Genomic DNA, 57,671 nt, shown 5'->3' on the forward strand with positions numbered 1-57,671 from the left:
CCACCCGCTACGACAAACTGGCCCTCACCTACCGCTCAGCGACCGTTCTGCACGCCGTCGTCATCTGGAGCACCCTATTAGGAGACACGCCCTAGGGCCAGCAGCCCGGTCAGCAGCCCGGTCAGCAGCAGGGCAATGGAGCGGTTGCGCAATTTTGGTCCCCTCCGCAGTTAAGTGCGGTAGATGTTAATCGAGTTCGCCTCGATGCTGTCCGTCTCGCCGGACGCCACGCGGCTGCCCTGTCGAAGCTCGTGAAGCGGCGACGTTGTCAGCCGGAGTTCGAACATCCTGCGGGGCGTTCCGTCGTCGTTCTTGAGTTCCGGAAGGGTGATTTTCACGTCGGAGCCGCTGCCGTTGACCACCACGAGGCCCGCCAGCGTGCCGTCATCGGAGCCAAGCAGGAGCTGCATGACCCGGTGCCGGGGATCATTCCACTGATCCATGGACATGGGCTGTCCCGAGTGATCAAACCAGTAGATATAGGACTGCTCATCCCGAGCTGGAAAATCATGGGGTTGGCTTGCCAGGAACTCCTTGCGCAGCCGGACGTAGCGCTTGGTGCTGCGGAGCATCTCTGCGGATTCCGGCGTACGCGTCCAGTCGAGCCAGGCCAGTGGGTTGTCCTGGCAGTAGGCGTTGTTGTTTCCCTGCTGCGTGCGTGCCAGCTCGTCGCCGGCCGTGATCATCGGCACACCGAGCGAAATCATCAGGGACGCCATGAGGTTCCGCCGGGACTGCGACCGCTGCGCCAGGATGCTCTCGTCCTCGCTCCTGCCTTCGAAACCGTGGTTGTAGCTGCGGTTGTCCCCGTGCCCGTCCCGGTTCTGCTCGCCGTTGGCCTCGTTGTGTTTACGGTCGTAGGACACAAGGTCGTTAAGGGTGAAGCCGTCGTGTGCCGTGATGAGGTTAACCGACGCCAGCCTGGAACGGCCCGATGCTTCAAAGAGACCGGCAGACCCGGACAAGGCATCAGCCAGCCGCGCCACGGACCCGCCCTGCCCGCCGGCTTCGATGGCCGCCCGGTCCGCAAGCCAGAAGGAGCGGACGCCGTCCCGGAAGTGGTCGTTCCAGTCAACCCAGCCGCCCGGGAACCGTCCCGTCTGCCAGCCGCCGTAGCCCACGTCCCAGGGCTCGGCGATCAGTTTTACGTCAGACAGCACCGGATCGGCGGCCACAGCCACCAGGAACGGGTGGCGGGGATCAAACTCGTTGTCCGCGTTCCGGCAGAGCGTCACGGCCAGGTCGAAGCGGAAGCCGTCGATGTGGAATTCGTCCACCCAATACCGGAGGGAATCCAGCACCAACTGGACCACCCGGGGCTGGCCGAAATTCAGGCTGTTGCCGCAGCCCGTTGTGTCGATGTACTTCCCGTGGCCATCCGTTCGGTAGTACGTGTCCTCACCGAGTCCGCGGAAGCTGATGGCCTGGCCGGCCGGGCCGCCTTCGGCAGTGTGGTTATAGACGACGTCGAGAATCACTTCAAGCCCTGCCGCGTGGAGCAGCTTGACCATTCCCTTGAACTCGTCCTGGACGGCGTGCGGTCCGGAGTTCTGCGACGCCTGCGTCGCATAGGCCGCGTGCGGTGCGAAAAACGCGGCCGTGTTGTAGCCCCAGTAGTTGGTCAGGCCGAGGTTCTGCAGGTGCAACTCATCGAGGTGGAAGTGCACCGGGAGCAGCTGGACAGCGGTTATGCCCAGGCTCTTGAAATGCTCGATGATGGCCGGATGGGCCATTCCGGCGTAGGTGCCGCGCAGTTCCTCGGGGACATCGGGATGCAGCATGCTCTGGCCGCGGACATGGGCCTCGTAGATGATGGTGTTCCGCCACTGCGTCCGGGGCCGCTCGTCGGTGCCCCAGTCAAAATCGCCGGCCATCCGGACGCTCGTCAGGAATCCTTCCCGCTGGTCCACCGCCCGGCCGTAAGGATCGAGCAGAAGCGGCTGCCCGCCGTCGTCGTCCAGGTCCACGATGGGGACCGCCAGCGGCAACGGGTCCGCCTTGGACGTGGCGCGGAAACCGTACAGCGATCCGTACGGGAAATCCTCAACAATTCCGTGGTGCACGCCGTGGGTGACGTTGGGCAGGGTCTGCAGATGCCACTCGCTGCCGGGGGCCTTGTAGGCAATCTCAAGGTTCTCCACGGCCGGGGCGTACACGGCGACGTTGGCGCTGGACTGCACGCCGTAATCCGCTCCCGATCCCGGGCGCGGGACGCTGACACCGAGCGGATATGCCGAAGAGGCATCCTTGGTGGAAGCGGTATCGAAAAGCGGCATGACCATCACGTCAATGGTAGCGGCCAGCGGCTGTTGAACTGCACTGGCGCTTTTATGACGTCACCCGGACCCACCACGCTCCAACGCTCTCGCAGTTTTCGCGCCTTAAACCGAAACGCTGTCTCACCGGGTGAGAGAGCGTTTCTGTTTAGGTTGCAGGAACTGCGAGAGCGTTGCTGTTATACCCGCCAAAGGTGGGAGAGCGTTCGCGGAACGGCGGGCATCCGGAAGCGTGCGTCAGAGCGACGAAGGAGCAGCACGCAGAGGATGTCCGCCGTGCCGCCCCGCGCCGCGGCTCAGCTACTACTTGACGGCGCGCTGCCTCGAGATTTCGTACAGCGAGATACCAACGGCCATGGACGCGTTGAGCGATTCCATGGCGGAGTTGATCGGGATGGAGACGATCTGGTCGCAGTTTTCGCGGACCAGGCGGCTCAGGCCCTTGCCCTCGGAACCGACCACAATGCAGACGGGCTCGGTGGCCAGGGTGAGGTCAGGCAGCGAAACGTCGCCGTCGCCGTCGAGCCCCAGGACAAAGATGCCCATGTTCTTGAACTGCTTCAGGGCACTGTTCAGGTTGGCGGCACGTGCCACGGGAACACGCACGGCAGCGCCGGCGCTGGTCTTCCAGGCCGAGGCTGTGACGCCCACGGAGCGGCGTTCCGGGACGATGACGCCGTGGCCGCTGAAGGCCGAGACGGAGCGGATGATGGCACCAAGGTTGCGCGGGTCCGTGATGCCGTCAAGGGCAACGAACAACGGGGCGTTGGATACGTGGCCCTTCTTCCAGCGGTCCACGGTTTCCTCGGCCAGGTCATAGGCGTCCTGGTACTCGTACGGCGGGATCTGCAGGACCAGGCCCTGGTGGATGGCGTCGTCCGTCATGCGGTCAAGTTCGGGCTTGCCGGTCTCGAGCAGCGGGATACCGCGTTCGGCGGCGATCTTCAGCGACTCCTTGACACGGTCATCCATTTCAATCCGGATGGCGATGTGCAGGGCCTTCGCGGGGATCCCGGCGCGGAGGGCTTCCACCACGGAGTTACGGCCGGTGACGACTTCCTCGGTGGCGCGGCCCTTGGGGCCCGTGCGGGAGGCGCCGGCGCTGCGGGCGCCCGTACCGCGCTTGGCGGCCGAACGCTCGGACAGCTGCTTGCTCTTGTGCGCCTTGTGGTACGGGCGGTCCTCCGCCTTGGGCGTGGGACCCTTGCCTTCCAGGGCCTTACGGCCATGACCACCGGTTCCGATGGTTGGCCCCTTCTTTGCTTTGACCGACCGGCGACCGTTGTTGGCCATGATTTTCCACCCTTGATTGTTTGACTGAGTCTGCTTACCAGTCTACTGAATCAAGTAAAATCGCCGGTTCAGTCCCGTTGCAGGCTCCAGGTAGCGCCATTTGGGCCATCTTCGACGACGACGCCGGCCGCCTTCAGCGTGTCGCGGATGGCGTCGGAGGCAGCCCAGTCCTTGGTGGCCCGGGCCCGGGTGCGGGCAGCGAGCTGGGCTTCCACCAGGACGTCGAGGGCGGCCGACTCCCGGGCGTCCGACGCCGGGCCGGAAGCCACCGCATTCAGGCCCAGGACCCGCAGCATGTCATGCACGCTGTGCAGGGACTGCTGTGCGTCCTCCAGCTTCCCCTCCGTCAAGGCAGTATTTCCGGCACGGACTGTTTCGTGGACCACGGCGAGGGCCTGCGGCACGTTGAGATCGTCATCCATGGCGTTCTCGAACGCCTCGGGAACCTTGCCATAGGTGGCGAAGGTGTAGTTCCCACCAGCGGCGAGCACCCGAACGGCGCGGCTGATGAAGCCGTCGATGCGTTCGACGGCGGCGGCGGCCTCTTCGAGCGACGTGGGGCGGTAGTCCAGCACTGAGCGGTAGTGGGCCTGCCCGAGGTAGTAGCGGACCACCCGCGGTGACGCGAGGTCCAGCATCTCCGAAGGGCTGATGGTGTTGCCGATGGACTTGGACATTTTTTCGCCCTGGTAGGTGACCATGCCGTTGTGCATCCAGAAGTTGGCGAAACCGTGCCCTGCGGCCTGGGACTGGGCCATTTCGTTTTCGTGGTGCGGGAAGCGCAGGTCCAGTCCGCCGCCGTGGATATCAAATTCGGTGCCGAGGTACTTGGTGACCATGGCCGAGCACTCGAGGTGCCAGCCCGGGCGGCCGGCGCCCCAGGGCGAGGCCCAGCTCGCCGTCGTCGGCTCTCCTTCTTTGGAGCCCTTCCACAGCGCAAAGTCTCGGGGGTCCTTCTTGCCCCGGGGATCCGCATCCGGGGCGCCCTGCATGTCGTCAATGTTCTGGCGCGTCAGTGTCCCGTACTTGTCCCAGGACCGTACGTCGAAGTAGACGTCGCCGGAATCGTCCAGCGCCGGGTAGGCGTGGCCCCGGTCGATCAGCTGTTGGATCAGCGCATGCATTTCGGGGATATGGCCGGTTGCCCGTGGCTCATAGGTGGGGCGGGAAACGCCGAGCGTGTCGTAGGCTTGCAGGAACGCCTGCTCGTAGCGGTAGGCCAGGGCCCACCATTCCTCCTCGCGGACAGCGTCCGGTCCGGCTTCGAAGTCCGGTCTGAACGATTCGGCAGACTTGGCGAGGATCTTGTCGTCGATGTCCGTGACGTTGCGGACCGCGGTGACCCGCAGCCCCCGGTACTCAAGCCAGCGGGTGAGCTGGTCAAAGGCGATCGCCGAGCGGATGTGGCCAACGTGCGGCATGCCCTGCACGGTGGCTCCGCAGTAGTACAGGCTCGCTTTTCCCGGGACGAGGGGAACGAAGTCACGGACTTCGGCGGACGCGGTGTCATAGAAGCGGAGAGTCACCGCTCCAGATTAGCGGAAAAGGCCTGCGCAGCGCCGGGTTGAATCACCGGGGATAGACCAAAGCGGTGGCGACGGCGGAAATTCCCTCGCCCCTGCCGGTGAAACCGAGTCCGTCGCTGGTGGTGGCCGTGACGCTGACCGGCGCCCCGGCCGCGTCGCTCAGCACGCGTTGGGACTCTTCCCGCCGCGGGCCGAATTTGGGCCGGGTAGCCACGAACTGCACTGCCACGTTGCCGATCTCAAAGCCGGCCGCACGGACAATCCTCGCCGCCTCGGTCAGGAGCGTGACGCCGGAGGCTCCGGCGAACTCCGGACGGTCGGTGCCGAAATGCGTGCCGAGGTCCCCGATGCCGGCGGCCGAGAACAGGGCGTCGGCGGCGGCGTGGGCCACCGGGTCCCCGTCCGAATGCCCGGCCAGTCCACGCTCGCCTTCCCAGAACAGCCCGCCCAGCCAGAGCGGACGGGGAAGGTCAGGGGACGCGTAGGCATGGACATCCAGGCCGATACCCGTACGCGGCAGGATCATCTTGGCTTCACTCATGCCTAACCCTCCACCCAGCGGATGCCCAGCGGGCCTTCCAGCAGCCCCTCGGCAATGATCAGGTCCAGCGGTGTGGTGATTTTTAATGACTGTGTGGAGCCATGGACGGCGTGCACGGGAACTCCCAGGAGTTCCACCAGCATGGCGTCGTCGGTGACCGCCGCAGCCTGTTTCTCGTCAAAGTCCGCCGCCGCCTGATGCGCCTGGATCAGTGTGGACAGGCGGAAGCCTTGGGGCGTCTGGACCGAACGGAGTTCCTCCCGCGGCGCGGTCCCGGTCACGAGTTCCGGGGCGATCCTGCTGTCCTCACCGCTCGTGGGAGCAACCATCTTCACCGTATCCACCACCGGTACCGCAGGAATCACTGCAACGGCGCCGGCCGCCAGCGAATCAACGACACGGTGGAAGACATACTCGGGCGTCAGTGCCCTGGCGGCGTCATGGACCAGCACCGCTTCGGTGCCGTCGAGCAAGGCGGCCAGCGCCGACCGGACGGAAGCGGCACGGGTGGCGCCGCCGTCGACCGTTGTCAGCAGGGGAAGCGGGTTCTCCTGGTTGCCATCGTGCCCCGCCCGGAGTTCCTCGGCGAAGGCCGCGCACAATTCCTGCAGGACCACATCTCCGGGCGGCAGGGCCACACAGATCTGGCGTGCGACGCCGGCGGCAGCGACGCCCCGGAGGGCATGGGTGAGGATGGCGTCGCTCCCCAGCGGCACGCGCGCCTTGGGCATGCCGTAACCCAGCCGCTCGCCGGAACCTGCGGCCACAATGACGACGGCTGTGACGGGGCGGGGAAGTCCGTTGTTCATGCGGTCCAGCCTACGTGCCCGCTTGCCCGGCGTGCCGAATCCCACCCGCGCGACGCGCCTGCCGCTGCGGACTGGACCGAAAAAAGGCAAAAAGAAACCCCGGAGGCACTTGCGTACCCCCGGGGCTCAATTCTTAGGAAGCCAGGACCTCGTCGAGAACGCTTGCAGCCTTCTCTTCATCAGTCTTTTCAGCCAGTGCAAGTTCTGAAATCAGAATCTGACGGGCCTTGGCCAGCATGCGCTTCTCACCTGCGGAAAGGCCCCGATCGTGATCACGGCGCCAGAGGTCGCGAACAACCTCTGCTACCTTGATGACGTCACCGGAAGCAAGCTTCTCCAGATTTGCCTTGTATCTGCGCGACCAGTTGGTGGGTTCTTCAGTGAACTCGGCCCGGAGAACATCAAATACGTGCTCCAGACCTTCCTTGCCCACTACGTCACGGACCCCAACAAGGTCAACGTTCTCTGCTGGAACTTCAATGGTCAGATCACCCTGAGCCACCTTGAGCTTGAGATACATTTTCTCTTCGCCCTTGACAGTGCGCATCTTGATTTCTTCAATTTTTGCAGCACCGTGGTGAGGGTAAACTACTGTCTCGCCGACCTCAAATACCATGTGGACATTCCCCTTTCCCGCAGACCAGTTTATCACGATTCAGGCATATGACTGGCCTCGAACCGGCCCCGGAACCCCGGAAATACGCGGAAAATGGGCAGAATAGACCCCCTTCCACCCCTTGACGAATGCGGATAATAGTGCATGCGCGGCCTGCTGCCAAGGGCAATATGACCGTGCGGAATCCTCGTTTGGGCCGGTTTGCCGCTAGGCTATGGCTGAATAATGTTTCAAGACTCTCGAGGAGTACGTGACGTGCGTTTCACTGCGATGAACCGGGCCCAGGGCGGCAAACTGGCACTGGCGGCAGGATCCCTGGCCCTCGCCCTGGCGACGATGACCGGCTGTGGCTACATCAACCCCCAGCAGACTTCTCACCAGTACGCGGCGTCGGACGGTATCCGCGCCGACCTGGGTCCGCTGCAGCTGCGCAACATGCTGATTGTCTCCGCCGGCGCAGACAAGCCCGGCCGCCTGCTCGGCGCCGTTTACAACTCCTCTTCACAGGACGTCAAGCTCACCGTCAACGGGGCCGAGGGTTCACAGACGCAGGTGCCGGTGAAAGCCAACTCCTACACCCTGCTCAACGACTCCACAGATGAAGCCATCCTCAGCACGAGCGGCGGCATCGCCGGCTCCCTCGTCGATGTGAAGATCACCGAAGACGGCACCAACGTGAGCAAGACTGTCCGCGTGCCTGTCCTGGATGCTTCCCTCGCGGAGTACAAGGAGTACCTGCCTGCCGGCAGCGAACCGACCGGATCCGCCACACCCAGCCCGTCGCCGTCGGCCACCGGCACTGGTGCGACCCACTAAGCAGCAACAAAGCACAAAAAGGAGGGGCTCCCCGCGGGGAGCCCCTCCTTTTTGTGCACTTGAAGTCTGCTGCGCCTGATGCCCGGCGTGCCTTACGGCGGAGAGGCCTACGGCTCGAACTTGTAGCCCAGGCCGCGGACGGTTACCAGGAAACGCGGTATGGACGGGTCGGGCTCGATCTTGCCGCGCAGCCGCTTAACATGCACGTCCAGGGTTTTGGTGTCCCCCACGTAGTCCGAACCCCAGACCCGGTCGATCAGCTGGCCGCGGGTGAGTACACGGCCGGAGTTGCGCAGCAGCATTTCCAGCAACTCGAACTCCTTCAGCGGCAAGAGGACCTGCTGGCCATCCACGCTGACCACATGCCGTTCGATGTCCATCCGGACAGGGCCGGCCTGGACTGTGGCCGAGATCAGTTCCTCAGGTTCACCCTGCCGGCGGAGTACGGCCCGGACGCGGGCCACCAGCTCGCGGGAGGAGTAGGGCTTGGTGACGTAGTCGTCAGCGCCAAGCTCCAGGCCAACCACCTTGTCAATCTCGGAGTCCTTGGCCGTCAGCATGATGACCGGAACGCTGGAGCGCTGCCGCAGCTGGCGGCAGACCTCGGTGCCCGACAGGCCGGGGAGCTGCAGGTCCAGCAGCACCAGATCCGCCCCGTTCCGGTCGAATTCGGTGATGGCGTCGAGGCCGTTGTCCACCACTTCTACCTCGAACCCCTCCTTGCCCAGTAGATAGGACAACGGATCACTGAACGATTCTTCGTCTTCGACAATCAAAATCCTGCTCAAGCGCTAGCTCCTTGCTCATGTACGCCGCGTTCTTTGCCACGCTCGGGTACGGCTGGTTCTTTGACACCTGCGGTATCCGGTGCGTCCTGGCTTTCCATCTCAGGCAGCCGCAGGGTGAAAGTGGAACCCTGGCCGGGCCGTGACCACAATGTCACTTCACCGCCGTGGTTGGAGGCAACGTGTTTGACGATGCTCAGGCCCAGGCCCGTTCCGCCCGTGTGGCGCGAACGCGCCGCATCCACCCGGTAGAAGCGCTCAAACACGCGCTCCTGGTCCTCCGGGGTCAGCCCCTCGCCCTGATCCGTGACCGACACTGCGATCAGCCCGTCCTTTGACCGGACGCCCACGCCCACCCTGGTGTTCTCCGGGGAGTAGCGGATGGCGTTGTCGATCAGGTTACGCAGAGCGGTAACCAGCAGGTCCCGGTCACCAAAGACGGTGGCCTCAACCCGCTCCCCCACCACGATCCGGATGTTCTTGCTTTCAGCGGGGAGCTGGGAACGGTCCACCGCTTCGGTGATGACCGCATTGATGTCCACGGCCTTGCCCTCCTGGGACACGCTGGCACCTTGGAGGCGAGACAGCTCGATGATGTCCTGGACCAGGGCGGCCAGCCGGCTTGACTCCTTGTGCATGCGCTTGGCGAACCGGCGAACTGCTTGTTCGTCGTCGGCCGAGGACTCCAGTGCCTCGGCCAGCAGGGAAATTGCGCCCACCGGGGTCTTCAGCTCGTGGGACACGTTGGCCACGAAGTCGTTGCGGATCTCTTCCGTGCGGGTAATTTCGGTGCGGTCGTCGGCCAGAAGCACGATATATTCCTCGCCGAGCATGGCCGCCCGGACCTGCACGATGATGGTGCCGTGGCCCAGCGGACCGCGCTGCAGCTCCAGCCGTTTTTCCAGGATCACGCCATCGCGGCGCACCCCGGCCGTCATGTCCAGAAGTTCCTTGTGAACCACCGTATGGCCGCGCACCAGGCCATACGCATAAGCTGCCGGGCTGGCGCGCACTACACCGTCCACCGCGTCAACCACCACAAAAGCCCGTCCGACGACGGCCAACACTTCCGCGGCGCCGGCCGGCAAAGCGAGTTCGTCCACGTCGACGTCAACAAGCTTGCGCTGCTTTTCACTGATCCTGAAGGCGAGCACGCCAAAGGTGCCGAGCGACAGGCCGACCAGGCCGGCGATGACACCGATGAGCATAGGATCCACAACTCCAGCTTAGGCCGTGGTTCCTGTCGAGACGGTGCGTCATGGCCCATTACGGGGACGGTTCAGCTAACGTTCATCTACAACCGACTAATCGTTTACCGCACGCTGACAGAGTTATACGCTGGAGTGCCGAATGGCGACATGAGTTCCGTCTGCCACCCGAGGGGCGGAGTTCCAAAGAAAGGACGCCCACGTGCGTAAGGTTTTTCAGGAAGAGCTGACCCAGGTGGGTGAGCAGCTGGTGGAGATTTCGAAGTTGGTCAGCGAGGCATTGGGGAAGGCTGCGACGTCCTTCCAGGTTGCCGACGTAGACCTGGCAGAGGACGTCATCGCCGCGGACGCCCGTATCGACTTTTTGCAGACCAGCCTGGATGAGCGCGCCATCGACATCCTCGCCCTGCAGGGGCCGGTGGCCAGCGATCTGCGGATGATCGTGGGCGCCCTCCGCATGAGCGCTTCCCTGGAGCGGATGGGGGACCTGGCCCGCCACATCGCCCAGCTGGCCCGGCTGCGCTTCCCGTCCACCGTGATCCCTGCTTCCATGACGGAAACGTTCAACAAAATGGCCGAGCAGGACCAACTGATCGCGGACAAGCTCATCGTGCTGCTGGAATCCCGGGACCTCGAAGTGGCCCGCGACATCCTCAAGGCCAACAACACCATCGACGATCTTCACCTGAGCGTCTTCAAGGCGATCGCCGCCCCGGACTGGGCCGAGTCCCCCGCCACCACCGTGGATGTGGCCCTGGCCAGCCGCTACTTCGAACGGTTCGCCGACCACGGCGTGTCCGTGGCCCGCAAGGTCACGTACCTCGTCACCGGCGAATGGCAGCCGCAGCGCTCCTAGCCGCTCCCTAAACCACATACGACGGCGGGCCGGTCACCTGAGGTGACCGGCCCGCCGTCGTTCGTTAAGTTCTATTTCTTGCCCTGGTTCGCCACTGCCAGGATGGCTTCCGCAGCGGCGTCCGGGTCCAGGTAGGTGCCGCCCGGCTTGACCGGCTGGACGTCCTCGTCCAGGTCGTAGACCAGCGGGATGCCCGTGGGGATGTTCAGGCTGGCGATGGCGTCGTCGCTGATGCCGTCCAGGTGCTTGACCAGGGCGCGCAGCGAGTTGCCGTGGGCGGTAACCAGGACGGTCTTGCCGGTTTTGAGGTCTTCCTTGATGTCCGATTCCCAGTACGGCAGGAGGCGGACCAGGACATCCTTGAGGCACTCGGTGCGGGGAAGCGCGTCACCGAGGTCCGCGTAACGGGGGTCGTGGGCCTGGGAGAACTCGGAGTCGTCGTCCAGGGGAGGCGGAGGGGTGTCGTAGGAGCGGCGCCATTCCATGAACTGCTCCTCGCCGTATTCGGCCAGAGTCTGTGCCTTGTCCTTGCCCTGCAGGGCGCCGTAGTGGCGTTCGTTCAGGCGCCAGTCCCGCTTGACGGGGATCCAGCCGCGGTCGGCCTTGTCCAGGGAAATGTTGGCCGTGTTGATGGCCCGCTTCAGGAGCGAGGTGTAGAGGACATCCGGGAGAAGATCGTTCTCAACCAGGAGCTCACCGCCGCGTGCTGCTTCCTCGCGGCCCTGGTCGTTGAGGTCAACGTCCACCCAGCCGGTGAACAGGTTCTTGGCGTTCCATTCGCTGTGGCCGTGGCGCAGCAGAATCAGCTTGTAAGTCATGATTTTTATCCTAGCCGAGGCACAGCGCCGCCCGCCTTGCGTTACAAGGGGCGACACTTCGCACGGAAACGTAGGGAACCGTAGGGATATGGTGGGGCGGTGGTGCAAAAAGCTGAACGGGTGGCGAACGCCCCGATCTCGGGCAGGACCCCCGGCGGGCCGGGCAGGCCCGCCAAGCCAGGCAGGCCGGTCGGAAACGTCACACGGGGCACCACCAATCCCAACCGGATGCGGCGGGTGGACCGATGGCTCACTGGCCCCCAGGCCTGGCGCCTGCGCGCTGCCGAAGACCCCCTCGTGGTTGACCTGGGCTACGGCGCAACGCCGGCCACCGCCGTCGAACTCTTTGAACGTCTCCGCGCCGTCCGGCCGGACGTCCGCGTGTGTGGAATCGAAATCGAGCCTGAGCGCGTCCGGATCGCCAAGGCGCTCGAGAGGCCGGGGCTGAGCTTTCAGGTGGGCGGTTTCGAGTTGCCGCTGCCCGGACGCCCGGTACTGGTCCGCGCCTTCAACGTCCTGCGGCAGTACGAAGAGGCTGATGTGGCGGGGATCTGGCGGCTGGTCCAGGGCCGGCTCGCCCCCGGCGGGCTCTTTATCGACGGGACGTGCGATGAGATCGGGCGGCGGGTGACGTGGGTGGCCCTCGACGCCGAGCGGCCATTGTCACTGAGTATGTCCGTGCGGTTCGGCAGCTTTGACCTGCCGTCGGAAATTGCCGAGCGGCTGCCGAAGGCGCTGATCCACCGTAACGTTCCGGGCGAGTCTGTCCACCGGCTGATGCAGGCCATGGACCGGGCCTGGCTGGAGTCGGCGCCGCTGGCGTCATTCGGGAACAGGCAGCGCTGGCAGGCCATGTGCAGGGCACTGCTCGACGGCGGGTGGCCGGTTCAGGACGGCCCGGCGCGGTGGCGCCTGGGCGAACTAACGGTGGCCTGGGAAGCCGTGGCGCCGGGGGCCCCCGCCGGCAGGGTTCCCTGAGTGAGCTTGCGAACTGAGGGTGCCGGTGGGGAGTACGAACAACTGTAAGGCTGGGTTACCAGCCGCCGTAGGGCCCCTTATTACGGCTACCGCCGCGGCCTGCGTCCTTGACCGCTGGCCGGACGTCTGCGAGGTAAATGGACGCTGCCACCACGGCGGCGAGCCCAAAGAGGCCAAGCGTGCCGAAGATTCCGCCGCTGCTGAAGAGTGAGATGACGCCGATCAGGGTGGCGCCGCCGGTCAGTGCCAGCCAGAACATCTTGGTCCGCTTGCCGGTGGCTTCAAATGCAGCCGACTTGTGCCGGACGCAGTCCAGCAGCGCCCACACCTCAAGTCCCAGTGCCACCAGGGCAAGGGTAAAAAACACTGCCTGTTCAACAGGCCGAATAATCAGTTCACCGTCCACCGTCCAAGCCTAGCGGCCCAGCGAGTCGAGCGCCTGCTTCAAATCGGCCCAGAGGTCCTCAATATTCTCAATGCCGACGCTCAGGCGCACCAGATTGTCCGGGACGCTCCACGGCTCAGCGGCGTGCCGGCGGCGCCGTTCGATCAGCGATTCCACCCCGCCCAGGGAGGTGGCCGGCAGCCACAGCTGCAGCGCGCGGACCAGTTTGTCCGCGGCGTCTGCTCCGCTCAGCCCGGCAACCGGCGCGATCTGCACGCACACAATCGAACCGAAGCCCGACATCTGGGTCTTGGCCCGCACGTGGCCGGGGTCCGTGGGGAGCCCCGGGAACCGGATGCTAGCGATCAGGGGGTGCGTACTCAGGCGTTCCGCAAGGAGCGCGGCGGAAGCCTGCGATCGTTCCACACGCAGGGCAAGGGTCCGGAGCCCGCGCAGTGCCAGCCATGCCTCGAACGGCCCGGCGATACCGCCATGAATGATGCGGTGGTGCAGCAGCGCTGCCCGGATGTCCGGGTTGGACGTCACCAAGGCGCCGAGGACGACGTCGGAATGTCCGGCCAGATATTTGGTCACCGAGTGAAGAACGACGTCGGAACCCAAGCTCAGCGGCTGCTGGACCAACGGCGTGGAGAACGTATTGTCCGTCACCACAATGGCGCCCACCCGGTGGGCCGCCGCCGTGAGTTCGCGGATATCGGCGATGCCCAGCATCGGGTTGGTGGGGCTCTCAAGCCACAGCATCCTGGCCGCTTTCGCGTCCGGTCCCTGCGGCGCGAGCTGTGCTTTGACTGCGTCAGTGTCCGTGATGTCCACAGTCCGCAGTTCCAGGAAGCCCTTCTGCGCCAGCTCCGTGGCCATCACCAGCGAACCCGCGTAGCTGTGCGACGGCATCACAAGGACGCCGCCGGCGGGCAGCAGGGACAGTGCCGAACTGACGGCCGCGAGTCCGGACGCGTAGAGCAGGCCGGGCAGTTCAGATCCTTCAAGCTGGCCCAGGGCCTCCTCAAATGGATCCCAGGTGGGGTTGGAATAGCGGCCGTAGCCCCGGTCCCCGTCGCCCAGCGCTCCCGTGCCGAAGTACGTCGAGGACAGCACGATGGGCGGGTTGACGGGCTCGTCCCGCTCACGCGGCGGCCTGCCGGCGGCAACCACCACGGTTTCGGCCGACAGGGACGCTGCGTACTGTTCCGAGAGACTCATGGAGAAAGCGTACTTGGACGTGCGGCGGCGTCCGAAGTCGGTAGTCTTGAGCAGTGACCACCAACAGCCCTGGACTTTTCATCGCCTTCGAGGGCGGCGACGGCGCCGGCAAGTCCACCCAGGCGGCCCGGCTTGCCGAGACCCTGGAAACACGTGGCCTCACGGTCCTGCGGACCCGCGAACCCGGCGGGACGCCCATTGGCGAAAAACTGCGTTCCCTGGTCCTGGACCACGGCCACGGCCACATCGACGCCCACACCGAGGCCCTCATCTTTGCTGCCTCCCGCGCGGCCCATGCCAGCCAGGTCATCCGCCCGGCATTGGAACGCGGCGAGGTTGTTCTGACGGACCGCTACATTGATTCCTCCGTCGCTTACCAGGGGGCCGGCCGCGATCTGGGCACCGACGCCGTGCGTACCCTCAACGAATGGGCGACGTCGGGGCTGCAGCCCGACCTCACGGTGTTGCTGGACGTGGATCCCGCTGACGGCCGCCGCCGCCGCACAGCCGGCGACGCCGCCGAAGACCGCCTTGAGTCAGAGGCCGATGCATTCCATTCAACAATCCGCGGGGCGTTCCTCGAACTGGCCGCCAGCCGGCCGGATACGTATCTTGTCCTGCCAGCGGATCTGCCCGTCAACGAACTGGCCGCGCGGATCCTCACCCGCGTGGATGACCTGCTCGCGTCTGCAGGCCGGGGCGCCGCATGACTGTCTGGGACGACCTTCAGGGCCAGCCCGCCGTCGTCGAACAGCTCCGCCATGCCTCGCGGGGCGAAGGACTGACCCATGCCTGGCTGTTCACGGGCCCGCCCGGATCCGGGCGTTCCAACGCCGCGAAGGCCTTCGCGGCCGCCCTCAACTGCGATCAGGACGACGTGGCCAGGCGCGGCTGCGGGGAGTGTCCCGCCTGCCTGACCATCCTCGGCGAGACCCATTCGGACGTGACGTACGTCAGGACCGAGAAGGTCACCATCACCATCGATGAAGCCCGCGACCTGGTATCCAAAGCGGGCAACCGGCCGTCGTCCGGGCGCTGGCGGATCATTGTGGTGGAAGACGCCGACCGCATGGCCGAGCGGACCACCAATGTGCTGCTGAAGGCCATCGAGGAACCCACGCCGCGGACCATCTGGATGCTGTGCGCGCCGTCGCCCGCCGATGTCCTGGTGACCATCCGTTCGCGCTGCCGGGCCGTGGCATTGCGGCTGCCGCCAGCCGCCGACGTCGCCGCTTTGCTCGTCAAGCGCGACGGCGTGGACCCGGCGCTGGCCGAACGCGCTGCCCGCGCGGCGCAAAGCCATGTGGGGATCGCCCGCCGGCTGGCGCGGGACCCTGAAGCGAGGGAACGCCGGCTGGAAACGGCGAGGTTCCCCCTGGGTCTGCGCGGCGTGACCGCGGCGGTGATGATGGCCGACAAGCTGGTGAAGATCGCCACCGCCGAAGCCAACAGTTCAAATGAAGAGCGCGACGCCGCCGAGAAGGCTTCGCTGCTGGCCACCCTGGGGGCCCCGGAGTCAGGGACGCTTCCGCCGACCATGCGCAGCCAGGTCAGGCAGCTTGAAGACGACCAGAAACGGCGGGCCAAGCGATCCATCACGGACTCCCTGGACCGGACGCTGACGGACCTCCTGTCGTTCTACCGGGACGTGCTGATCATCCAGCTCGGGAACGCCGTGGAGCTGGTAAACGTTGAGCTCAGGGGTGAGCTGGAGGAATTCGCCGCCCGGTCTGCCCCGGACACCACCCTCGCCCGCATGGACGCCATCAACAAAGCCCGCCAACGCATCACCACCACCAACGTTGCACCGCTGTTGACCATTGAGTCCATGGCAGCCAGCCTGATCTAGCAACTACTAGGAGACCGCTCGATGACTGCACGCCCCCTGCCCGCACGCTCCCGATCCCTGGTGATCGGGCTGCGGGCTGCCGGCGCCCTGATCCTGGCCCTGACGCTGGCCTCGTGCGGCCTCTTTGGCGGGGACACCCCGGACGCGGCCCCCGCTACGGCGAAGGCAGACCCTGCTATCGTGGCGTCCGCGCCCGCCGGCTTGGACACCTTCTACGCCCAAGAGGTTGTGTGGGAGCCCTGCGAAAACGGCTTCCAGTGCGCCAAGGTCACCGTGCCGATGGACTACGCGAAGCCGGACGACGACACGATCCAGATAGCTGCGCTGCGGGCTCCCAGCACGGGCAAGAAGACCGGCAGCCTGCTGGTCAACCCGGGCGGTCCGGGCGGGTCCGGCTACGACTTCGTCAAGGATGCGGCCGGAACGCACTTCTCGCAGTCTGTCCGGGCCAACTATGACCTGGTGGGCTTTGATCCGAGGGGCGTCAAACGCTCCGCCCCTGTTACGTGCCTGACGGATGCCGAACGGGACGCATCCCGGGCAAAGGTCTACGCCCTCGATACCGATGCAGGGCTTGCCGCCGCGTTGACCGATAACAAGGCAATCGCCGCGCAGTGCGCCGCCAAGACGGGTCCGGTACTGGGCCACGTCGACACGGTCAGCGCGGCCAAGGACCTGGACATCCTGCGGGCCGTAGTCAATGACTCGAAGCTCAATTACCTGGGGTACTCCTACGGAACGTTCCTCGGTTCAACCTACGCCTCGCTGTTCCCGGACAACGTGGGCCGTATGGTCCTGGATGGCGCCCTGGATCCGTCCATCAGCAACGAGGAGCTGACCAGCGGCCAGGCCGTGGCCTTCGAAAAAGCCATCAGGGCCTACGTGGCCAGTTGCCAGCAGGAATCCTCGTGCCCGCTCAGCGGGAACGTGGACAGCGGAGTCCAGCAGATCCGCGACCTCATCACCGCCGTCCAGAACACACCTTGGCAAGCCAAGGACGGCCGCCTGGTGAACGCCACGATGTTCGTCAGCGGCCTCATCACTCCGCTGTATAACGACCAGAGCTGGCCCGCCCTGACCCAGGCCCTCGAAGCTGCACTGAACGGTGACGCCAGCCTGATGCTCCGTCTGGCGGACCTCGGCGCTGACCGCGGCGCCGACGGGAAGTACACGTCCAACTCCACCTTCGCCTTCGGCGCCATCAACTGCCTGGACTACCCCATGGTGTCCGACCCTGCCGCCATGCGCGCGGAACAGCAACAGCTTATGCAGGCCTCCCCCACCCTGGGCTACTTCTTCGCCTACGGCGGCACCAACTGTGTGGACTGGCCGTATAAGAACCTGCGGACCCCCGCCCCGGTGGAATACACCGGGGACGCTCCCATCGTGGTTGTCGGAACCACCGGCGACCCTGCCACCCCCGTGGAATGGGCCGCATCCCTGCGCAAACAGCTGGGCAACGCCTCCCTGCTGACCTGGCAGGGAGAGGGCCACACCGCCTACGGCCGGGCCAACAGCTGCCTCGAAGACGCCGTTGACAAGTACCTTGTGGACGGAACGGTTCCCGCCGACAACACCGTCTGCTGAGGACTTCTGCTGAGGTGTTTGGGGCGCCCATTTTGACCCGGGCGCAGGGACTCTATTACAGTTGACTCTTGCATGAACCGGCCGGTTACGCCGGGCGGTTTGTGCGGTGCTTCCTTAGCTCAGTCGGTAGAGCGTTTCACTCGTAATGAAAAGGTCATCAGTTCGATTCTGATAGGAAGCTCGGGATAAACCCCCTAGAAACCAAGGTTTTTAGGGGGTTTTTCGCTGGTTAAGCTCCGACAGCCCGCCGCATTGGACTGCGCCGCTGCGGGAAGTTTCCCTGTGGTCCACCGAAATTCATCCCGCCGTCATCCTCAACTGCTAATGTCCGGCCATGGACGAACTATTGCTGGTACCAGGTTCTGCCGCTGCACGTGATCTGTCGAACCGGTCGGGGTACGACGTCGCCTTCCTGGGCATAACATCCTGGCGTTAAAACGCGTGACGATAAAACGTGATCATGGACTGTATCGAGAATGCTCCGTTCGAACGAGTGGAAAAGGTGATCAAACCGGGCGGGTCGCTCCTCCTCGTCATATTCGATCTCAAAGGCGCCGTCCTCGCACCGGTCCGACGATGGCGCACCGGCAAAAGTTGCCCTGATCGGCAGCAACCACACAGAGGAGGACTTGTCATTCCTGGTAAACCTTGCGGCCTCCGGCCCATACCAGGCGGTGATCGACCGGACCTACGAACTCCCTGAAATCGCTGCAGCGCACCGCATGGTCGACACCGGCCGCAAGAGGGGAGATATCGTCCTGCGTGTGTCTCCGGTCAATGACCTGAACGCTTGACGGACTGCCTGCCAAAGCGCATTGAGTGGCCAGAGTGCCCTCAGCCGTTCGGGATCGTGAGCTCGACCGGCGAAGCTTCCAAGGGACCGCCGCATTGGGCTGAGCCGCCCACTCGCTTCCAGTCCAGGTCGGCTTCCTTCTCGGCGAGGACCTCGCCCGTTGCAGACAGCGCTTTTGCGGTCACGTGGTCCGGGGAGCTCATGCTGACGGTGAACCGCCAGGTATCGGCGTCGATCCTTTCAGCGTAAAACGGGGCCATGGTCGGCTGGGCTTCCGGGGTGGGCGAAGCCCTGGCATCCAGCGGTGTTGTCACGACAATCCGGGGTGTTGCAGTCCCAGGCTCCGGTCGCAGCTCCGAACATGCGCCATCGGCGCACAGCTGCACGGTATCCACACGCGAGACGGCACCCGCCAGTTCAACCGTGATGGAGTTGACCCACCCGATGGCCGGACAGGCGGTTGAGCAGCCAGCCACCGGAATGCAGACTGCCAACATCAGAACCGCCGGCCGGACAAGGAGCCCCCACACTCTTCTCATGCGGCCAGTCTAGGCGGCGGGAATGGGAGCCTTCGCTGCCCCTATGATGGCGTGCATGGATGACAAGGCGCTGGCGGCTATCGCGTTCGAACTGTACGCCCTGCCTTTCGAGGAATTTGTGGCTGCCCGGACCGCCGCAGCCAAGGCAGCCGCCGGTTCCGGGAAGGAACTCCCGGCCGCCGTCAAGGCCTTGCCAAAACCGTCAGCGGCGGCCTGGGCCGTCAACATGCTGGCCATCCATGAGCCAGGAGTGCTCGCGCAGCTTTCCGAGCTCGGCCAACGGATGCGGTCGGCCCATGCATCCCTCGACGCCGCCGCCCTCCGGGAACTGGCGCGGGAGCGCCGCAGACTGCTGGGGACCGCCGTCGACACCGCCCGCTCCCTTGCAGAACGACAGGGGCGCAGCATCAGCGCCACCATCGCCGCCGACGTCGAGCGCACCCTGCAGGCGATGACGGCCGACGAAGGTGCCACCGCCGCCGTCCAGAGCGGACTGCTGGTCCAGGCACTGTCCGCCGACGGCGTGGACACTGTTGATCTCGATGGGGCCGTAGCAGTGCCCGGGGCAGTGCCGGCGCCGCGCGCCACCACACAGGGCCGTCTCATACAGCCACCGTCCACTGTGCCGGAAAAAGAAGAAGAACGGACGACGGCGGAACCTAGCACACGCAAACCAGCGGACCAGCCGCGCCTCAAGGCTGTCCGGGAGACTCCGCGGCCGGCGTCCCCCTCGGCCCTGGAGAAGGCCAGCGCTGCCTTGGGCGAGGCCAAGGCAGCAGAGGAGGAGTCGGCCCGGCTGGCCGCGGACCGGCAAAGGCAGCTGGCAGACACGGAGGCCGAAGTCGCGGACCTGACCCGCGAAACACGCGAGCTCCGCGACCGGCTCAAAGCCGCGGAGGAGCAGCTGGAATGCGCCAGGAAAAACTTGGGCACGGCGGCAGCCGAGGCCAGGCAGGCGGCCCGGGCAGCCGATAAGGCCAGGCGTTCGGCCATGCTCGCGCAGGAGCGGGTGCTACGCGTGGGCGACACGCGGGACTGATGAACGGTTATTGTCAGACCCCGGTTGCAGACTGGATTTATGGAAAACCAACTTGCACAGGAATTTCACGTCACGTACTTCGACGCCGATTGCGGCCGGATCAGCAGTGAAATCTTCGATTCCCTGAAGGACGCCGAGCGTTTTGCCAGCCGGAACTGCGGCAGCGAGGAATCGTGGGCCGCCATCGACGCTGTTGCCGTGGAGCAGGCCCGGATCGCCGCCTGACGCTTAGCCTGAAATACCGCTCAGCCGGAACGGCTTTCGGGCTGGCCGCCGGCTGCAGCGTCCTCGGCGAGCCGGCGTTCGGCGTCAGCCACCTGCTCGAACACTGATTCCGCGCGGCGGCGTACCGAGGCCGCCCCCACCGGCACGGGACCGACGGCGAGCCGCAGCATGGCTGCAGCCTCGGCGGTGGTAGCCAGTGAATTGCCTGCCTTCGACAGCGACCGGTGCACACCGGCCAAGTCTCCAGGAATGTCCAGCCCCTCACTGGGCGAACGCCGCTGGGCCTCGACGCAAACAACACGGACACGTTCCAGGAGCCCCGCCAGTTCGTTCGCGACTTCCACGAGTTCCGCATAAAGCTGCTCTTCTTCGACACCTTCGAGGACCTGGTGATAGCGGTCCAGGCCACGGTGGAAACGATCGTGGGCGCGGCGCCAAAGGCCCTTGCCCAGCTCAGCATCGTCCTTGCGCCCTTGGCGGGCGGCCGTAAAGAATCCCATGCAGGACCCTAGAGGTACTGGCCGGGACCGTGGTCCGGGTCCTCCGGCCGGCCTGACGGCACCGGACCGGAATGCTGGCCGGCGGCGGCCCTCTGCGGCTCGCCGTTCTCCCCGATAACCACACCAGGGGCGATCATGGTGCCCGGCGGAAGCTGCTTCAGGTGCATCTGCGCGGCGGCCTGCTCACGTGCGGCATGCTGGGCGGCGATGGCCGTCTGGATGCCGTGGAAGAGGCCTTCCAGCCACCCCACCAGCTGCGCCTGGGCGATCCGAAGCTCGGCGTCGGACGGTGTGGTGTTCTCCGGGAAGGGCAGGCTGATCCGTTCCAGTTCTTCAACGAGCTCCGGTGCCAGCCCGTCCTCCAACTCCTTGATGGAACGTTCGTGGATCTCGGCCAGGCGTTCGCGCGCGGCGTCGTCCAGCGGTGCCGACTTAACCTCTGCCAGGAGCTGCCGGATCATGGTGCCGATCCGCATGACTTTCGCGGGCTCGTCCACGAGGTCCTGCAGGTTGCTGCCCTTGGCCTTGCCCCCGAGTGACGTGCTTGACGCCGCCGGGCCGGTAGTGACCGGACCAGCTGCGCCGGGGCCGGCTCCAGCCGGGATGGGCAAAGCCGGCATGGCCGGTTCGCCGTTGTCGAGGGTCCTGCCCTCAACGGGGACATCATCAGGCTGAGTGTCTGTCGGATCGCTCATGCGTTCATACTCTCACGAGCCGAGGACGGGCAGTCCAGGTGATGAAGCAGCCCAGTTGATGCAGCCGGCCAGCCGATGAAGGCTGGCCGGCCGTCAGCGTCAGCAGCACCGGCCCTGCGGGTTGGAGTCCTGGCGGTCCGTCCGGTCCCGCCAGAACTCGCGTTCCGTCAGCGGTGGCTCCCCGTGTCCGGCCGCGTGGTAGTGCTCCAGGTACTTGGCGTACGCATCAGCACCGAGCACGCCGCCGAGGTACCGGGCGAAACTCCGGAACCCTGTTGCGACCGCGGCCAGACCGGGGCTCATTTGTGGTGACCTGCCCTTTCGAACCGCAGCTCGGCCGGCAGCTTGTTCCACTCGGCCAGCAGCTCACGTTCTGCGGGTGTGGGGATCAGGCTGGCGGGCGCGAAGACCTTTGACGGCCGGGCCTCATCCTCGTTGTCGATGTTCGGGATCCCCGCGGAATGGTTGCGGAAGGCCTTAATGGTGGCCACCAGCGCCATGGCGATGACGATGATGCTGAGCACCACAAAGATGACGGACAGCCAGCCCTGGATCGCGGTGTTGCGCACCACGGCTTCCATGGCGGCAACGCTCTTGGCTGAGCCGAACTCGGTCTTGCCGTCCGCGAGTGCCTTGCTGAAGGCTGCGTTGTTAGCGAAGTAGCCGACGGCGGGTGTTGACGAGAAGATCTTCTGGTAACTCGCGGTGATGGTCACCACCGCCGCGAACGCCAGCGGTACGGCCACGATCCAGAGGTATTTGAAGCTCCCCCGCTTGGCGACGATGGCCAGGCACACGGACAGCGCGATCGCGGCCAGCAGCTGGTTGGCGATGCCGAACAGCGGGAACAGCGTGTTGATGCCGCCCAGCGGATCGGTCACGCCCATGAGCAGCACGGCACCCCAGGCGCCCACCATAACGGCGGTGCACAGCCAGGCTCCCGGCCGCCACGAGTGCTCCTTGAACTTCGGGATGAAGTTGCCGATGGAGTCCTGCAGCATAAAGCGCGCAACGCGTGTACCGGCGTCGACCGCGGTGAGGATAAACAGCGCCTCGAACATAATGGCGAAGTGGTACCAGAACGCCATCAGGGCCGTCCCGCCAATGAACTGCTGCATGATGTGGGCGAGTCCCACGGCAAGTGTGGGCGCGCCGCCGGTCCGGGACACAATGCTTTGCTCCCCGACGTTGGCCGCCGTCTCCGCGAGCATGGCCGGGCTGACGTTGACCCCGGAAAGGCCAAGGCCATTGACCCAGGCGGCCGCGGTTTCCACCGTGCCGCCGGTCAGGGCGGCCGGCGCGTTCATGGCGAAGTACAGCCCGCGGTCAATGGAGATGGCCGCGACCAGCGCCATGATGGCCACAAACGACTCCATCAGCATGCCGCCGTAGCCGATGAAGCGGGTCTGGCGTTCCTTCTCGATCAGTTTCGGGGTAGTGCCCGAGGAGATCAGGGCGTGGAAGCCGGATAGCGCCCCGCAGGCAATGGTGACAAACAGGAACGGGAACAGGGCGCCGGGGAAGACCGGCCCGTTGTCCCTGCTGGCGAACTCGCTGAAGGCCGGGACAGTGATCTCCGGGCGGACCACGATGATGGCCAGCGCCAGCATCACGATCACGCCGATCTTCATGAACGTGGAGAGGTAGTCGCGGGGGGCCAAAAGCAGCCAGACCGGAAGGATGGCGGCGATGAAGCCATAGACAATGAGGCCCCAGGCAATGGTCACCTTGTCCAGGGTGAAGAACGCGGAACCCCATTCGGTCTCCGCCACCAGGCCGCCGCCGATGATGGCGGCCATCAGGAGCACAAAGCCGATCAAGGAGACTTCCATGATCTTGCCCGGCCGGATGTAGCGCAGGTAAACGCCCATAAACAGCGCAATCGGGATAGTCATACCCACCGAGAACACGCCCCACGGGCTTTCGCCCAGGGCGTTGACGACGACGAGCGCGAGGATCGCCACGATGATCACCATGATGAGCAGCGTGGCGATCAGTGCTGCCGTTCCGCCGATGACACCCAGTTCTTCGCGGGCCATCTGGCCGAGGGAACGGCCGCCGCGGCGCATGGAGAAGAACATCACGAGGTAGTCCTGGACGGCGCCTGCGAGCACAACGCCGATGATGATCCAGATGGTGCCGGGGAGGTAGCCCATCTGGGCCGCGATGATGGGCCCGACCAGCGGGCCGGCGCCGGCGATGGCGGCGAAGTGGTGGCCGAACAGCACGTTGCGGTCTGTGCGGACGTAGTCCTTGCCGTCAGCCTTGTATTCCGCCGGCGTGGCGCGGCGGTCATCCGGCTTGGTGATGAGGCGTTCGATCACCTTGGAGTAGAAACGGTAACCGATCAGGTAGGTACAGACGGAGGCAAAAACGAACCAGATCGCGTTGACGGTCTCGCCCCGGACGATGGCCAGCATGAACCAGGCGACGCCGCCAAGCAGGGCGATGGCTGCCCACAAGGCGATCTTGGCCGGGGTCCATTTCTTGTCCTCAGCCTCGCGGACGGCCTCGTCCACGGCCGTTGGCGGAAGCTTCGGATCGGCGGTCAACGGGCCGCTTCCTTTCGCTGCACGTACCGGTTCGTCAGGCCTGCTGACCATGTCTCCTCCTTGAGATTTGGTGCTTCTGTGAGTTGCTCAAAGGCACCCTACCAATGCCGCACCAACGAGGAGGCGGCATCGTGCCCGCGCCGCGTGTCATTGCGGTGAACGGCGGACGGGAGGCGCCGAGCGCACAGAAGCCCCCGTTCAGGGTTTCCTGGACGGAGGCCTTCGTGATTAGTCCCGGGCGGGAGCCGTGGCTACGCGTGTGCGTAAGTGAGGCAGTCCGCGTTGTCAGCACCGGGGCCCACATGGACTTCGGGGGCGTTGCACATCAGGTGGTCGTTGTGGATGCACTCGGAGCGCTGGCAGGCTCCGACATCTGCCAGGACCTTGGGCAGCCCGCCGTGTGTGCCGGTGTCGATGAACGTGGCGCAGCTGGCGTGGTCTTTGCTCCCGCCAACCGTGATGGCGTGGGCCGTACAGCCTTCGTGGTCATTAAACGAGCAACGGGTAACACTGCAATCGGCAACATGTGTTGTCATAAGAGGTTCCTCCGTACTTCGGCCGTCCGGGACGGACGGCGTCCTGAGTCCCACGGTAGGCCTGTTGCGTCCAATCAAAAAGACCCAACTGTGTGACCTAATTCCGACCCGCCCCCACTCAGCTGCCGCGGCAGACCCCTCAGGTCCCCACCTCCCGGCGGGACACCGGAAGCCTCGCCCGGGTAAACAGCCAAGCCAGGGCCGCACCGGTGAGCGGCACTGCGATCAGCAGCGCCACGAGCTGGAGCCAGGGAACGACGGCGGTCCCCCCTATCCCGGTCGCGGTCACCAGCAGCACGGCGGGCACTATCCCGGCAACACTTCCCAACACGGTTCCGAGCCCCGCCGTCATCAGTGCCTGCGAACCTGCGAGCGCCTTCCGCAAACGCGGGGCGGCACCCACACCGGCAAGGGTCACGTGGTCTTTCCGCGAGTCGGCCATGGACAGGCCCGTGGTGATGCCTGCCGCGCTGAGCGTGATGAGCGCACCCAGGCCCACGATGGACCAGAGGATCAGCGAGGCGTCCTGCTCCGCTCCGCGCTCCACATACGGGGTCCCGAAGCGGTCCTTGTAGATGCCGGCGAGCGCTTCGGACATTTTGTCCATCTGGACGGCATCGGGGTAGGCGCTGAACTGGATCAGCAGTTCGCTGTCATCCACACGCATGCCGGCCGCCACCGCAGCCTCCGGGGACACTACGCCGTAGTATTGCACCTTCACTTCGGGCTCCAGCACGGCCGCAGCCACTTTCGTCCGCCCCGTCTCCTCGTAGCCCTGGAAGGCGCCTGTGGCGGGGTCGGCGCGCGCGGGCTTGCGCACGTCACGCGCCACCAGCGACGCCTGCCCGTCGCGGACGAACACGGGGTTGCTAACTACCATTCCCCCGGCCGCCAGCACGTCGCGGGCTTCCGCCGTGGGCGCCGTTCCGAACAGCCTTTCCACGTCATCGGCAGTTCCGACGATGATGGAGTCAACACTTCCCTGCGTCTCGTACGGACGCATCGCTCCCCGGCAGCGCCAATCCTCCGGATCCAGGACACGCTGGCCGGCCGTAACAGGGCATGCGTTACCTTCGGGTGTGGCCAGCGAGTATTGGAGGCAGCTCGTCGTCGGCGTCTGCGCGGGCGACGCGTCGGCCAGTTCGGGCCGCATATCGCAGTTCCGGATGGCGGCTGTGCGCAGCACGCTGGTCCATTCGACGGTATCCACCGCTCCATTCAGGGCGGACACCACGGCAGCAGGATCAATCCGCGCCGGGTCCGGCATTGTGCCGTCAGCCAGTGGAGGCTGCCACACGGACAACGGCAGTACTGCCTGGTTCTTCAACGCGGACCAGTAGTGGTTTTGCTGCTCGTTCGCCTGCTGGCTGGCGGCCAGCACCATGCCGGCACTGGCCAGGGTGGCAGCGGCAAGGACGGCGGCAACAGCGGGTACAGTTCGGCTGCGGTTGCGGGAAGAGTCCCGGGCGGCCATGCGCGCAGCCAGCGGAAGGCGTCCGGCACGCTTGGCAAGGAGGGCCACCATCTTGCCGGTCAGCAGGACCAGGGCCGTAACGCCCAGTACCGCGCCACCCAGCAGGAACCAGGCAATCACCGGCGTCCTTGAGCTGAACACGTCCGGGTCTTCGCTGCTGACGGCAAACCACGTGCCGCCGGCAAGTGACACGGCGGCCACGCCCAGCAGGACAGCACCCACCACGGTGGACGCCTTGCCGGCCGACGCCGGCGCCCGCCCCGATTTGAGCGCGCCCAGAACAGCCTGGCGCGCCACCTGCCGCGCCGGGGCCAAGGCAGCCAACAGGCACGCCACAAAGCCCATGATCATCACCAGGACCGTCAACAACGCGTCCGGATGGAAGCCCGGGAAACGGACCGATCCGTTAAGGCGCGCAACGAACACCACCCCGGCGGCTGCGGCCAGTCCCACCGCAGCGCCAGCCGCTACGCCAAGGCCGCCGAGCCACAGGCCAGCCGCCATCACCACCGAGCGGATGGTGGGGCTTTCGGCCCCCGTCGCGGCGAGCAGGGCCAGCTCCCGGACCTGCCCCTTGGCGCCCACGGCAAACGCGGCTCCCGCCAGCAGGCCCACCTCCAGCAGTGCGAGGGCACCCAGGAGCGCCCCGGCCGCGTAGGTGGAGAGCGGCAGCGACGCGCTGGACGAGGTCCCTGCGCCTTCCGGCCCGCGTTCGTCTTGAGGCGGCGGGTTCAGCACAACGGACCTGGACAGCACGGTGACACCCACGGCGTTGGCCGCCAGGATCTGGCTCCAGGTCACCGGCTCGGAACCCACCAGGTAATACATGGTGGCCTTGATGGCCGACGCGGTTGGCGCCGGACCAGTGGAGGCTGGCGGCGCCGGGGTGCCCACGCTGCCCTGGCCGGGCTTGAGGTAGACGATGGAGTTGCTGTCCGAATAGCCCGCATCGCGGAGCGTTCCGACCGCAACAAACGTCCCGGCCGACGTCGCCAGTTCCTCCCCCAGTTCCAGCCCGAACCGCTCCAGCAGCCCCGGCGATACGAGCATCTCGGCATCAGTCCCGGGGGCCCTGCCGTCCAGCAGGGTGTATTTTCCGGCAAATGCCGGGGCTATGGCGTCCACTGCCCGGCCCACCACACGCACGTGCGCCGCACCCGACTCGGCGGTGAGGTCGAGGGTGGATTCTGTGAGCACGTCGTAGCCGGCCGGAATCGCGTCCTGCGGATCACTCGGCGTGAAGTCAGGGTTGCTGTCCCAGTCGTTCGTGGTGATCTGCAGCTCTTCGACCGGGTGCTGGACCATGACGCCGTTGGCCATGGGCATGGGCCGGAACCGCGCCTGGGTGGTGCCGAGCTCATACTGCACGCGCTCGGCGGCGGTCTCCTGGGTGCTCTGGACCAGGGTGACCGCCCCCGTCATTGCGGCCACAGGGAGCATGATCAGCAGGATGATCAGGAGGGAACGCCCTTTGTGGCGGCGGATATCGCGCCGGGCCATCCGCACGGCGACGCGGAAAGCCTGCCGGCGTCCGCCGGGCGCCGGATCGAGGGTGAGTGCCACGTCAGTTGCCGGCCTGGGCGAGTAGCATGGCGGGATCGTGCATGGCAGCTGCCTGGTCCACGATCCGGCCGTCCCGGAGGAACACCACCCGGTCAGCCCACGCGGCATGCCGGGCCTCATGGGTCACCAGCATCACGGCCGCACCGGCATCGGCACGTCCGCGGAGCACTTCCATCACGCCGTGGCCGGTGGTGGAATCCAGGGCTCCCGTGGGTTCGTCGGCCAGGATCAGCCGGCGGTCGCCCACGATGGCCCGCGCGATGGCCACCCGCTGCTGCTGTCCGCCGGACATCTGGTCCATAAAGCGGTCCGCGAGTTCCGGGATGCCCACCTGCCGCAGCGCATCGAGGGCCTGGCGTTGCGCCTTCCTGGTGGCCGTCCCGTCCAACTCCAGCGGCAGCGCCACGTTCTCGGCAGCCGTCAGGGTGGGGACAAGGTTGAAGTCCTGGAAGACGTAGCCAACGGCGCGGCGGCGCAACCGGGCGAGTTCGTTCAGTCCCAGCCCGCCCAGGGGTGTTGATTCCACAAAGACACCGCCCGACGTCGGCCGGTCAAGTCCCCCGGCCAGCGCCAGGAGGGAGGATTTCCCGGAACCTGACGGACCCATCACTGCGACGAACTCTCCGGCTCTGATACTGAGGTCTACCTCGCGCAACGCGGCGACCGCCGTCGCGCCTTCACCGAACGTCCTGCTGACCCTGGCGAGTTCCAGGACCTGCTGCGGCCCCTGGACGCTCACCGGCGGATGTCCGCGATGAGGGGGGCAGCCTCTTCCACAGTGACCCCGTTGGACGATTTACGTGGTGTGGCCTGGCCCGCGGTCTGCGCCTGCTGCAGCATCCGCGCCTCGCAGAGGTCCAGCCAGCGGACCTCCGCTTCCGTCTGGAAGATCAGCGAGTCCAGCACCAGCAGCCAGGCGGTATCCGCCGCCCGCTGGTTGGCGGCCGTGTCGCGGCGGGCCTTGGTGTAGTCCTGCAGCGCCCGGATGGACGCCACCCGCTGGGCCTGGATGATGGCCTGCACATCCACGCCCGGCAGCGTGACCGCGAGCGCCAGTTTGATGGCCAGCTCGTTCCGGGGCGGGTTGTTGCGCTCCACGGGGGCGGCAAACCAGTTCTGAACTTCCGCCGTGCCGGCGTGGGTGATGCTGTAGACCACGTGGCCTTCGCCGTCACTGCCGTCATTGCTGACCAGGCCGTCGCGTTCCAGCCTGTCCAGCGTGGTGTACACCTGCCCGATGTTCAGGGGCCAGGTGGACCCGGTGCGGTTCTCAAACTCAACCCTGAGCTGGTAGCCGTAACGCGGCTGGTCCTGCAGCAGGGCAAGGAGGCTGTGGCGGATGGACATGATGCTCCTAGCGGTGGCGTCAGCGTCGGTATGCACGGACCCCCAAGACCCGTGCATACCGCGTATAGAGTGAGGCTAACCCAGTCCGCGGCGCAAAGCAATACTCAGTATCTACCCGGCCTACATAACCAGCAGGATCTTGCCCACATGGTCGCCGCTGTCGAAGTACCGGTGGGCGGCCGCAACCTGGTCCAGCGGGAAGGTCTTGGCCACCAGCGGGCGAATCCGGCCGTCCGTGATGAGGGGCCACACGGATTCGCGCACGGCGTTCATGATGGCACCCTTTTCCGCCACCGGGCGCGGCCTCAGGGCCGTGGCAACCACTGCCGCGCGCTTCCGCAGGAGCTGGCCGAGATCCAGCTCACCCTTGGCCCCGCCCTGCAGGCCGATGACAATGAGCCGGCCGTAGTCCGCGAGCGCATCAACGTTCTGCGCCAGGTACTTGGCACCCACAACGTCGAGGATCACGTCGGCACCCTTCCCGCCGTTCTGCCGCCGGAGGCTTTCCGGAAAGTCCTCTTCCGTGTAGTTGATGGCGATGTCCGCGCCCAGGAAAGCCTTCGCGGTCCCCACCTTTTCCGCGCTTCCCGCAGTGGTGGCCACCTTGGCCCCGAATGCCTTGGCCAGCTGGATGGCCATGGTGCCGATCCCGCCCGTGGCGCCGTGGATCAGGACAGTTTCACCGGCCTGCAGCTGCGCCGTCATGATCAGGTTGGAGTAGACCGTGGCTGCGACTTCCGGCAGCGACGCAGCGGTGACCACATCAACGCCGTCGGGAATCCGCAGGACCTGCTCCGCCGGCACCGCAACCTGCTCCGCATAGCCTCCGCCAGCCAGCAGCGCCACCACCTTGTCCCCCACGGAGAATGCCTTGGTGACGCCGGGACCGAAACCGGCGATCCGCCCCGAGACTTCCAGCCCCGGGATCTCGGACGCGCCGGGCGGGGGCGGGTAGAAGCCCCTGCGCTGCTGCACGTCCGCCCGGTTCAGGCCGGCGGCGACAACGTCGATCAACACCTCGCCCTGCCCGGGCACCGGCGCGTCCACTTCGCGGACTTCCAGAACCTCCGGACCACCGGGTTCTGCAATGTAGACGGCTTTCATGGAGAACTCCCGTTTTCTAGCTGATTCGTGCCCCAGAACCAGTGTGCACCGGACGCACGGCAGACTCTGTTTTGTTGCAGCCAACTGCCTATGAAACACTACTCGTTAGGGAAGGTTGTCCGAGCGGCCGAAGGAGCTAGTCTTGAAAACTAGTGTGCGGTAACCCCGTACCAAGAGTTCGAATCTCTTACCTTCCGCGAATGGAACCCCGGTACGCCACATGATGGCGGACCGGGGCTTCTTCGTTTAACCGGCACAGGGTCCGCCGGAGCTGAACCATTGAAACTGTCGGAGCCCGGACATAGGGTCGTTCCTGTTGCCACCCATCGACAGTAAGAGCCCATCATGCCTTCACCCGAGATCACCCCCGGCGCACCCTGCTGGATCGACCTCATGACGTCAGACATCGACAAGGCCCGCCAGTTCTATGCCGAACTCTTCGGCTGGGAGTACGAGACCGGGGACGAGGAGAAGTACGGCGGCTACACCACCGCACGGAAGAACGGCAAGACCGTGGCCGGGCTGATGCAGAAGGATGCGGACCAGGCAGGCATGCCTGACGTCTGGTCCACGTACCTCCGCTCGGACGACGCCGAGGCCACCGCGTCCGCCGTCGCGGCCAACGGCGGGAAGGTCTACATGCCGCCCATGGATGTTCCGGAGCAGGGCCACCTGGCCATCTTCGGCGACTCCGCCGGAGCGGCAATCGGTGTGTGGCAGCCGCGCGAGATGAAGGGATATGAGCTCGTAGCCGAGCCCGGCGCTGCCGCATGGCACGAGCTCCACACCAAGGACTACGACGCCGCCGTGAAGTTCTACCGGGAAGTATCAACTGGGACACGGATGTTATGAGCGATACACCGGACTTCCGGGACACCGCCCTGGGCGCCGGGGACTCCGCCAGGGCAGGCAGCATGGACGCCTCCGGGTATCTGCCGGCTGACGTTCCGTCCAATTGGCAGATCTACTTCAACGTCGAAGATGCGGACGCTTCGATTGAGAAGGCCGTTTCGCTCAGAGCCACCGTCATTGACGGGCCGGAGGACTCGCCGTTCGGCCGCCTCGCCTCGCTGGCCGATCCCACCGGCGCAATGTTCAAGATCATCACATAAGTAAATTCCTTCGACGAAATACCGGCCGACAGCTTCCATTGAAGCTACCGGCCGGTATTGTTTTGCCCCACGGACGTTTCGCCGAATGCACTCACCATCAACCTTGCGTTCATTCGGCGCTGCTTTGCTGTGCCGGACACCACCTCATGACGCGTGGATTCCGGTCACTATCCGTCGGTACAACCCGGACACACTCCATCGGGTCCCCTACCGGGACACCCCTATGAAAGTAGAGCGGATGCACCATTCACCTTGGAAATTAGCGCTGGGAACAGCGGTATCTGCGGGGCTTATCGCCACTCCGTTGGCAGCGGTCCCCGCCTTCGCCGTCGACGCAGCACCTGCCGGCACTTCACCGGTTGTCATCAACGAGGCCTACCTGAGCGGCGGCAGTTCCGGCGCAGCGTACAAGAGTAAATTCGTTGAGCTCTACAACACCTCCGACGCCGCGGTGTCCCTGGACGGCTGGTCAGTCCAGTACCGTTCAGGCACCGGAACTGCGGCGCCCACCAGCGTGGCTGCCCTCACCGGTTCCATCCCTGCCAAGGGCCACTACCTCATCAAGGGCGGCAGCAACAACGGCGGGGTTGAGGGTGCAGACCTGCCGGCTCCGGATTTTGTGGCGACCTCCCTGAACTTCAGCGGCTCCGCCGGCACCATCGTCCTGGCGAAGCAGGCCACAGCCGCCACGCTCGCCACCGGCTCGGTTGTTGAACCGGCCGGCGTGGCAGACCTCCTCGGCTACGGTTCCTCCAACACCTTTGAAACGCAGGCCGCCGTAGCGCCCGCCAGCAACACCGACGTCAAGAGCCTGAACCGCAGTGCCGGGACGGACAGCAACAGCAACCGGGCAGACTTCACGCTGAACACCGCCGTCACGCCGACGGCGGCGGGCGGCACCGTGGATCCTGATCCGGATCCAACGCCGGACCCGGGCCCGGGCACCAAAACGATTGCCGAAATCCAGGGCACCGGTACGGCCAGTCCGCTGGCCGGCACTGCCGTGACAACACGCGGCAAAGTCACCGCGGCCTTCCCCACCGGCGGTTTCGCCGGCTACTACGTCCAGACCCCTGGTACCGGCGGCGACCTCACCCCGGCCAGCCACACGGCGTCGGACGCTGTTTTTGTCTACTCCCCTGCCACCGCAGGATCCGTGCAGATCGGCGACTTCGTGGAAGTCACCGGCACGGTGTCCGAGTTCTTCGGCATGACCCAGGTCAGCGTGGCGGATGCCGCCGGGCTGACCAAGCTCAGCGACGCCGCGGCCGAGGTGAAGGCCACCGTCTTCACGCTCCCGGCGGCCGAGTCCTTCCGCGAGGCACTTGAGGGCATGCTGCTGGCACCGCAAGGGCCGGTCACCGTCACCGACACCTACTCGCTGAACCAGTACGGCGAGATCGGCCTCTCCGGCGGGACCACCACGCTGGTGCAGCCCACCGCCGTCGCGCGTTACGGCTCGGCCGGATACCAGGCCGCCGTGGCGGACAACGCTGCCCGTGGCATCAAGCTCGACGACGGCTCCACCACCAATTTCCTCAAGGACGCCGCCACCAAGGCCCAGGTGCTGCCGTACCTGACGGCCGCGGACCCGGTCCGGGTGGGCTCGCCGGTGACGTTCGCTACCAACGTGGTGCTCAGCTACGCCAACAACGCCTGGAAGTTCCAGCCGCTGACCCATCTCACCGAGGTCAACAAGGGCACGGTCCAGCCGGCCAGCTTCGGCGCCACCCGGACCGAGGCTCCCGCCAGCGTGGGCGGCAACCTGAAGATCGCCTCCTTCAACGTGCTGAACTACTTCCCCACCACCGGCGACACCCTCACGGGCTGTTCCTTCTACAAGGACCGCGACGGCAACCCCATCACGGTCCAGGGCGGCTGCGATGCCCGCGGCGCGGCAAACGCGGAGAACTTCCTCCGCCAGCAGGACAAGATCGTCGCCGCGATCACCAAGACCGGCGCCGACGTGGTGTCCCTCATGGAAATTGAAAACTCCGCCCAGTTCGGCAAGGACCGCGACGACGCCCTGGCCAAACTGGTGGACGCCCTCAACATCGCGACCCCCGGCATCTGGGACTACGTGCGGACACCCGCCAACGCTCCCCCGCTGGCGGACGAGGACATGATCCGCACCGCGTTCATTTTCAAGAAGGCCGCGGCTGAACCTGTGGAAGAGTCCATCATCCACAACGACACCGTCGCCTTCGCCAACGCCCGCAAGCCGCTGGCGCAGGTGTTCAAGCCGGTAGGCGCCGGGGACGACAAGAAGTTCATCGCCATCGCCAACCACTTCAAGTCCAAGGGTTCGGCAGCAACGCCGGATGACACGGACAAGGGCCAGGGCGCGTCCAACCTCGCCCGCACCGCCCAGGCCAAGTCGCTCCTGGACTTCGCCGCCGGGCTGCAGGCAACCAAGGGCACGGACAAGGTTTTCCTGATCGGCGACTTCAACTCCTACGCCCAGGAAGACCCGATGAATGTCTTCACGGACGCCGGCTACGTCAACCAGGACGGCAAAGCGAAGAACGCCGACGGCTCCGCGAAGCACTCCTACCTTTTCGGCGGACTGGTGGGTTCGCTGGACCACATCCTGGCCTCCCCGGGCGCTGATGCAGTGGTCACCGGTGCGGACATCTGGAACATCAACTCCGTAGAGTCCGTGGCGCTGGAGTACAGCAGGTATAACAACAACGTGACCAACTACTATGCGCCGGACCAGTACCGCGCCAGCGACCACGATCCTGTGGTGGTGGGCCTGGACCTGCCTGCCGGCCCGGTCACGCCGGCCAGTGTTGAGCTGAACTTCCTGGCCATCAACGATTTCCATGGCCGCATCGACACCAACACGGTGCTGTTCGCCGGCACCATCGAGAAGCTGCGCGCCGCCGCCCCCGGGGCCACGGCCTTCCTGTCGGCCGGCGACAACATCGGGGCATCACTGTTCGCCTCGGCTGTTGCCAAGGACCAGCCCACCATCGATGTGCTGAACGCGCTGGAGCTGGACGCTTCCGCCGTGGGCAACCACGAGTTCGACGGCGGCTGGGCGGACCTGCGCGACCGCGTCATCGCGGGCGGCACCAACGCCACGTTCCCGCTGCTCGCGGCGAACGTATACAAAAAGGGGACCACCGAACCGGTCCTGCCGGAATACACGGTGCTGGACATGGACGGAGTGAAGGTGGCCGTCATCGGCACCGTCACCCAGGAAGTCCCGTCCCTGGTGACGCCCGCCGGGATCGCCGATCTTGAATTCGGCGATCCCGTGGACGCCATCAACCGCGTGACTGCCAAAATCACGTCGGAGAACCTCGCCGACGTGATCATCGCGGAAAACCACGACGGCGCCGGGTCAGGGACGCCGGACGGCGCCACCCTCGAGCAGGAAGTGGCAGCGGGCGGCCCGTTCCCGAAGCTGGTCACCGAAACCTCGGCCGACGTGGACGCCATCTTCACCGGCCACACACACAAGGAATACGCCTGGAACGCACCGGTCCCCGGGACCGACGGAAAGACCCGTCCGATTGTCCAGACCGGCAATTACGGCGAGAACATCGGCCAGATCCAGCTCACGGTGGATACGGCCACCAAGGAAGTCACCGCCTCGAAGGCCGGGAACGTCAAGAGGACCACAGATGCCGCCGCCGGCCTCGTAGCCGCTTACCCGCGGGTTGCAGCGGTAGATGCCATTGTGCAGAGGGCCCTGGCCGACGCCGCCGCGATCGGAAACCAGCCGGTGGGTGCGCTGACCGCTGATATCACCACAGCGTTCACCGCGGACCCCGCCGGCGGACCCGCCAAGCGCGATGACCGTGCCAGCGAATCCACGCTGGGCAATCTGGTGGCCGACTCACTGTTGGAGTCGCTCCAGCCTACTGAGCTGGGCGCCGCGGAAATCGGCGTCGTCAATCCCGGCGGCCTCCGCAATGAGCTGTACTACGCCCCGGACGGCACCATCACCTACGCGGAGGCCAACTCGGTCCTGCCGTTTGTGAACAACCTGTGGACCACGTCCCTGACCGGTGCGCAGTTCAAGGCACTCCTGGAGCAGCAGTGGCAGACCAATGCTGACGGCACGGTCCCCAGCCGCGCCTACCAGCAGCTGGGCCTGTCCAAGAACGTCAACTACACGTACGACGCAACCCGCGCCGCCGGTGACCGGATCACCTCCATCCGGGTGGCCGGTGCCCTGATCGATCCGGCGAAGTCCTACCGGATCGGGACGTTCAGCTTCCTGACCACCGGTGGCGACAACTTCCGGGTCTTCAAGGACGGCACCGGCACCAAGGATTCGGGTCTGGTGGACCGGGACGCCTGGATCAGGTACCTGCAGGCCCACAACCCCGTGTCGCCGGACTTCGCCCGGCGGACGGTGGCCGTAGTGAACACCACGGCAGCCGAGGTCAAGGCCGGGGACGCCATCACCCTGGCGGTTTCCAAACTGGACCTCACCTCGCTGGGCAGCCCGATCAATACCTCCCTGGCTGCGGTGTTCACCGACAGCGCCGGGACCGTGACGGGCTTCGGCACCATCCCGGTTTCTGCGGGCGCTGCCGCCATGAATCTCGTCGTTCCTGCTGGTGCTGCCGCGGGGACCGGAACCCTGACGCTCACGGCCGCCGAGTCCGGCACCGTGGTGAAGGCTGCTGTCCAGGTCGCTGCCAGCGGACCGGTGCCGCCGGTCTGCACGGCACCGGTACCGCCCACCAAGTGGTACGACGTCCTGGGGTGGATCCGTTACGGCGTTGCCTGGATCCAGTACCAGCACTGCCTGCGCGGCTAAGCGCGGGTCAGTATTAACCAGAGGTGCCCCGCCCCGACTGAATCAGCTGGGGAGGGGCACCTTCGCTTTCCCCGAGTTTTGTCCAGATAATCCGGTTTCCCGGCGGCTCAGAGGCCATTATCTGGACAAAAACTCTCGGGGTGGGTCGGGGTGGGGGCGTCAGGCGGGCTGCGGCACCCGCTCAAAGGAGTTGGCCGGGACGGCCAGCCCAAAGTGCCCCCGCAGCGTGCGCCCGGTGTATTCGCGCCGGAACAGCCCGCGGTCCTGGAGGATGGGAACCACATGGTCCACAAAGATGTCCAGGCCGGCGGGCAGCACGGGCGGCATGATGTTGAACCCGTCGGCGGCGCCGGACTGGAACCAGTGCTGGATGGCATCGGCCACCTGCTCCGGCGTTCCCGCGAAGGTACGGTGCCCGCGGCCCCCGCCGAGCCGGCCGATGAGCTGCCGGACAGTCAGGTGTTCGCTGCGGGCGAGGTTCACCACCAGCGTGTAGCGGCTCTTGGCGCCCTCGATCTCGTCCTCCGACGGGAGGTCGGCCGGCAGCTGGCCATCCAGTTTCAGGGATTCCGGCGAGACGCGGAGCAGATTGGCCAACTGCCGTACCGCGTGCTCCGGCAGTATCAGCTCGTCCAGCTCCCGTTCCAGCTTGAGGGCCTCAGCCTCAGTGGCGCCGATGACCGGAACAATCCCCGGCAGGATCTTGATGGACCGCGGGTCCCGGCCCGCCGCCGTCGTCCGTCTTTTCAGGTCGGCGTAGAAGTCCTGGGCAGCCGCCAGGGTCTGGTGCGCCGTGAAGACCGCCTCCGCGTACCGCGCCGCAAAGTCCTTGCCGTTCTCGGAAGAGCCGGCCTGGACAATCACCGGGTGCCCCTGGCCGGATCTGGGCACATCCAGGCCGCCCTCCACCTGGAAATGCGGGCCTTGGTGGTTCACCGGATGCACGCGCGAACTGTCCGCCCAGACGCCGGCGTCCTTGTCCGCCACCACGGCGCCATCCTCCCAGCTGTCCCAGAGCTTCTTGGCCACATCCAGGAATTCCGCAGCCCGCTCGTACCGCTGCGAGTGGGCGGGCTGGCCGGCGAGGGAGAAGTTCCTGGCGGCCGCGTCTCCCGCCGTGGTCACCACGTTCCAGCCCGTCCTGCCGCCGCTGATGTGGTCCACGGAGGCGAAGCGCCGCGCCAGGTTGTACGGCTCGTTGTAGGTCGTGGAGGCGGTGGCGATCAGGCCGATCCGCTCCGTGACGGCTGCGATGGCGGCGAGCAACACGGTGGGTTCGAGGCTGCCGTACGGCCGCTGGGCCACGTTTCCGTGCAGCACCGGGGAATCGGCGAAGAAGATCGAGTCCAGCTTGCCGCGCTCTGCCGTCTGGGCCAGCCGCTGGAAGTGGGCAACGTCCGTGCCGGCGAAGCTGTTGCTCTCCGGCAGCCGCCACGACGCCTCGTGGTGGCCGGTGCTCATCAGGAAGGCGTTCAGGTGCAGCTGCCTGGAGCCTCCCGCCGTGGCACTCACGCTCGAACCTCGGCTGCTTCGCGGGCAACTGCCTCAGGAACGACGACGGTCTCGGAGTATGTGGACGAGTCGCCCTTGATGGACGTGCTGCTGCGCCCATCCACGCCCCGGGGAAGGTCACCGGCGATGGTCACGCGGTTGAGCTGGCGGGGCTGGCCGTCGTAGTTGTCCGGGGCGTAGTGCTGCGTGATGCGGTTGTCGAACAGGACCAGCTGGTTCGGCTCCCAGTTCACGCGCACCACGTTCTCCGGGCGGGTGACGTAGGCCTGCAGGAGGCGCAGGATGTCCTTGGACTCGGTGTTGGAGAGGCCAACAATCCGCAGCCGCTGCGCGAAGCCCCCAATGAACAATCCGCGCTCGCCGGTCAGCGGGTGGACCCGCACTACAGGGTGGGCGGATTCGAAGTGGATCCTGGTGAACTCCTTGCGCCGTTCGTCGGCGTTGGCGTGTTCCAGGTTCTTGGGCACGGAGTAGTCGTAGTCGTTGGTGTGGATGGCCCAGAGGGTGTCGGTGAAGTTCCGCAGCTCCTCCGGCAGGTCCTGGTAGGCTCCGGCCGATGACGCGATCAGGGTCTCCCCGCCGTAGCCCGGCAGGGTGATGCTGCGCAGGGTGGAGGCCTGCGGCGGATTGACCACAAAGGTCACGTCGGTGTGCCAGTTGTTGGCACTGCCGTTTTCGCTGTCCACCGGCAGGACCGCGGGTTTTCCGTCCACGGAGGCCACCGTGGGGTGGGCCTTGGTGAGCGGACCGAAGCGGCTGGCGAAACGCACCTGGTCTTCGTCAGTGCGGATGTTCGCTTCCCGGAAGACCAGGGCCTTGTGCATGTTCAGGGCGTCCCGGAGCTGCGCCACGGTGGGGACTATCTCATTAACGGTGTATCCGGCGGTTTCTTTTAGTAGCTTTCAGCTGCCGGGAATCGGTCGCTGAAAGTGATGGCGAAGGCGTTCAAAGCGGGCTTCCAACGCACGGCCCATCGGGTCTTGCCGGCACCGGTCGGATCGAGGGATCTGGTGACCAGATACAGGCACTTTAGCGCAGCCTGCTCGATGGGGAAATGACCCCGGGCCTTGACGGGGCGCCGGTACCTGGCGTTGAGCGATTCGATGGCGTTGGTCGAGCAGATCACGCGCCGGATTTCCACGTCGTAGTCCAGGAAGGGGGTGAACTCTTCCCACGCGTTCTCCCAGAGCCGCACGATCGCCCCGTATTTCTTGCCCCAGCGCTCCGTGAGCTCCTCAAACGCCGCCCGCGCGGCCGCGGCATTCGGCGCCGTGTAAATGGGCTTCACGTCCCGTTTGGGGGCGTCCCAGTCCTTCTTCGAAGCCAGCCGGAAGGTGTTCCGGATCAGGTGGATAATGCAGGTCTGCACGGTCGTCAGCGGCCACACATTCGTCACGGCTTCGGGCAGGCCCTTGAGCCCGTCGCAGACCAGGAAGAACGTGTCCTTCACGCCGCGGTTCCTTATGCGGTGAGTACGCTCATCCAGAACTTCGCGCCCTCACCGCCGGTGCCGGCCCAGAGTCCGAGGATGTCTTTCTCCCCGTCCAAGGTGACGCCGATGGCGGCGTAGATGGGGCGGTTGGCGACCTGCCCGTCGCGGACCTTGACGACGATCGCGTCGATGAAGATCGCCGCGTAGACCTCGTCCAGCGGCCGGTTCTGCCAGGTGGCCATCTCCTCGAGCACCCTGTCGGTGATCCGGGAGACCGTCTCCTTGGACACGGACGCGCCGTAGATCTCGGCGAAATGGGCGCTGATTTCTCCCGTGGTCAGGCCCTTGGCGTAGAGCGAGAGGACAATCTCATCGACCCCGGTCAGGCGGCGCTGGCGCTTCTTGACGATGACCGGCTCGAACGTCCCGGCCCGGTCCCGCGGCACGTCCACCTGTACGGGTCCGGTGGTCTCCGTCAGCACCGTTTTCGGGCGAACCCCGTTGCGGGAGTTGGCAGTCTGTTTGCCGGCCATATCGTGCTTTTCATATCCGAGGTGCTCGGTCATTTCCTCATCGAGCGCGGTCTCGATCACGGTCTTCGTCAGCTGCTTGAGCAGACCATCGGGACCGGTCAGGGACAGGCCCTGCTCCTTCGCCATTCTGACAAGCTCGCGGGCAGCGTCAGCCTCGGATATTTCTGTCTTCTTCTCAACGGTTTTCGTACTCGGCACAGCCTCAAGTGTTGCGGCCATATCGGCCTCCTCCCCGCCAGGCTTACCGCCCGGCGTGTCGAGCCGGATACACCATTATTTCCACAGTCCCGGAATAGGAGCGCACGAATGTGCGGTTGAGCATGCCGGGCTTCGGGTTAGTGGCTGTGCGACGTGTGGGTGTCGGGTGCGGGCGCTGCGGGGGCGTCCGTTGGCTTGTCGCGGGTGCGATCTTCGCTGGTCGGAGCCTCCGCGGGTGCCTGCGACGGTGCCGGCGTGGAGTCGTGGCTGTGGCTCTCGGAGTCGAGAGTGCTTGCGAGGGCGGACATGCCGAACCACGTCAGCGCGGCGACCAACACGACACCTGCGGCAAACGGGCTGACCAGGTGGCGCAGGCCGCCCTTGGCGTCCTTGGCGATGAACGCGACGTACGACATCAGCAGGCCGATCGGAGTCATCCAGGCGCTGCGCTCGGGGAACTGTTCGAAGTGCTGGATGCCACCGCCGACCAGGCCGACGCCGAAGGAGAGCAGGAGCGAGAACGCGACGAGCGAGATGGCCCGGCTCAGCGGCGGGCGCTCATCGACGAGCACGAACTCGTTGACGATGGTGCCGAGGAGGAACACGAACGCACCGACGACGCAGATGATCGTGTACAGGCCCGGGTTGACCGGATAGTGCACGACGGCGCCGGCGATAAGGGCCGCGCCTATGAAGTAGAGCATCGCGCCGATGTAGCGCGAGTAGAGCGAGGGAGTCCGTTTCGCGAGCTCTGCCTCATAGGAGGCAACGTCTTCGCGGCTGAGGTCGTTCTGAACGGTCATGTCTGGTGAGTCTTTCGTTTTCGGGCAGCAGGCAGCCGTAGCTCCGATACCGGAGGTTGGTGCAGCGTGGCGCTGCGCGTGCTGCTCAGCAGGGCAGAATTGAGCGTCATGTCTCATTTCCTTGGAAGTGGGGCTTGGCCGGACACTCTAAACAGATGGGACACGCCACCGGCCTTTAGTGGTTTGTTAGCCTGCGCGGACGAAGGTGACGGCACCCTTGGACGTCATCCACGTAAGGGGGTGGACTGCGGTTTCGTTCTTGCCGTTCAGGCCTGAGCTGAGGACCTGGCCGTTGCCGACGTAAATTCCTACGTGGCCAGGCTGCATGACCATGTCACCGGGCTGGGGGTCGGTGACCACGGTGCCGTAGTTCATGAACTGCATTGGGCCCAGGTCCCCGACGGGGATGCCAGCGGCATTGAGGGCGTTTTCGACCAGCCGCGTGCAGTCCTGGATCATGCCGATCTGAGCGTAGGCGGAGGACACCATGATGGAGTTGGTGTCACCAGCTGCGGGGGCGGGAGCCGGAGCGGGCGCAGGCGGGGTGACGGTGACTTTGGCCGAGGCGGGTGCAGGGGTCGTTACGGCGGCCGCGGGTACCGCGGCCGCCGCGGTTTCCACGACAGGCTTCGGGGCTTCCGCTACGGGAGCGGGCGTGGTTTCCACGACCGGGCGCTCGAAGGAAATCTGGATGGTGGCATCGGCGGTCAGTGGGGCCTGTACCTGGCTTGCGACCTCGAGGTTGGCGGCCGGTTCAGCTTCGCGCTGGGCGGGAGCGTCGGCTGCCTGGGCGGCAGCAATACCACTGGTCAGCACGAGACCGGAAGCCGCTGCGAAGACGGCGGCCTGGCGGCCTGCGCCGCCGGCATTCGCGGTAACGGACTTGGTCAGTGCGGCAAGAGTGCTGGTCTGGGGGACCGCGCGGCGGCGGCCGTGAGTTTTGCGCATGGGCATGTAAGGGCCTCTCCCACTGCCTGCGAGGTTAGCTGTCGGATTCGGGTGGGAGGCACCCGGCCGCGTCAGGCGCAAAAGTGCACCAGGCACGGCTTCACCCCAAGACCTGCCAGAAGCAGGCCAATAATGGGTTCCCCGTCTCTGCCGGACGAAAAGCGAACGGATCCCGGGCAGCGGCAGAGTTAGGCAATCTGTTCGGGAGTGCCGCCTCAAGGAGAAACCGGCACGACTTACCGTACTTCAGACCAGCAATGTTTGTCACATTCCGATAACGGCGTGTCCGCCGTGGCACGGGATGCGCACTTGCTCTTTATACCCGGCCGGGGTATAGGATGCGTTTTCTTGGGTTGTCAGTGACATGGAAGTCCGGGCTGGTGTTGCCGTACCCGCTTGCACGGCCGTTCACCCCCCAGTACACCCTCGATTCTTCCTCAAGAGATAGAGCCGGGCTTCCCCTTGTTTCTTCCGCTGCCGGGTGCGGCTGCTGCTCAACCGGAGCTTCTTCGGCACCGGCAGTGGTATCCAGTGGCAGCACAGTCGAGTTTGCTGTTGAAGGGCTGACGTGCGGGCATTGCGTCCAGACCGTTAAAAAGGCTGTAGCGGCCGTTGACGGTGTCGAGTCCGCCTTTGTGGATCTCGTGTCCGGCGGGTCGTTCCCGGGTGATTGTCTACGGTATGGCCGAGAGCTTTGCTGTGTGTGAGGCCGTGACCTCCGCCGGCTACACGCTTTCCAGCAATTGACATCAAGGCCCCTGGCAGAAGACCGGTTAGGCGAGCGGGGTGTCTTTTGACGGGGCGAACGCGTCCCCGGCGCTGGACCTGTTCTGTCTACGACGTTTTGGCTGCTGTCCTGTCGGATTGTACGTGTCCGCTCCGGCCCGCCTAGCCCCTCCTTCGTCGGGGCCTGCGCCGCACGAATTTCCCTGCGGCGCTCCTTCGTCGCTGATTTCACCTGGGAATTTCCCGCCCCTTGCCCTGCGGGTAGACAGGCCTCCGTCGGCCACAGCTCCGCAAGCTTCGCCAGCAGCCAAAAATACGGGGGGAGAGGGGACGCTGGCCGGTCACCACGAGCCGCCCCGCCCACCGGCAAAACAACTTGGTCGGCGCCCGCACCCGTTTCCAGCCGCTTGACAGACATAGAAGCGTCGGGGGAAGTGAGGACGAATATTTCGTTGCGGCGGGGATCCTCAGTGTCCCAGGATCGCGTGCGCGATTTCGTCGGCGTCGCGGAGTGTCCGCTGCCCGCTGGCGTACGTGGGGCCGCCCGGCTGGAGCGCTTCCGCGGCGATGGCAGTGCCCCACTGGGTGGCCGAGAGCTGCAGGCCCAGCACATAGAGACCCTCGGTGACCGAGCCGTTGGCCGCCACCGGCCGGTACGGGTGCGGCGCAACGTCCAGCCCGGTGGCCTGCACCGGCGCACCTTCCGCCGTCATCATCAGCCGGGGCCGTACCATCCCGTCGGCGAGGAGCTGTTCCAGCAGCGGTGAGTCGTTCGCGGACACGCGGTTGGCCGGCGCAAGGGCCTCCACCATGGTCTTCGCCGCCACCGGCGGGCCGTTCACCCAGGGTGAGGCGGCGGTAAAGCGGCCTGTCCGGCGGTCCACGCCGAACCGGGGGTCGGGACCCACAAAACTGACCACGCCGGCGCGCGCCAGGGCAGCCAGCTGTTCAGAGCGCAGCGCGGGCGGCCCGCTGGCCAGGCCCTCCACAAACGACTCAAACCAGCCACGCAGGCCGGCCACCCAGGACTCATCGGTGATGCCGCCGTCGGCCACTGCCGTTTTCAGCACCGCGCGTCCATGATGCAGGGCGCCGATGGCCATCTTCACCGGATCCTCCTCGCCCAGGGCGGAGCGGCGGGCGTCATCAAGCAGGTACTCGACGACGGCGGCATCCAGTTCGGCACGTGATCCGAAAGACCTGCCCGCAAGCGGGGACGCGAGGCCCCGCAGATCCAGCCGGTGCCGCGGGCCGACGTGCACGGCCAGGACGCTCTCCACCGCGGCCTCCCAGTTGGCGGCGCTGTGGGCATGCGGGCGCAGCGCCTCCTCCAGCGCGGCCAGGAACGCGGACGCGTCAGGGACGGCCGCCGGCTGCGAGCGCACCAGGGTGGCGTAATAGGCCCAGAGGGTGTCGCGGTGCAGCAGGGGCCAGAGATCGTGGTCGAAACCCGGGCGGATCCCGGTGGCCGCGAACCGCTCCAGCGCGGCCACGGTCAGGTACCGCAGGGTGACCGACGCCGGGTAGTAGCCGGCCAGCGCGGCCTTGGCCCGGTACGGGGTGCCGCGGCGGGACGCGGCAATGATGAGCGGCTCCTGGCCGGACGGCTGATACTCAAGCCGGGGTCCGGCGTCGATGAATTTTCCGCCGCGGCCTTCCGTGAGCTGGCCCATCGCGTCGAAGAAGTTCAGCCCCATGCCCCGGACCAGGACCGGTTCGCCGGCTGGAATCGCGGCCCAGTCGACGTCCGCCGGGACCGCTGGCGGGAAGTAGCTCAGGCCCAGCTGTGCGGCCGATGCCTGGAGTTCCCGCTGCTCAGGGTTAAGCCGGGACGAAAGGTGCCCTAGTGCCAGGACCACGGAATCGACCTTGAGCGAACCGCCGCCGGCGAGTCCGACGTCGAACGTTCCGGTGCTTGGGGTTGTCTCGCCTGGGGTGCTGTCCCCTTGCGTCCTGGGTGTTCCGTCGCCCGACGGCCGCACCGAGACGGCGGTCGTTTCGTGGAAACTGACGGTGACGCCGTCGGGCAGCTTTTCCGTCAACTCATCCAGCGTGCAGCGCAGGTAGCGGCCGTACAGCGCCCGGCTGGGGAAGTCCCGCGATCCCAAGGCAGCCAGTTCGGACCGCTCGTCCAGCGTCAGGACCTGCATCGGCTCACGCTGCTGCCGGGCACGCCAGCGGTCGAACGTGGTGCCCGCGACGGGCGGCGCCAGCCGGGTGTCCTCAGGGATGACCGTGGGATAAAAGGACTGGGTGTTCATGAGGTACAGCCGGGACTGTCCGGGCTGCCACACGTGCCCCGGACCCGCCGGATAGGGGTCGATGACGTCGATATGGAGAGATGCTTGGCCGGAGTGGGCAGCAGCGTGGGCGGCGGCGTGTGCGAGCAGGCGCTCCAGCACACTGGTTCCCCGCGGTCCGGCGCCGATGATGGCTGTCCGGATGCTCTTCGATTTACCCACGGCATCCAGAGTATCGGCATGCGCCGCAGGCACTTGACTTGCTTGCGGCGCGAAAATGTTGTTTGGATGGGGCGCATGACCACCACTGCAGCTGATCAAACGCCCGGTTCATCGCCCGCCCCCGAACCCACTGATGAGAACGTCTGGCTGGAGGAGATCTACGGCGAGGCACCGCTTGCCTGGGTCCGGGAGCAGAACGCCCGCACCGAGGACCTTTTGGAGGACGCCGATTACGTAGGCCTGGAAGGAAGCATCCTGGAGGTGCTGGACTCCACGGACCGGATCGCCATGGTGGGCAAGCGCGGCGAGTGGTACTACAACTTCTGGAAGGACCAGGCGAACCCGAAGGGGCTGTGGCGCCGCACCACCTGGGAAAGCTACCTGACGGATTCCCCCGCCTGGGACGTGCTGCTGGATGTGGATGCCCTCGCCGCCGCCGAAGGTGAGGAGTGGGTCTTCCACGGTGCCACGTTCCTGCGCCCCGCCGCTGGCGACCCGTACCGCCTCGCGCTGCTGGCGCTCTCCCCCGACGGCGGCGACGCCAGCCGCTACCGCGAGTTCGACGTCGGGACCCGCACTTTTGTTGACCCGGCCGACGGCGGCTTCGACCTGCCGACGGCGAAGGGGAACGTCTCGTGGCTGGATGCGGACACGCTGCTGGTCGCCTCCACGGCCGGGGACCTGCCGCGGACCGCATCCTCGTATGCCCGGACGGCTATCACCCTGCGACGCGGCGAGGCCCTCTCCGCGGCTGCCCGGCTTTTTGAGGTGCCGGAGGACCACATGATGGCCGTGGTGGCGCACGATTCCACTCCCGGTTTTGAGCGCACGTTCGCTGTGGACTACATCGACTTCTACAACCGCAGCACGTTCATCCGCTGGGACGACGCGTGGCTCGAGATCGATGCGCCGACAGATGTTAACCTCAGTGCGCACCGCGAGTGGCTCCTATTCCGGCCGCAGCAGGACTGGTCAGTTGAGGGCACTACATACCCCGCCGGGTCCTTGTTGGCCGCGAAGTTCGAGGACTACCTTGCGGGGGCGCGAGATCTCTTTGTGCTGTTTACGCCGGATGCGCACACTTCGCTGCAGTCTTGGAGCTGGACGCGGAATTTCCTGCTGCTGAACCTGCTGCGGGACATCTCGTCAGAGATCCGGGTGCTGGATCCCTCTGTTCCCGGCGTTGCGGCCGACGGGGGCGCGTCCGACGGGGCTGCGGCCGACGGGGGTGCCTGGGCTTCGTCGCTGCTGGATGCCTGCCCGCCGCTGCACGACGTCAACGCCTACGCGGTGGACGACGAAGATGAAGGACCGGCCGACGGCGGTGCGGGCGACGACTTCTGGCTGGTCGCCACCGGATTCACCACCCCCAGCACACTGATGCGCGGAAGCCTCACGCGGGATCCTGCCGGGACCGCTGACTCCGGCGGGGGCGTTGCCGGGACGGCTGGCGTGGTGAGCAGCCATGCGGCAGTCAAGGCGTCGCCGTCGTTCTTTGATGACGACAAGTACGAGGTGCAGCAGCACTTCGCCGTGTCCGCGGACGGCACCCGGGTCCCGTACTTCCAGGTGGCCTCGCGGGACCTGGTCCTGGACGGGCAGAACCCCACGCAGCTCTCCGGCTACGGCGGCTTTGAGGTTTCCCGGACGCCTGCGTACAGCGGAACTGTCGGCAGGGCTTGGCTGGAACGCAGGACCGCCACCCCCGGCGGGCCCGGCGAGGCAGCGCACTCCCGCGGCGGTGTCTACGTGGTGGCCAACATCCGCGGCGGCGGAGAATACGGGCCGTCCTGGCACCGGGCCGCGCTGAAGGAAAACCGCCACCGCGCCTTCGAGGACTTCGCGGCCGTGGCGCAGCACCTCGTCTCCCGTGGCGTCACGTCCCGGGAGCGGCTTGGCTGCGTGGGCGGTTCCAACGGCGGGCTGCTGGTGGGCAACATGCTCACCAGTTACCCGGAGCTCTTCGGGGCTATCTCCTGTGGCGTGCCGCTGCTGGACATGAGGCGCTACACGAGGCTCTCCGCCGGGCACTCCTGGATCGCCGAATACGGCGACCCGGACGTGGCTGCGGAATGGGAGTACATCAAGACGTTCTCGCCGTACCACCTGCTCAAGGACGGCGTGGAGTACCCCGAAACATTTATCTGGACGGCCACGTCGGACGACAGGGTGGGACCGGTCCAGGCCCGCAAAATGGCTGCCCGGATGCAGGCGATGGGCATCCCGAACGTCTGGTTCCACGAGGCGCTGGAAGGCGGCCACGCCGGAGCTTCGGACAACCGCCAGGCCGCCGCGCTGCAGGCCCGCAGCCAGCACTTCCTGTGGCGGACGCTGGCAGGCGGATGAGCGTAGCGGCCAGTCCTGGCAACAGACCTACCGTGGATTGATGTCCGACGCCTTTCTGGCTGCCCTGAAACCGGCCGACCGACTGGCGATGTGGTGTCAGCTGCTGCTTGCCCCAGAGCCGGCGGCGTGCGTGGCGTGCGCGGACGGCTCAGTGGTGGGGTTCTCGCAACCCGCGCAGTGCCGCAAGGGGACCTTGATCAGGACCTGCCTTCTTCGGGGAGCCTGGAGCTGTGGGGACTCTATCTGCTTCAGTCCCATTCTACGAACGGCTGGGATTCGCTCCGGACGGGGCCGAGGACCGTGTGGCCGAGTGGGAAGACCTTCACGAAATCAGGATGATCCGCTCCGGTTGATCCGCTGATGGTTTGGGTATTCTGCGCAGGTATGTTCGCCGGGCGAGCAGCGCCCCTGACGCTGTGTGCTGGGGCTGAGACAAGCGTTCGGTGGCCGTTTTGCACTGCGTGCCCCATTCTGCGTATCCTTGGTGGGCTAGTAATAGCCATTGGAGACGTGCCAGAGCGGCCGAATGGGCTTCACTGCTAATGAAGTGTGGGGCACAACTCCACCGGGGGTTCAAATCCCCCCGTCTCCGCGTTTGGCCCCGGTCCTGGACCGGGGCCTTTTGCGTACCCAGGGCACCTGCGTTTATGCCACGAACCCCAACTAGGTAGCAGTAACTGTCGTTATGAGCGCTCATACCGACAGTTACTGCTACCTAGTTTGGTGGGTGGCGGGGTGGGGCGTGCGGGAGCCCGGGTGTGGTGCGGGCATGGAAGCAGGGCGTGGTGCGCGTGGGCTGGGCTGGCGGTCCGGGGTGCGGACGTCGGAGGCTCCATCCGGGCCCGCGGTGGCAGGATGGTGGAATGGCAGCACGCAACGCCCCGGAGACGGAAACCAGCCCAAGCCAGACGTGGAATCCACGCCTGGCGCTACTGGTGGCTGCCACATTCTTTATGGAGTTCCTGGACGGCACCATCCTCACCACCGCCATCCCCAACATCGCCGGCGACTTTGGCGTTCCAGCCGCCGACGTGAACATCACCATGACGGCCTACCTCATGACCGTGGCCATGGGAATCCCGCTCAGCGGCTGGCTTGCAGAACGCGTGGGGGCCCGCAAAGTATTCTGCTTCGCGATTGCCCTGTTCACACTGGCTTCATTGGCCTGCGCCGTCAGCCCCGACCTGACCGTGCTGACGCTGAGCCGGATCCTGCAGGGCGCCGGTGGAGCCATGATGGTTCCTGTCGGCACCCTCCTGGTACTGCGCGGCACACCCAAATCGGAGCTCCTGCGGGCCACAGCCTTCCTGGTGTGGCCGGCGCTGCTGGCGCCCGTACTGGCGCCGCTGGTGGGCGGCGCCCTGACAACCTACCTGTCGTGGCACTGGATCTTCCTCATCAATTTGCCACTGGGTGCGGCCGCCTTCATCGCCGCACTCCGTCTCGTTCCAGCCGGCGCCGGAGACAGGGCACGCAGGCTCGACTGGCTAGGCCTGCTCCTCACCACCACCGGCGTCGGTGCCCTGGTAGTGGGCCTGGAACTGGCCACCGCCCACCCCGACGGTCCATGGGCAGCTATCAGCGCTGCTGCAGGGGTATGCGCCCTCGCGGCCGCCGTGCTGTGGATGAGACGGGCCAAAAACCCTCTCTTTGATCTCAGTGTTTTTTCCACCCGCACATTCCGGGCCATGGCCACCGGCGGGTTCGTCTACCGCCTGACCATCAGTTCGGTGCCGTTCCTCCTGCCCCTAATGTTCCAGACCGGTTTCGGCTGGTCACCGCTGCACGCCGGAATCATGGTGGCGGCCGTGTTCATCGGCAACATCGGCATCAAACCGGCCACCACGCCGCTGATCCGGCGTTTCGGTTTCCGGGCCATGCTGGTCTTCGGCTCCCTGGCATCGGCGGTGACCTTCGCCCTGTGCGCCCTGCTCACGCCGGACACGCCGCAGGCACTGATCTTCGCCCTGCTGGTGTGCAGCGGGGCTTTTCGCTCCATCGGTTTCTCGGCCTACGCGTCGGTGCAGTACGCGGACATCGCACCGGCCCAGCTGACATCGGCCAATTCCGTGTCAGCGACCCTGGTTCAGCTCGCCGCAGGCGCCGGCATCGCCGTTGGCGCTTTGCTGATCCGGATTTTCGACGGCGTGGCGGCCTTCCCCGCGGATCACGCGGGCCCCTTCCGCGGAGCCTTCCTCACCATGGCCGTCCTGATGCTCTTCAGTACGGCAGACAGCCTGTCACTCCACCGGCACGCCGGCGCAGAGGTCAGCCGGCCTGGGCAAGCACGAGCGGAAGAACAGCCCCCGCGCCCGCCTGGCGCAGGGCACGTCCAGCAACGGTAACGGTCCACCGGCTGTCCACGAGGTCGTCGATCAGCATCACGCCCTGGCCTCGAAGTGATGCCATGGCCGCTTCCAATTCCGGACCCACCACCACACGGTCCCAAACGCCCGCCAGCCGGTACGCACTGTTGCCGCCACGGCTTCCAGTGGGTCCGCCATGTCCCAAGTCCAGCTCGCCAAGGTAGGGGATCCTGCCGATTTCCGAAATTCCCTGGGCAAGGGACCGGACCAGTTCGGGCTTGCTGCGGGAAGGCATGCTGACGATCGCGGCCGGCCGTCCTGCACCGCTCCAGCCTTGGTTCCGGCCGTCACCGGTAGCCCATTCCCGCAGGACCTGGACACAGGCCTGGAGCATGGCAGGATCCACCGGACGGTCTGCGGCGCCGGCCGCAAAGAGTTCCCGCAGCGCCCCGCCCCAGCCGAGATCGGTAAGCCTGGCCAGCACGCGGCCGTCCGCCAGTCCTTCGTCTGGCTTGATCTTGCCCTTGACCGGAACGCCCAGGCGGTCCATGCCGCTGGGCCACTGCAGCCGTGCCTCCAGGACACCGCCGGCGCGGGTGAGCGTCTGGCCCGCCGCTGCAGTGGCGTCGTCGGCGATATCTACCCGGAACCAGCGGCCCGCGCAGTTATCGCACTTCCCGCAGGCGTGCGCGGTCTCGTCATCGAGGACCGAGGTGATGTATTCCATCCGGCACCCGGCGGTGTCCTGGTAGATCACCATGGAGTCCTGCTCGTCCACCCTGGCCTCGGCGATCCGGCGGTAACGCTCGGCGTCGTAGATCCAGGGCTGGCCGGTGGAACGCCACCCGCCGCCGACACGTTCCACGGCGCCATCCACGGCCAGGACCTTCAGCAGCAGCTCCAGCGGGGTGCGGCGGAGGTCAACCCGGGCCTCCAACGCAACCGTTGACACGGCAGTTCCGGCTTCAGCCAACGCTGTCAGGACCGCTGTGGCTTTCTCCTCGGACGGCATGGAGGCGGTGGCGAAGTACTGCCAGATATCCCGGTCTTCAGAACCTGGCAGCAACAGCACGTCTGCGTTCGCCGCGCCACGGCCCGCGCGGCCCACCTGCTGGTAGTACGCCACTGGGGAGGACGGTGCCCCGAGGTGGACGACGAAGCCAAGGTCCGGTTTGTCGAAGCCCATGCCGAGCGCCGAGGTGGCCACCAGTGCCTTGACCTGGTTGTCCTTGAGCATCTGCTCTGCGCGCTCCCGGTCCGCGGGATCGGTCCTGCCGGTGTAGGCCTGAACTGTGTGCCCGGCTTCGGCGAGAAGCCGGGCGGTGTCCTCCGCGGCGGAGACTGTCAGCGTGTAGATGATGCCGCTGCCGGGCAGATCGGCCAGGTGCGTCAGGAGCCAGCCCAGCCGTTCGCGGGAATTCGGGAGTGCGAGGACGCCCAGGCGCAGGGAATCCCGGCCAAGGGTTCCGCGGATGGTGAGGACGCCCGCGCCCAGCTGTTCCTCGATATCGTGGACCACGCGCGAGTTGGCCGTGGCAGTGGTGGCCAGGACAGGAACGGACTCCGGCAGCTGCGTGATCAGGTCAGCGATCCGGCGGTAGTCCGGCCGGAAGTCATGGCCCCAGTCGGAAATACAGTGGGCTTCATCAATCACCAAGAGGCCCGTCCGCCGGATGAGCTCCGGCAGCTGGTTCTCACGGAAGGACGGGTTGGTGAGCCGTTCCGGCGAAACCAGCAGCACGTCGACTTCATCGGCGGCGAGCTGTTCCCGGACGGTGTCCCAGTCCAGCTGGTTCGCCGAGTTGATGGCCACGGCACGTACTCCGGCGCGGGCGGCGGCAGCCACCTGGTCCCGCATCAGGGCAAGCAGCGGCGAAACGATCAGGGTGGGGCCGGCGCCGCGGCGCCGGAGCAGAAGGGACGCCACAAAGTACACGGCCGATTTTCCCCAACCGGTGCGCTGGACCACCAAAGCCCGCCGGCCGCCGTCGACCAGTGCTTCAATCGCCTCAAACTGTCCGTCGTGGAAATCCGCCGCCGGATGCCCCACAAGTTCGCGGAGAACCTCCAGCGCCTGGCTTTTTGTGGCGGGCGGTGAGTCAGGGGAAACGGAAAGAAGGGCGGCGTTCTGGGTATCGACCATTGATTCAGTATCCCAGCCCCCACCGACACCCATAAAGCCGGGACCTCCGTATGTGGACAACCGGGAACGTCCGCGGGTCCACGTAAGATAAGACCCGTGACTAGCGAACAGACAAAGACTTTTGACCTCTCGGCATCCTTCAAGGCCTACGACGTCCGGGGCATCGTGGGCGAATCCATCACCGCTGAAATCGTCGAAGCCGTGGGCGCCGCGTTCGTTGATGTGCTGGAACTGGAGGGCCAGACGATCCTGGTAGGCGGCGACATGCGTCCCTCCTCCCCCGAGTTCGCCAAGGCCTTCGCCGACGGCGCAGCCACCCGCGGCGCCGACGTCAAGCTCCTTGACCTGATCTCCACCGACGAGCTCTACTACGCCTGCGGTTCCCTCAACGCTGCCGGAGCCACGTTCACCGCCAGCCACAACCCCGCCGAATACAACGGCATCAAAATGTCGAAGCCCGGCGCGCAGCCCATCTCCTCCGAATCCGGCCTCAAAGAGATCCAGGCCCTCGCCGAGAAGTACCTCAACGAAGGCTCCATCCCCGCGGCCCCCGCCCGCGGCCTGATCGGTGTCCACGACGTCCTGAAGGACTACTCCGAGTACCTCCGCCAGCTGGTGGACCTCTCCGGATCCCGGCCGCTCAAGGTAGTTGTGGACGCAGGCAACGGCATGGCCGGCCTCACCACCCCGGCGGTGCTGGGCGACGCCCTGCTGCCCAAGCTGCCCTTCGAGATCATTCCCCTCTACTTCGAGCTGGACGGTTCCTTCCCGAACCACCCGGCCAACCCTCTCGAGCCGGAGAACCTCCGAGACCTGCAGGCCGCCGTCATTGAGCACGGCGCCGATATCGGCCTGGCATTCGACGGCGACGCCGACCGCTGCTTCGTCATCGACGAAAATGGTGAGCCGGTGTCGCCATCAGCCGTCACCGGTATGGTGGCACGCCGCGAAATCGCCCGCGCCCAGGCGCAGGGCGAGGCAAGGCCCACCGTCATCCACAACCTGCTCACCTCCCGTGCAGTGCCCGAACTGGTAGAGCACGACGGCGGCCGCGCCGTCCGCACGCGCGTGGGCCACTCGTTCATCAAGGCAGTCATGGCCGAGGAAGGTGCAGTGTTCGGCGGCGAGCACTCTGCCCACTTCTACTTCCGCGACTTCTGGAACGCAGACACCGGGATGCTGGCGGCAATGCACGTGCTCGCTGCCCTCGGCGAGCAGGACGTACCGCTGTCCGAGCTCGGCCGCGAGTACGAGCCCTATGTCTCCTCCGGTGAGATCAACTCCGAAATCGAGGACAAGGCCGGCGCCGTAGAGCGCGTCCGCACCGACTTCGCCGCCGAGGACATCACCGTGGACACCATGGACGGCAGCACATTCACGGCCAATGACGGCAGCTTCTGGTTCAACCTGCGCCCGTCCAACACCGAGCCCTTCCTCCGCCTGAACGTGGAAGCAACGGACCGGGCCACGATGGAACGCGTCCGCGACCGCGTGCTCTCCAATGTCAGGCGCTAAACCGAAGATGGCCCACGAAGCCACGGACGGCACGGCCGCGGTAGCTTCGTGGCGGGATTCCGTTCCGGAGGCCTCCGCCACGGACCTGGAAAACCTGCTGGGCACAGGCGTCGGCGCAGCCCAGGAACAACTCGAGCGAAACGGCGGCTTCCTGCCCTTCGCACTGGTAGTGGAGAACGACGGCGAGGTCCGGCTGGTGGCTGTCACGCCGGCTGATGCCCAAGACGGCTCTGACGGTGACTTCGACGCGGACACGATGATCAGCGACCTCACCGAACTGCTCCGGCAGAACCGGGCTGATTTCCGCGCGGCCGCTATTGTCTGCGACATCCTCTTGGTGGAGGAAGAAATAGATGCCATCCATGTAGCCGCTGAACACCGCGACGGATCCGTCTTCGCCGCGGTCCTCCCCTACGCCGCCAACACCGGGACCCACGAATGGGAGTTTGGCCAGCTCGCCGCTGACACCAGCGAACCCACCGTCTGGGTGGACTAGACCTCCACTGGGTTGATGACATGAAGATCAATGCCTTCGCGGATGTGAGCCTGCGGGCCATGATGGTGCTGTCCGCAGCCCCTGACGGCAACCTGCTGACCACGCAGAGCATCGCCGACGCCGTGGGCACCCCGTACAACCACGTCAGCAAGGCCATGGCAAAGCTCCGTGAACTTGGCGTGATCGACGTCGAACGCGGCCGCAACGGCGGCTCCAGGCTCAACGACGCCGGACGCAAGGCCACCGTGGGCCAGTTGCTGCGGCTCCTGAACACCCGGGTGGATCCAGCGGACTGCCATTCATTGAACGGCGACTGCCCACTCATCAACGAATGCCGGCTTCGCGGCGCCCTCTCGCGCGCCCGGGAAGCCTTTTACCGGGAACTCGACGACATCGTGGTGTCCACCCTTCCCGGATCCCGCCAGATGGCGCCCGTATTCCAGGCGATCGGGCTCCGCCCGGGGCTCTGACTCCCGGCTCCCCTGCAGCCCGGGCATTTCCGGATCCGTAGTCCCCAATTTTGATATCTCTTCTACGAAGTGTAGAACTTAAGTATAAATACTTGTATTTCAAATACATGTATTGACCGCGGTCCGGATGTACGCCCCGGGCCCCTACCTCAGGAGTACGCATGCTCTCGGACAAATCCCGCCCCGTCATTGAGGCCACCCTCCCGTTGGTCGGTTCCCGGATCGGCGAAATCACCCCCAAGTTCTATGCACGGCTGTTCGCCGCCCACCCGGAACTGTTGGATGGCCTGTTCAGCCGCTCCAACCAGCGCTCGGGCAACCAGCAGCAGGCGCTGGCCGGAAGCATCGCCGCTTTCGCCACGCACCTGGTCAACAACCCGGGCACCCTCCCCGAAACCGTGCTTTCCCGCATCGCGCACCGGCACGCGTCGCTCGGCATCACCGAGCCCCAGTACCAGGTGGTCTACGAGCACCTCTTCGCGGCCATCGCGGAGGACTTGGCCGAGGTCATCACCCCGGAGATCGCCGAGGCCTGGACCGAGGTGTACTGGCTGATGGCCGATGCCCTGATCAAGATCGAAAAGGGCCTCTACGCCGCACAGGCCAACGGCACGATGTGGAGCCCCTGGAAGATCGCCGCCAAGACCCCCGCCGGCACTGGCTCGATAACCTTCACCCTGGAACCGGCCGACGACACCCCCATCACTCCCGCCCTGCCCGGCCAGTACGTCAGCGTCAAGGTCACCCTCCCGGACGGGCTGCGCCAGGTCCGCCAGTATTCGCTCTCCGGCGACGCCGGCACGAGCCGCAGCTTCACCACCAAGAAGGACGACGGCGGCGAAGTCTCGCCCGTGCTGCACGACACCGTCCAGGTGGGCGACGTCCTCGAAATCTCCAACCCCTACGGTGAAATCACGCTCAAGGAAGGCGAGGGCCCGGTGGTCCTGGCCTCCGCCGGCATTGGCTGCACGCCCACCGCGTCCATCCTGCGCTCCCTCGCGGAAGCCGGCTCGGACCGCCAGGTCCTGGTCCTGCACGCGGAAAGCGATCTGGAGTCCTGGGCGCTGCGCTCCCAGATGACGGACGACGTCGAACGCCTCGAGGGTGCCGACCTCCAGCTGTGGCTCGAGCAGCCCGAGCCAGGCACCAAGGCGGGATTTATGTCCCTGCGCGAAGTGGACCTGCCGGCCAACGCGTCGCTGTACCTCTGCGGACCACTGCCGTTTATGAAGCACATCCGCAACGAGGCCATCAACGCCGGCATCCCGGCCACGAAGATCCACTACGAAGTCTTCGGCCCGGACATCTGGCTGGCCAGCTGAATCAATTGGTGGGCCCACACCGGCAGGGTTCCCTGGCCGAGCTTGCGAGGCTAGGGGCCGGTGGGGACGACGGCGGCCCCGCACCTTTCTTGCAAAGGTGCGGGGCCGCCGTCGTACTTTCTGGAACGCTTAGCCCAGGCGGGACTTCAGGCCGGCAAGCTCGGACTGCAGCGCTTCGGGGAGGGAATCGCCGAAGTTGGCGTACCATTCCTCGATGGACGCGAGCTCGGTGGCCCACTCGGCCGGGTCAACGCGGACAGCTTCCTCGACCTGGGCAGGCGTCATGTCCAGGCCCTTGAGGTCGATGGATTCGCCGGTGGGAACAAAGCCGATCGGCGTCTCGACGGCGTCTGCCTTGCCTTCCAGGCGCTCGATGGCCCACTTGAGGACACGGGCGTTGTCGCCGAAGCCAGGCCAGGCGAAGCCACCCTCGGCCGTGCGGCGGAACCAGTTGACCAGGAAGATCTTGGGCAGACGCTCCGGGTTGCCCTTGGCGGACAGGTTCACCCAGTGGTTGAGGTAGTCGCCGGCGTCGTAGCCCATGAACGGCAGCATGGCCATAGGATCGCGGCGAACCACGCCCACCGCCCCGGCTGCCGCCGCAGTGGTCTCGGAGGACAGCGTGGAACCCATGAAGATGCCGTTTGACCAGCTGCGGGCCTCGGTCACCAGGGGGATGGTGGTCTTGCGGCGGCCGCCGAACAGGATGGCGGAAAGCTCCACGCCGTTGGGGTTGTTGTACTCCTCGGCCAGCATGTCGATCTGGTCGATCGGCGTGCAGAAGCGCGAGTTCGGGTGGGCTGCGGGTTTGTCCGAATCCGAGGTCCAGGAGTTGCCCTGCCAATCGGTCAGGTGAGCGGGCACGTCCTCAGTCATGCCCTCCCACCACACGCCGCCGTCGTCGGTCAGTGCAACGTTGGTGAAGATGCTGTTGCCTTTGGCAATAGCGCGCATCGCATTGGGGTTGGTGCCCCAGCCGGTGCCCGGAGCCACGCCGAAGAGGCCGGCCTCGGGGTTGACGGCGCGGAGCTCGCCTTCCTTGCCGAAACGCATCCAGGTGATGTCGTCACCGAGCGTCTCCACCTTCCAGCCTTCGATGGTGGGATCGAGCAGCGCGAGGTTGGTCTTGCCGCAGGCGGAGGGGAAGGCAGCCGAGACGTAGTACGTCTTCTGCTCGGGCGAGGTCAGCTTCAGGATGAGCATGTGCTCGGCCAGCCAGCCCTCGTCGCGGGCCATGACGGAAGCGATACGCAGGGCGTAGCACTTCTTGCCCAGCAGCGCGTTTCCGCCGTAGCCGGAGCCGAAGGACCAGATGGAGCGTTCCTCGGGGAAGTGCACGATCCACTTGTCCGTGTTGCACGGCCACGGCACGTCCGCCTGGCCTGCTTCGAGCGGCGCACCCAGGGAATGCAGGGCCGGCACGAAGAAGGCGTTGGTCTCGGTGATGCGGTTCAGCACGTCGGTGCCGATGCGGGCCATGATGCGCATCGAGGCAACAACGTAGGCGCTGTCGGTGATCTCCACGCCGAACTTGGGATCCTCAGCGTCGAGGTGTCCCATCACGAACGGGATGACGTACATGGTGCGTCCGCGCATGGAGCCGGCAAACAGCCCACGCAGCTTCTCCTTCATCTCGACCGGGGCCATCCAGTTATTGGTGAAGCCGGCGTCGTGCTCCTTCTCGGAGCAGATGAAGGTCTGCTCTTCCACCCGGGCTACGTCCGCGGGATCAGAGAATGCAGCGAAAGAGTTGGGGAAGAGTTCCTCGTTCAGGCGCGTCAGCGTTCCTGCTGCGACCAGTTCATCGGTAAGACGCGTGTTTTCCTGTTCGGACCCGTCAACCCAGTGGATCCGGTCGGGCTGCGTGAGTCCAGCAACCTCTTCGACCCATGCCAGCAGGCCAGCATGCGTGGTGGGTGCTTTCTCAAGCAGCGGCAGTCGTGCGAGATCGCCCATTGCGGTTCCCTTCCTCGGGGTCATCGGTGTGGACTAAATGCTATTGGCCGCCCAAGGGCGTCATGGGAGGCCAGCGGTGCACGTTCGTGATCGTTGGAGCCGAAAACCGCGCAAATTCAAGGAAAACCGCGCACAAACGGCTGTATTTAGGTGACGAAGGTCACCTAGACCGGTCTAGTCAGCTAGATTACATGCCTCCCGATTTGGTACTCCGGGCCACCCTCGCGTAAAGTAATTCGAGGTTCGGGGAGCAAGAAACTCCGCGAAACACAAAATGCGCCCATAGCTCAGCTGGATAGAGCGTCTGTCTACGGAACAGAAGGCCGGGGGTTCGAATCCCTCTGGGCGCACAGAGAAAGGCCCGTATCGGCTCGCCGATACGGGCCTTTTGTCGTTAAGCGCAGCGCCCCTTCCTGCCACCGGCCTCGGCCCAGGAACAGCCCGGCCACGCGCGGCTTCCCACGGAAATGCGTCACTTTCAGCAGCAAACCCCCGCACTGCCCCTGGATTCGCGCGGGCGAGCCCGCCCTTCGCGGTCAAAAGTTACGCAGTTCTGTAGTCACCCTGATTGACGACGACAGCGCTCCCCGCCTCCCGCGAGGCGGGCGTAGGCTGGACGAATGACGCCTGAAACGCTGCAACGTGAATTTGATGTCATTGTGATCGGTGCTGGTGCCGTG

The 57,671-nt window shown here is 65.9% G+C and carries 45 protein-coding genes, 4 tRNA genes, 3 pseudogenes and 1 riboswitch (1 of these 53 running past the window's edge); of the genes and pseudogenes, 23 read left to right on the forward strand and 29 right to left on the reverse strand.

Features of this window, described 5'->3' with window-relative positions; all coding sequences use genetic code 11:
* Positions 1-170 precede the first annotated feature (170 nt).
* The 6 genes from glgX to NG696_RS03580 all read right to left on the reverse strand — a co-directional run bounded on the left by glgX (position 171) and on the right by NG696_RS03580 (position 7,061).
* Complete coding sequence (gene glgX, locus NG696_RS03555) at positions 171-2,282, reverse strand: glycogen debranching protein GlgX (RefSeq protein WP_252574056.1); 2,112 nt, start codon at positions 2,280-2,282, stop codon at positions 171-173.
* A 297-nt stretch (positions 2,283-2,579) separates the two neighbouring features.
* A complete protein-coding gene (gene rlmB, locus NG696_RS03560) occupies positions 2,580-3,569 on the reverse strand; it encodes a 23S rRNA (guanosine(2251)-2'-O)-methyltransferase RlmB (RefSeq protein ID WP_252567151.1) in 990 nt (329 codons plus the stop codon).
* A gap of 68 nt (positions 3,570-3,637) precedes the next feature.
* Complete coding sequence (gene cysS / locus NG696_RS03565) at positions 3,638-5,095, reverse strand: cysteine--tRNA ligase (protein WP_252574058.1); 1,458 nt, start codon at positions 5,093-5,095, stop codon at positions 3,638-3,640.
* Between the two features lie 43 nt (positions 5,096-5,138).
* Entirely contained in the window at positions 5,139-5,636 is a 498-nt protein-coding gene (ispF, locus tag NG696_RS03570) for a 2-C-methyl-D-erythritol 2,4-cyclodiphosphate synthase (RefSeq protein WP_252567147.1), read from the reverse strand.
* A 2-nt stretch (positions 5,637-5,638) separates the two neighbouring features.
* Entirely contained in the window at positions 5,639-6,445 is an 807-nt protein-coding gene (gene ispD / locus NG696_RS03575; protein WP_252567145.1) for a 2-C-methyl-D-erythritol 4-phosphate cytidylyltransferase, read from the reverse strand.
* A 133-nt stretch (positions 6,446-6,578) separates the two neighbouring features.
* Positions 6,579-7,061, reverse strand: a complete 483-nt coding sequence (locus tag NG696_RS03580; RefSeq protein ID WP_026266570.1) for a CarD family transcriptional regulator — start codon at positions 7,059-7,061, stop codon at positions 6,579-6,581.
* A gap of 270 nt (positions 7,062-7,331) precedes the next feature.
* Between NG696_RS03580 and NG696_RS03585 the strand changes: the two genes are divergently transcribed.
* Positions 7,332-7,877, forward strand: coding sequence for a hypothetical protein (locus NG696_RS03585; protein ID WP_252574126.1), 546 nt, complete (start codon positions 7,332-7,334; stop codon positions 7,875-7,877).
* Between the two features lie 107 nt (positions 7,878-7,984).
* Here the strand turns inward: NG696_RS03585 and NG696_RS03590 are convergent, their stop codons facing one another.
* Entirely contained in the window at positions 7,985-8,665 is a 681-nt protein-coding gene (locus NG696_RS03590; RefSeq protein ID WP_056342479.1) for a response regulator, read from the reverse strand.
* On the reverse strand, positions 8,662-9,870 hold the full coding sequence (locus tag NG696_RS03595) for a sensor histidine kinase (RefSeq protein ID WP_252574129.1): 1,209 nt from the start codon (positions 9,868-9,870) through the stop codon (positions 8,662-8,664). Before NG696_RS03595 ends, NG696_RS03590 begins: the two co-directional genes overlap by 4 nt.
* Positions 9,871-10,072: 202 nt before the next feature.
* Here NG696_RS03595 and phoU point away from each other — a divergent pair, with 202 nt between their 5' ends.
* Positions 10,073-10,726, forward strand: a complete 654-nt coding sequence (gene phoU / locus NG696_RS03600) for a phosphate signaling complex protein PhoU (RefSeq protein ID WP_252567141.1) — start codon at positions 10,073-10,075, stop codon at positions 10,724-10,726.
* 71 nt (positions 10,727-10,797) lie between these two features.
* Here phoU and NG696_RS03605 read toward each other — a convergent pair whose 3' ends face one another.
* Positions 10,798-11,544 carry a phosphoglyceromutase gene (locus NG696_RS03605; protein WP_252574060.1) on the reverse strand — a complete coding sequence of 249 codons (747 nt, stop codon included), beginning with the start codon at positions 11,542-11,544 and terminating at the stop codon, positions 10,798-10,800.
* Between the two features lie 99 nt (positions 11,545-11,643).
* Here NG696_RS03605 and NG696_RS03610 point away from each other — a divergent pair, with 99 nt between their 5' ends.
* Positions 11,644-12,522, forward strand: coding sequence for a class I SAM-dependent methyltransferase (locus tag NG696_RS03610; protein WP_252574062.1), 879 nt, complete (start codon positions 11,644-11,646; stop codon positions 12,520-12,522).
* Between the two features lie 55 nt (positions 12,523-12,577).
* Here NG696_RS03610 and NG696_RS03615 read toward each other — a convergent pair whose 3' ends face one another.
* Both NG696_RS03615 and NG696_RS03620 read right to left on the reverse strand, forming a co-directional pair.
* Positions 12,578-12,928 carry a DUF2516 family protein gene (locus NG696_RS03615; protein WP_252567135.1) on the reverse strand — a complete coding sequence of 117 codons (351 nt, stop codon included), beginning with the start codon at positions 12,926-12,928 and terminating at the stop codon, positions 12,578-12,580.
* 9 nt (positions 12,929-12,937) lie between these two features.
* Positions 12,938-14,128 (reverse strand): trans-sulfuration enzyme family protein, encoded by a 1,191-nt coding sequence (locus NG696_RS03620; protein ID WP_252574064.1) that lies wholly within the window; start codon positions 14,126-14,128, stop codon positions 12,938-12,940.
* Positions 14,129-14,181: 53 nt separating this feature from the next.
* On the opposite strand from NG696_RS03620, the gene tmk reads away from it, so the two are divergent.
* From tmk to NG696_RS03645, 5 genes are all read left to right on the forward strand, one after another.
* Complete coding sequence (gene tmk / locus NG696_RS03625) at positions 14,182-14,838, forward strand: dTMP kinase (protein ID WP_252574066.1); 657 nt, start codon at positions 14,182-14,184, stop codon at positions 14,836-14,838.
* The gene (locus NG696_RS03630; protein WP_252574068.1) at positions 14,835-15,977 is read left to right on the forward strand and encodes a DNA polymerase III subunit delta'; all 1,143 of its coding nucleotides are present in this window, start codon (positions 14,835-14,837) and stop codon (positions 15,975-15,977) included. The genes tmk and NG696_RS03630 overlap by 4 nt, the downstream gene beginning before the upstream one ends.
* 21 nt (positions 15,978-15,998) lie before the next feature.
* Entirely contained in the window at positions 15,999-17,564 is a 1,566-nt protein-coding gene (locus NG696_RS03635; RefSeq protein ID WP_252574069.1) for an alpha/beta hydrolase, read from the forward strand.
* A gap of 108 nt (positions 17,565-17,672) precedes the next feature.
* Positions 17,673-17,745, forward strand: a tRNA-Thr gene (locus NG696_RS03640).
* Positions 17,746-18,166: 421 nt separating this feature from the next.
* On the forward strand, positions 18,167-18,358 hold the full coding sequence (locus NG696_RS03645; RefSeq protein WP_308291939.1) for a zinc-binding dehydrogenase: 192 nt from the start codon (positions 18,167-18,169) through the stop codon (positions 18,356-18,358).
* A gap of 40 nt (positions 18,359-18,398) precedes the next feature.
* Here NG696_RS03645 and NG696_RS03650 read toward each other — a convergent pair whose 3' ends face one another.
* Positions 18,399-18,896 carry a hypothetical protein gene (locus NG696_RS03650; RefSeq protein ID WP_252574072.1) on the reverse strand — a complete coding sequence of 166 codons (498 nt, stop codon included), beginning with the start codon at positions 18,894-18,896 and terminating at the stop codon, positions 18,399-18,401.
* Between the two features lie 55 nt (positions 18,897-18,951).
* Here NG696_RS03650 and NG696_RS03655 point away from each other — a divergent pair, with 55 nt between their 5' ends.
* On the forward strand, positions 18,952-19,935 hold the full coding sequence (locus NG696_RS03655; protein WP_252574074.1) for a hypothetical protein: 984 nt from the start codon (positions 18,952-18,954) through the stop codon (positions 19,933-19,935).
* A gap of 39 nt (positions 19,936-19,974) precedes the next feature.
* Positions 19,975-20,160 (forward strand): hypothetical protein, encoded by a 186-nt coding sequence (locus tag NG696_RS03660; RefSeq protein ID WP_252574075.1) that lies wholly within the window; start codon positions 19,975-19,977, stop codon positions 20,158-20,160.
* A gap of 20 nt (positions 20,161-20,180) precedes the next feature.
* Here NG696_RS03660 and NG696_RS03665 read toward each other — a convergent pair whose 3' ends face one another.
* The 9 genes from NG696_RS03665 to NG696_RS03705 all read right to left on the reverse strand — a co-directional run bounded on the left by NG696_RS03665 (position 20,181) and on the right by NG696_RS03705 (position 29,931).
* Complete coding sequence (locus tag NG696_RS03665; protein WP_252567117.1) at positions 20,181-20,660, reverse strand: hypothetical protein; 480 nt, start codon at positions 20,658-20,660, stop codon at positions 20,181-20,183.
* Between the two features lie 8 nt (positions 20,661-20,668).
* Entirely contained in the window at positions 20,669-21,355 is a 687-nt protein-coding gene (locus NG696_RS03670) for a bacterial proteasome activator family protein (RefSeq protein WP_252574077.1), read from the reverse strand.
* Between the two features lie 99 nt (positions 21,356-21,454).
* Positions 21,455-21,658 carry a YbdD/YjiX family protein gene (locus NG696_RS03675; protein WP_252574079.1) on the reverse strand — a complete coding sequence of 68 codons (204 nt, stop codon included), beginning with the start codon at positions 21,656-21,658 and terminating at the stop codon, positions 21,455-21,457.
* On the reverse strand, positions 21,655-23,958 hold the full coding sequence (locus NG696_RS03680) for a carbon starvation CstA family protein (protein WP_252574081.1): 2,304 nt from the start codon (positions 23,956-23,958) through the stop codon (positions 21,655-21,657). Before NG696_RS03680 ends, NG696_RS03675 begins: the two co-directional genes overlap by 4 nt.
* A 200-nt stretch (positions 23,959-24,158) precedes the next feature.
* On the reverse strand, positions 24,159-24,443 hold the full coding sequence (locus NG696_RS03685; protein ID WP_252567109.1) for a DUF1540 domain-containing protein: 285 nt from the start codon (positions 24,441-24,443) through the stop codon (positions 24,159-24,161).
* 139 nt (positions 24,444-24,582) lie between these two features.
* Entirely contained in the window at positions 24,583-27,480 is a 2,898-nt protein-coding gene (locus NG696_RS03690) for a hypothetical protein (protein WP_252574083.1), read from the reverse strand.
* Position 27,481: 1 nt separating this feature from the next.
* The gene (locus tag NG696_RS03695) at positions 27,482-28,219 is read right to left on the reverse strand and encodes an ABC transporter ATP-binding protein (RefSeq protein WP_252567105.1); all 738 of its coding nucleotides are present in this window, start codon (positions 28,217-28,219) and stop codon (positions 27,482-27,484) included.
* Positions 28,216-28,827: a PadR family transcriptional regulator gene (locus NG696_RS03700; protein ID WP_252567104.1), complete on the reverse strand. Its 612-nt coding sequence runs from the start codon at positions 28,825-28,827 to the stop codon at positions 28,216-28,218. Before NG696_RS03700 ends, NG696_RS03695 begins: the two co-directional genes overlap by 4 nt.
* A gap of 120 nt (positions 28,828-28,947) precedes the next feature.
* Positions 28,948-29,931, reverse strand: a complete 984-nt coding sequence (locus tag NG696_RS03705) for an NAD(P)H-quinone oxidoreductase (protein WP_252567102.1) — start codon at positions 29,929-29,931, stop codon at positions 28,948-28,950.
* Positions 29,932-30,040: 109 nt separating this feature from the next.
* On the opposite strand from NG696_RS03705, the gene NG696_RS03710 reads away from it, so the two are divergent.
* The 3 genes and pseudogenes from NG696_RS03710 to NG696_RS03720 all read left to right on the forward strand — a co-directional run bounded on the left by NG696_RS03710 (position 30,041) and on the right by NG696_RS03720 (position 35,823).
* Positions 30,041-30,128 (forward strand) — tRNA-Ser (locus tag NG696_RS03710).
* A gap of 148 nt (positions 30,129-30,276) precedes the next feature.
* A pseudogene (locus NG696_RS03715) lies at positions 30,277-31,043 on the forward strand (VOC family protein).
* Positions 31,044-31,281: 238 nt separating this feature from the next.
* Entirely contained in the window at positions 31,282-35,823 is a 4,542-nt protein-coding gene (locus tag NG696_RS03720) for an ExeM/NucH family extracellular endonuclease (protein WP_252574085.1), read from the forward strand.
* 159 nt (positions 35,824-35,982) lie between these two features.
* Here NG696_RS03720 and NG696_RS03725 read toward each other — a convergent pair whose 3' ends face one another.
* The 5 genes and pseudogenes from NG696_RS03725 to NG696_RS03745 form a co-directional block, all read right to left on the reverse strand.
* Positions 35,983-37,335, reverse strand: coding sequence for an LLM class flavin-dependent oxidoreductase (locus NG696_RS03725; protein WP_308291938.1), 1,353 nt, complete (start codon positions 37,333-37,335; stop codon positions 35,983-35,985).
* A pseudogene (locus tag NG696_RS03730) lies at positions 37,332-38,189 on the reverse strand (TauD/TfdA dioxygenase family protein); the annotation flags it as partial. The gene NG696_RS03725 and the pseudogene NG696_RS03730, both read right to left, overlap by 4 nt.
* Before the next feature lie 38 nt (positions 38,190-38,227).
* Positions 38,228-39,519: pseudogene (locus tag NG696_RS03735) on the reverse strand (IS256 family transposase).
* 116 nt (positions 39,520-39,635) lie between these two features.
* Positions 39,636-40,301, reverse strand: a complete 666-nt coding sequence (locus NG696_RS03740; protein ID WP_252574086.1) for a hypothetical protein — start codon at positions 40,299-40,301, stop codon at positions 39,636-39,638.
* A gap of 186 nt (positions 40,302-40,487) precedes the next feature.
* Positions 40,488-41,255, reverse strand: a complete 768-nt coding sequence (locus NG696_RS03745) for an NlpC/P60 family protein (protein ID WP_252567094.1) — start codon at positions 41,253-41,255, stop codon at positions 40,488-40,490.
* 3 nt (positions 41,256-41,258) lie between these two features.
* Positions 41,259-41,454, reverse strand: a riboswitch (cyclic di-AMP (ydaO/yuaA leader).
* A 133-nt stretch (positions 41,455-41,587) separates the two neighbouring features.
* On the opposite strand from NG696_RS03745, the gene NG696_RS21065 reads away from it, so the two are divergent.
* Entirely contained in the window at positions 41,588-41,956 is a 369-nt protein-coding gene (locus tag NG696_RS21065) for a heavy-metal-associated domain-containing protein (protein ID WP_374208675.1), read from the forward strand.
* 486 nt (positions 41,957-42,442) lie between these two features.
* Here the strand turns inward: NG696_RS21065 and NG696_RS03750 are convergent, their stop codons facing one another.
* Positions 42,443-44,437 (reverse strand): FAD/NAD(P)-binding protein, encoded by a 1,995-nt coding sequence (locus NG696_RS03750; protein WP_252567092.1) that lies wholly within the window; start codon positions 44,435-44,437, stop codon positions 42,443-42,445.
* 75 nt (positions 44,438-44,512) lie between these two features.
* On the opposite strand from NG696_RS03750, the gene NG696_RS03755 reads away from it, so the two are divergent.
* The 3 genes from NG696_RS03755 to NG696_RS03765 all read left to right on the forward strand — a co-directional run bounded on the left by NG696_RS03755 (position 44,513) and on the right by NG696_RS03765 (position 49,128).
* Complete coding sequence (locus NG696_RS03755; RefSeq protein ID WP_252574087.1) at positions 44,513-46,783, forward strand: prolyl oligopeptidase family serine peptidase; 2,271 nt, start codon at positions 44,513-44,515, stop codon at positions 46,781-46,783.
* Positions 46,784-47,287: 504 nt separating this feature from the next.
* Positions 47,288-47,375: transfer RNA gene (locus tag NG696_RS03760), tRNA-Ser, on the forward strand.
* 271 nt (positions 47,376-47,646) lie between these two features.
* Complete coding sequence (locus tag NG696_RS03765) at positions 47,647-49,128, forward strand: MFS transporter (protein ID WP_252574090.1); 1,482 nt, start codon at positions 47,647-47,649, stop codon at positions 49,126-49,128.
* Here NG696_RS03765 and NG696_RS03770 read toward each other — a convergent pair.
* Complete coding sequence (locus NG696_RS03770) at positions 49,052-51,232, reverse strand: RecQ family ATP-dependent DNA helicase (RefSeq protein ID WP_252574092.1); 2,181 nt, start codon at positions 51,230-51,232, stop codon at positions 49,052-49,054. The two genes, NG696_RS03765 and NG696_RS03770, sit on opposite strands and share 77 nt — an antisense overlap.
* 96 nt (positions 51,233-51,328) lie before the next feature.
* On the opposite strand from NG696_RS03770, the gene NG696_RS03775 reads away from it, so the two are divergent.
* The 4 genes from NG696_RS03775 to NG696_RS03790 all read left to right on the forward strand — a co-directional run bounded on the left by NG696_RS03775 (position 51,329) and on the right by NG696_RS03790 (position 55,035).
* Positions 51,329-52,747: a phosphomannomutase/phosphoglucomutase gene (locus tag NG696_RS03775; RefSeq protein ID WP_252574095.1), complete on the forward strand. Its 1,419-nt coding sequence runs from the start codon at positions 51,329-51,331 to the stop codon at positions 52,745-52,747.
* Between the two features lie 7 nt (positions 52,748-52,754).
* On the forward strand, positions 52,755-53,243 hold the full coding sequence (locus NG696_RS03780; protein ID WP_252567082.1) for a hypothetical protein: 489 nt from the start codon (positions 52,755-52,757) through the stop codon (positions 53,241-53,243).
* A gap of 20 nt (positions 53,244-53,263) precedes the next feature.
* A complete protein-coding gene (locus NG696_RS03785; protein WP_104173963.1) occupies positions 53,264-53,713 on the forward strand; it encodes an RrF2 family transcriptional regulator in 450 nt (149 codons plus the stop codon).
* 161 nt (positions 53,714-53,874) lie between these two features.
* Positions 53,875-55,035 carry a globin domain-containing protein gene (locus NG696_RS03790; protein ID WP_252567080.1) on the forward strand — a complete coding sequence of 387 codons (1,161 nt, stop codon included), beginning with the start codon at positions 53,875-53,877 and terminating at the stop codon, positions 55,033-55,035.
* Positions 55,036-55,164: 129 nt separating this feature from the next.
* On the opposite strand, the gene NG696_RS03795 is transcribed toward NG696_RS03790, so the two are convergent.
* Positions 55,165-56,991, reverse strand: coding sequence for a phosphoenolpyruvate carboxykinase (GTP) (locus NG696_RS03795; RefSeq protein ID WP_252567078.1), 1,827 nt, complete (start codon positions 56,989-56,991; stop codon positions 55,165-55,167).
* Positions 56,992-57,267: 276 nt separating this feature from the next.
* Between NG696_RS03795 and NG696_RS03800 the strand changes: the two genes are divergently transcribed.
* Together NG696_RS03800 and NG696_RS03805 are read left to right on the forward strand one after the other, a co-directional pair.
* Positions 57,268-57,341, forward strand: a tRNA-Arg gene (locus NG696_RS03800).
* 270 nt (positions 57,342-57,611) lie between these two features.
* Positions 57,612-57,671: the 5' portion of a dihydrolipoyl dehydrogenase family protein gene (locus NG696_RS03805; RefSeq protein WP_252574098.1), read on the forward strand. It continues 1,437 nt past the right edge of the window; only the first 60 of its 1,497 coding nucleotides appear in the window; the start codon lies at positions 57,612-57,614; its stop codon lies beyond the right edge, outside the window.

Source organism: Pseudarthrobacter cellobiosi, from assembly GCF_023913755.1.
In the GTDB taxonomy this organism is placed as follows: domain Bacteria; phylum Actinomycetota; class Actinomycetes; order Actinomycetales; family Micrococcaceae; genus Arthrobacter; species Arthrobacter cellobiosi.

Coding starts and splice junctions, on each gene's coding strand:
- glgX (WP_252574056.1), bottom strand. CDS start 2,282: ATGGTCATGCCGCTTTTCGATACCGCTTCCACCAAGGATGCCTCTTCG.
- rlmB (WP_252567151.1), bottom strand. CDS start 3,569: ATGGCCAACAACGGTCGCCGGTCGGTCAAAGCAAAGAAGGGGCCAACC.
- ispF (WP_252567147.1), bottom strand. CDS start 5,636: ATGAGTGAAGCCAAGATGATCCTGCCGCGTACGGGTATCGGCCTGGAT.
- ispD (WP_252567145.1), bottom strand. CDS start 6,445: ATGAACAACGGACTTCCCCGCCCCGTCACAGCCGTCGTCATTGTGGCC.
- NG696_RS03580 (WP_026266570.1), bottom strand. CDS start 7,061: ATGGTATTTGAGGTCGGCGAGACAGTAGTTTACCCTCACCACGGTGCT.
- NG696_RS03585 (WP_252574126.1), top strand. CDS start 7,332: ATGAACCGGGCCCAGGGCGGCAAACTGGCACTGGCGGCAGGATCCCTG.
- NG696_RS03595 (WP_252574129.1), bottom strand. CDS start 9,870: ATGCTCATCGGTGTCATCGCCGGCCTGGTCGGCCTGTCGCTCGGCACC.
- NG696_RS03605 (WP_252574060.1), bottom strand. CDS start 11,544: ATGACTTACAAGCTGATTCTGCTGCGCCACGGCCACAGCGAATGGAAC.
- NG696_RS03620 (WP_252574064.1), bottom strand. CDS start 14,128: ATGAGTCTCTCGGAACAGTACGCAGCGTCCCTGTCGGCCGAAACCGTG.
- NG696_RS03630 (WP_252574068.1), top strand. CDS start 14,835: ATGACTGTCTGGGACGACCTTCAGGGCCAGCCCGCCGTCGTCGAACAG.
- NG696_RS03635 (WP_252574069.1), top strand. CDS start 15,999: ATGACTGCACGCCCCCTGCCCGCACGCTCCCGATCCCTGGTGATCGGG.
- NG696_RS03650 (WP_252574072.1), bottom strand. CDS start 18,896: ATGAGAAGAGTGTGGGGGCTCCTTGTCCGGCCGGCGGTTCTGATGTTG.
- NG696_RS03655 (WP_252574074.1), top strand. CDS start 18,952: ATGGATGACAAGGCGCTGGCGGCTATCGCGTTCGAACTGTACGCCCTG.
- NG696_RS03660 (WP_252574075.1), top strand. CDS start 19,975: ATGGAAAACCAACTTGCACAGGAATTTCACGTCACGTACTTCGACGCC.
- NG696_RS03665 (WP_252567117.1), bottom strand. CDS start 20,660: ATGGGATTCTTTACGGCCGCCCGCCAAGGGCGCAAGGACGATGCTGAG.
- NG696_RS03670 (WP_252574077.1), bottom strand. CDS start 21,355: ATGAGCGATCCGACAGACACTCAGCCTGATGATGTCCCCGTTGAGGGC.
- NG696_RS03675 (WP_252574079.1), bottom strand. CDS start 21,658: ATGAGCCCCGGTCTGGCCGCGGTCGCAACAGGGTTCCGGAGTTTCGCC.
- NG696_RS03680 (WP_252574081.1), bottom strand. CDS start 23,958: ATGGTCAGCAGGCCTGACGAACCGGTACGTGCAGCGAAAGGAAGCGGC.
- NG696_RS03685 (WP_252567109.1), bottom strand. CDS start 24,443: ATGACAACACATGTTGCCGATTGCAGTGTTACCCGTTGCTCGTTTAAT.
- NG696_RS03700 (WP_252567104.1), bottom strand. CDS start 28,827: ATGTCCATCCGCCACAGCCTCCTTGCCCTGCTGCAGGACCAGCCGCGT.
- NG696_RS03705 (WP_252567102.1), bottom strand. CDS start 29,931: ATGAAAGCCGTCTACATTGCAGAACCCGGTGGTCCGGAGGTTCTGGAA.
- NG696_RS03720 (WP_252574085.1), top strand. CDS start 31,282: ATGCACCATTCACCTTGGAAATTAGCGCTGGGAACAGCGGTATCTGCG.
- NG696_RS03740 (WP_252574086.1), bottom strand. CDS start 40,301: ATGACCGTTCAGAACGACCTCAGCCGCGAAGACGTTGCCTCCTATGAG.
- NG696_RS03745 (WP_252567094.1), bottom strand. CDS start 41,255: ATGCCCATGCGCAAAACTCACGGCCGCCGCCGCGCGGTCCCCCAGACC.
- NG696_RS21065 (WP_374208675.1), top strand. CDS start 41,588: ATGCGTTTTCTTGGGTTGTCAGTGACATGGAAGTCCGGGCTGGTGTTG.
- NG696_RS03755 (WP_252574087.1), top strand. CDS start 44,513: ATGACCACCACTGCAGCTGATCAAACGCCCGGTTCATCGCCCGCCCCC.
- NG696_RS03765 (WP_252574090.1), top strand. CDS start 47,647: ATGGCAGCACGCAACGCCCCGGAGACGGAAACCAGCCCAAGCCAGACG.
- NG696_RS03770 (WP_252574092.1), bottom strand. CDS start 51,232: ATGGTCGATACCCAGAACGCCGCCCTTCTTTCCGTTTCCCCTGACTCA.
- NG696_RS03780 (WP_252567082.1), top strand. CDS start 52,755: ATGGCCCACGAAGCCACGGACGGCACGGCCGCGGTAGCTTCGTGGCGG.
- NG696_RS03785 (WP_104173963.1), top strand. CDS start 53,264: ATGAAGATCAATGCCTTCGCGGATGTGAGCCTGCGGGCCATGATGGTG.
- NG696_RS03790 (WP_252567080.1), top strand. CDS start 53,875: ATGCTCTCGGACAAATCCCGCCCCGTCATTGAGGCCACCCTCCCGTTG.
- NG696_RS03795 (WP_252567078.1), bottom strand. CDS start 56,991: ATGGGCGATCTCGCACGACTGCCGCTGCTTGAGAAAGCACCCACCACG.